Origin of the sequence: Mesorhizobium sp. B2-8-3, assembly GCF_006440815.1 — a bacterium.
GTDB lineage: Bacteria > Pseudomonadota > Alphaproteobacteria > Rhizobiales > Rhizobiaceae > Mesorhizobium.
This window is the reverse complement of the sequence record NZ_VFTW01000001.1, coordinates 1-55,304: the sequence shown is the minus strand read 5'-3', so window position 1 is coordinate 55,304 and position 55,304 is coordinate 1. Positions and strand designations below refer to the sequence as shown.

At 64.3% G+C, this 55,304-nt stretch carries 56 protein-coding genes and 1 pseudogene (1 of these 57 running past the window's edge); 31 read left to right on the top strand and 26 right to left on the bottom strand.

Going from position 1 to position 55,304, the window contains the following annotated elements:
* On the top strand, window positions 1-202 hold the final stretch of the coding sequence (locus tag FJ418_RS00285; RefSeq protein ID WP_140862946.1) for an SIR2 family protein. The gene continues 2,357 nt to the left of window position 1, outside the view; only the last 202 of its 2,559 coding nucleotides appear in the window; its start codon lies off the left edge, out of view; it ends in the stop codon at window positions 200-202.
* A gap of 27 nt (window positions 203-229) precedes the next feature.
* Here FJ418_RS00285 and carB read toward each other — a convergent pair whose 3' ends face one another.
* The 3 genes from carB to FJ418_RS00270 form a co-directional block, all read right to left on the bottom strand.
* Complete coding sequence (gene carB / locus FJ418_RS00280) at window positions 230-3,733, bottom strand: carbamoyl-phosphate synthase large subunit (RefSeq protein WP_140862944.1); 3,504 nt, start codon at window positions 3,731-3,733, stop codon at window positions 230-232.
* A gap of 208 nt (window positions 3,734-3,941) precedes the next feature.
* Entirely contained in the window at window positions 3,942-4,733 is a 792-nt protein-coding gene (locus FJ418_RS00275) for an SH3 domain-containing protein (RefSeq protein ID WP_140862942.1), read from the bottom strand.
* Between the two features lie 110 nt (window positions 4,734-4,843).
* Window positions 4,844-5,200 carry a helix-turn-helix transcriptional regulator gene (locus FJ418_RS00270; RefSeq protein ID WP_140640725.1) on the bottom strand — a complete coding sequence of 119 codons (357 nt, stop codon included), beginning with the start codon at window positions 5,198-5,200 and terminating at the stop codon, window positions 4,844-4,846.
* A gap of 194 nt (window positions 5,201-5,394) precedes the next feature.
* Here FJ418_RS00270 and FJ418_RS00265 point away from each other — a divergent pair, with 194 nt between their 5' ends.
* Entirely contained in the window at window positions 5,395-6,573 is a 1,179-nt protein-coding gene (locus tag FJ418_RS00265) for an MFS transporter (RefSeq protein ID WP_140862940.1), read from the top strand.
* Window positions 6,574-6,657: 84 nt separating this feature from the next.
* On the opposite strand, the gene FJ418_RS00260 is transcribed toward FJ418_RS00265, so the two are convergent.
* On the bottom strand, window positions 6,658-7,122 hold the full coding sequence (locus FJ418_RS00260; protein ID WP_140862938.1) for a MarR family winged helix-turn-helix transcriptional regulator: 465 nt from the start codon (window positions 7,120-7,122) through the stop codon (window positions 6,658-6,660).
* 187 nt (window positions 7,123-7,309) lie between these two features.
* Between FJ418_RS00260 and FJ418_RS00255 the strand changes: the two genes are divergently transcribed.
* On the top strand, window positions 7,310-8,104 hold the full coding sequence (locus FJ418_RS00255) for an SDR family oxidoreductase (protein ID WP_140862937.1): 795 nt from the start codon (window positions 7,310-7,312) through the stop codon (window positions 8,102-8,104).
* 170 nt (window positions 8,105-8,274) lie between these two features.
* On the opposite strand, the gene FJ418_RS00250 is transcribed toward FJ418_RS00255, so the two are convergent.
* Entirely contained in the window at window positions 8,275-8,874 is a 600-nt protein-coding gene (locus FJ418_RS00250; RefSeq protein WP_140862935.1) for a LysE family translocator, read from the bottom strand.
* Window positions 8,875-8,965: 91 nt separating this feature from the next.
* Between FJ418_RS00250 and FJ418_RS00245 the strand changes: the two are divergent.
* Window positions 8,966-9,840 (top strand): annotated as a pseudogene (locus FJ418_RS00245) (LysR substrate-binding domain-containing protein).
* Between the two features lie 117 nt (window positions 9,841-9,957).
* On the opposite strand, the gene FJ418_RS00240 reads toward FJ418_RS00245, so the two are convergent.
* The 4 genes from FJ418_RS00240 to FJ418_RS00225 all read right to left on the bottom strand — a co-directional run bounded on the left by FJ418_RS00240 (window position 9,958) and on the right by FJ418_RS00225 (window position 13,742).
* Complete coding sequence (locus FJ418_RS00240; protein WP_140862932.1) at window positions 9,958-10,608, bottom strand: glutathione S-transferase family protein; 651 nt, start codon at window positions 10,606-10,608, stop codon at window positions 9,958-9,960.
* A 91-nt stretch (window positions 10,609-10,699) separates the two neighbouring features.
* Window positions 10,700-11,350, bottom strand: coding sequence for a dihydrofolate reductase family protein (locus FJ418_RS00235; RefSeq protein ID WP_140862929.1), 651 nt, complete (start codon window positions 11,348-11,350; stop codon window positions 10,700-10,702).
* Between the two features lie 154 nt (window positions 11,351-11,504).
* Window positions 11,505-12,347: a methyltransferase domain-containing protein gene (locus FJ418_RS00230; RefSeq protein ID WP_140862927.1), complete on the bottom strand. Its 843-nt coding sequence runs from the start codon at window positions 12,345-12,347 to the stop codon at window positions 11,505-11,507.
* 36 nt (window positions 12,348-12,383) lie between these two features.
* Window positions 12,384-13,742 (bottom strand): Nramp family divalent metal transporter, encoded by a 1,359-nt coding sequence (locus tag FJ418_RS00225; protein ID WP_140859057.1) that lies wholly within the window; start codon window positions 13,740-13,742, stop codon window positions 12,384-12,386.
* Between the two features lie 221 nt (window positions 13,743-13,963).
* Between FJ418_RS00225 and mntR the strand changes: the two genes are divergently transcribed.
* The 4 genes from mntR (at window position 13,964) to FJ418_RS00205 (ending at window position 17,233) form a co-directional block, all read left to right on the top strand.
* Window positions 13,964-14,422, top strand: coding sequence for a manganese-binding transcriptional regulator MntR (gene mntR / locus FJ418_RS00220; protein ID WP_140640707.1), 459 nt, complete (start codon window positions 13,964-13,966; stop codon window positions 14,420-14,422).
* A 95-nt stretch (window positions 14,423-14,517) separates the two neighbouring features.
* Window positions 14,518-14,706 (top strand): hypothetical protein, encoded by a 189-nt coding sequence (locus FJ418_RS00215; RefSeq protein ID WP_140640705.1) that lies wholly within the window; start codon window positions 14,518-14,520, stop codon window positions 14,704-14,706.
* Window positions 14,707-14,882: 176 nt separating this feature from the next.
* On the top strand, window positions 14,883-15,812 hold the full coding sequence (locus FJ418_RS00210) for a neutral zinc metallopeptidase (RefSeq protein WP_140703780.1): 930 nt from the start codon (window positions 14,883-14,885) through the stop codon (window positions 15,810-15,812).
* A 152-nt stretch (window positions 15,813-15,964) separates the two neighbouring features.
* Window positions 15,965-17,233, top strand: a complete 1,269-nt coding sequence (locus tag FJ418_RS00205; RefSeq protein WP_140862924.1) for a TCR/Tet family MFS transporter — start codon at window positions 15,965-15,967, stop codon at window positions 17,231-17,233.
* 1 nt (window position 17,234) lies between these two features.
* Here the strand turns inward: FJ418_RS00205 and carA are convergent, their stop codons facing one another.
* Complete coding sequence (carA, locus tag FJ418_RS00200) at window positions 17,235-18,440, bottom strand: glutamine-hydrolyzing carbamoyl-phosphate synthase small subunit (RefSeq protein WP_140703776.1); 1,206 nt, start codon at window positions 18,438-18,440, stop codon at window positions 17,235-17,237.
* Between the two features lie 260 nt (window positions 18,441-18,700).
* Between carA and FJ418_RS00195 the strand changes: the two genes are divergently transcribed.
* Window positions 18,701-19,150, top strand: coding sequence for a GatB/YqeY domain-containing protein (locus FJ418_RS00195; protein ID WP_095817380.1), 450 nt, complete (start codon window positions 18,701-18,703; stop codon window positions 19,148-19,150).
* A gap of 13 nt (window positions 19,151-19,163) precedes the next feature.
* On the opposite strand, the gene FJ418_RS00190 is transcribed toward FJ418_RS00195, so the two are convergent.
* A complete protein-coding gene (locus tag FJ418_RS00190; RefSeq protein ID WP_140862922.1) occupies window positions 19,164-20,162 on the bottom strand; it encodes a hypothetical protein in 999 nt (332 codons plus the stop codon).
* 283 nt (window positions 20,163-20,445) lie between these two features.
* On the opposite strand from FJ418_RS00190, the gene FJ418_RS00185 reads away from it, so the two are divergent.
* Together FJ418_RS00185 and FJ418_RS00180 are read left to right on the top strand one after the other, a co-directional pair.
* A complete protein-coding gene (locus FJ418_RS00185; protein WP_140862919.1) occupies window positions 20,446-21,156 on the top strand; it encodes a DNA helicase in 711 nt (236 codons plus the stop codon).
* A 47-nt stretch (window positions 21,157-21,203) separates the two neighbouring features.
* Window positions 21,204-21,761: a GNAT family N-acetyltransferase gene (locus FJ418_RS00180; protein WP_140862916.1), complete on the top strand. Its 558-nt coding sequence runs from the start codon at window positions 21,204-21,206 to the stop codon at window positions 21,759-21,761.
* A 3-nt stretch (window positions 21,762-21,764) separates the two neighbouring features.
* Here FJ418_RS00180 and FJ418_RS00175 read toward each other — a convergent pair whose 3' ends face one another.
* Complete coding sequence (locus FJ418_RS00175) at window positions 21,765-22,151, bottom strand: DUF983 domain-containing protein (protein ID WP_140862913.1); 387 nt, start codon at window positions 22,149-22,151, stop codon at window positions 21,765-21,767.
* Between the two features lie 116 nt (window positions 22,152-22,267).
* On the opposite strand from FJ418_RS00175, the gene FJ418_RS00170 reads away from it, so the two are divergent.
* The gene (locus FJ418_RS00170) at window positions 22,268-23,644 is read left to right on the top strand and encodes a PLP-dependent aminotransferase family protein (RefSeq protein WP_181166799.1); all 1,377 of its coding nucleotides are present in this window, start codon (window positions 22,268-22,270) and stop codon (window positions 23,642-23,644) included.
* A gap of 16 nt (window positions 23,645-23,660) precedes the next feature.
* On the opposite strand, the gene FJ418_RS00165 is transcribed toward FJ418_RS00170, so the two are convergent.
* From FJ418_RS00165 to FJ418_RS00155, 3 genes are all read right to left on the bottom strand, one after another.
* Entirely contained in the window at window positions 23,661-24,842 is a 1,182-nt protein-coding gene (locus FJ418_RS00165; RefSeq protein ID WP_140862909.1) for an MFS transporter, read from the bottom strand.
* 126 nt (window positions 24,843-24,968) lie between these two features.
* Complete coding sequence (locus tag FJ418_RS00160) at window positions 24,969-25,178, bottom strand: DUF2061 domain-containing protein (protein ID WP_140640682.1); 210 nt, start codon at window positions 25,176-25,178, stop codon at window positions 24,969-24,971.
* Between the two features lie 95 nt (window positions 25,179-25,273).
* On the bottom strand, window positions 25,274-26,938 hold the full coding sequence (locus FJ418_RS00155; protein ID WP_140862907.1) for a Na/Pi cotransporter family protein: 1,665 nt from the start codon (window positions 26,936-26,938) through the stop codon (window positions 25,274-25,276).
* A 363-nt stretch (window positions 26,939-27,301) separates the two neighbouring features.
* Between FJ418_RS00155 and FJ418_RS00150 the strand changes: the two genes are divergently transcribed.
* The 6 genes from FJ418_RS00150 to FJ418_RS00125 all read left to right on the top strand — a co-directional run bounded on the left by FJ418_RS00150 (window position 27,302) and on the right by FJ418_RS00125 (window position 33,938).
* Complete coding sequence (locus FJ418_RS00150; protein WP_140862904.1) at window positions 27,302-27,664, top strand: RcnB family protein; 363 nt, start codon at window positions 27,302-27,304, stop codon at window positions 27,662-27,664.
* Window positions 27,665-27,800: 136 nt separating this feature from the next.
* Entirely contained in the window at window positions 27,801-29,744 is a 1,944-nt protein-coding gene (gene dnaG, locus FJ418_RS00145) for a DNA primase (protein ID WP_140862902.1), read from the top strand.
* Window positions 29,745-30,173: 429 nt separating this feature from the next.
* Window positions 30,174-32,201 (top strand): RNA polymerase sigma factor RpoD, encoded by a 2,028-nt coding sequence (gene rpoD, locus FJ418_RS00140; RefSeq protein ID WP_140640674.1) that lies wholly within the window; start codon window positions 30,174-30,176, stop codon window positions 32,199-32,201.
* A 207-nt stretch (window positions 32,202-32,408) separates the two neighbouring features.
* Entirely contained in the window at window positions 32,409-32,702 is a 294-nt protein-coding gene (locus FJ418_RS00135) for a GYD domain-containing protein (RefSeq protein ID WP_140640672.1), read from the top strand.
* Between the two features lie 65 nt (window positions 32,703-32,767).
* A complete protein-coding gene (locus FJ418_RS00130) occupies window positions 32,768-33,148 on the top strand; it encodes a DCC1-like thiol-disulfide oxidoreductase family protein (RefSeq protein WP_181166798.1) in 381 nt (126 codons plus the stop codon).
* Between the two features lie 136 nt (window positions 33,149-33,284).
* Complete coding sequence (locus FJ418_RS00125; RefSeq protein ID WP_140859046.1) at window positions 33,285-33,938, top strand: PadR family transcriptional regulator; 654 nt, start codon at window positions 33,285-33,287, stop codon at window positions 33,936-33,938.
* Window positions 33,939-34,016: 78 nt separating this feature from the next.
* Here the strand turns inward: FJ418_RS00125 and FJ418_RS00120 are convergent, their stop codons facing one another.
* Window positions 34,017-34,277, bottom strand: a complete 261-nt coding sequence (locus FJ418_RS00120) for a YiaA/YiaB family inner membrane protein (RefSeq protein ID WP_140653793.1) — start codon at window positions 34,275-34,277, stop codon at window positions 34,017-34,019.
* A 40-nt stretch (window positions 34,278-34,317) separates the two neighbouring features.
* Window positions 34,318-34,995 carry a PspA/IM30 family protein gene (locus FJ418_RS00115; RefSeq protein ID WP_140828131.1) on the bottom strand — a complete coding sequence of 226 codons (678 nt, stop codon included), beginning with the start codon at window positions 34,993-34,995 and terminating at the stop codon, window positions 34,318-34,320.
* Window positions 34,996-35,169: 174 nt separating this feature from the next.
* Here FJ418_RS00115 and FJ418_RS00110 point away from each other — a divergent pair, with 174 nt between their 5' ends.
* On the top strand, window positions 35,170-35,811 hold the full coding sequence (locus FJ418_RS00110) for a TetR/AcrR family transcriptional regulator (protein ID WP_140862900.1): 642 nt from the start codon (window positions 35,170-35,172) through the stop codon (window positions 35,809-35,811).
* Between the two features lie 67 nt (window positions 35,812-35,878).
* Window positions 35,879-36,175, top strand: coding sequence for an HlyU family transcriptional regulator (locus FJ418_RS00105; RefSeq protein ID WP_140862898.1), 297 nt, complete (start codon window positions 35,879-35,881; stop codon window positions 36,173-36,175).
* A 12-nt stretch (window positions 36,176-36,187) separates the two neighbouring features.
* Here the strand turns inward: FJ418_RS00105 and FJ418_RS00100 are convergent, their stop codons facing one another.
* From FJ418_RS00100 to FJ418_RS00085, 4 genes are read right to left on the bottom strand one after another with little or no spacing between them, the layout of a single operon-like run.
* Window positions 36,188-37,120 carry a 3-keto-5-aminohexanoate cleavage protein gene (locus FJ418_RS00100; RefSeq protein ID WP_140859042.1) on the bottom strand — a complete coding sequence of 311 codons (933 nt, stop codon included), beginning with the start codon at window positions 37,118-37,120 and terminating at the stop codon, window positions 36,188-36,190.
* 36 nt (window positions 37,121-37,156) lie between these two features.
* A complete protein-coding gene (locus tag FJ418_RS00095; RefSeq protein WP_127864850.1) occupies window positions 37,157-37,987 on the bottom strand; it encodes a carbohydrate ABC transporter permease in 831 nt (276 codons plus the stop codon).
* Window positions 37,987-38,922 carry a sugar ABC transporter permease gene (locus FJ418_RS00090; protein ID WP_140862894.1) on the bottom strand — a complete coding sequence of 312 codons (936 nt, stop codon included), beginning with the start codon at window positions 38,920-38,922 and terminating at the stop codon, window positions 37,987-37,989. The genes FJ418_RS00095 and FJ418_RS00090 overlap by 1 nt, the downstream gene beginning before the upstream one ends.
* 17 nt (window positions 38,923-38,939) lie before the next feature.
* Window positions 38,940-40,190: an extracellular solute-binding protein gene (locus FJ418_RS00085; protein WP_140859039.1), complete on the bottom strand. Its 1,251-nt coding sequence runs from the start codon at window positions 40,188-40,190 to the stop codon at window positions 38,940-38,942.
* A 155-nt stretch (window positions 40,191-40,345) separates the two neighbouring features.
* Here FJ418_RS00085 and FJ418_RS00080 point away from each other — a divergent pair, with 155 nt between their 5' ends.
* The 3 genes from FJ418_RS00080 (at window position 40,346) to FJ418_RS00070 (ending at window position 43,627) form a co-directional block, all read left to right on the top strand.
* Window positions 40,346-41,263 carry a BadF/BadG/BcrA/BcrD ATPase family protein gene (locus tag FJ418_RS00080; RefSeq protein ID WP_246680857.1) on the top strand — a complete coding sequence of 306 codons (918 nt, stop codon included), beginning with the start codon at window positions 40,346-40,348 and terminating at the stop codon, window positions 41,261-41,263.
* A gap of 19 nt (window positions 41,264-41,282) precedes the next feature.
* Window positions 41,283-42,302 (top strand): sugar isomerase, encoded by a 1,020-nt coding sequence (locus FJ418_RS00075; protein ID WP_140859038.1) that lies wholly within the window; start codon window positions 41,283-41,285, stop codon window positions 42,300-42,302.
* 149 nt (window positions 42,303-42,451) lie between these two features.
* On the top strand, window positions 42,452-43,627 hold the full coding sequence (locus FJ418_RS00070; RefSeq protein ID WP_140862892.1) for an ROK family transcriptional regulator: 1,176 nt from the start codon (window positions 42,452-42,454) through the stop codon (window positions 43,625-43,627).
* Window positions 43,628-43,704: 77 nt separating this feature from the next.
* On the opposite strand, the gene FJ418_RS00065 is transcribed toward FJ418_RS00070, so the two are convergent.
* On the bottom strand, window positions 43,705-44,343 hold the full coding sequence (locus tag FJ418_RS00065) for an FMN-dependent NADH-azoreductase (protein WP_140859036.1): 639 nt from the start codon (window positions 44,341-44,343) through the stop codon (window positions 43,705-43,707).
* Between the two features lie 116 nt (window positions 44,344-44,459).
* On the opposite strand from FJ418_RS00065, the gene FJ418_RS00060 reads away from it, so the two are divergent.
* Window positions 44,460-45,407, top strand: coding sequence for a LysR family transcriptional regulator (locus tag FJ418_RS00060; RefSeq protein ID WP_140859035.1), 948 nt, complete (start codon window positions 44,460-44,462; stop codon window positions 45,405-45,407).
* On the opposite strand, the gene FJ418_RS00055 is transcribed toward FJ418_RS00060, so the two are convergent.
* Window positions 45,349-45,975 carry a TetR/AcrR family transcriptional regulator gene (locus tag FJ418_RS00055; RefSeq protein ID WP_140859034.1) on the bottom strand — a complete coding sequence of 209 codons (627 nt, stop codon included), beginning with the start codon at window positions 45,973-45,975 and terminating at the stop codon, window positions 45,349-45,351. The two genes, FJ418_RS00060 and FJ418_RS00055, sit on opposite strands and share 59 nt — an antisense overlap.
* 66 nt (window positions 45,976-46,041) lie before the next feature.
* Here FJ418_RS00055 and FJ418_RS00050 point away from each other — a divergent pair, with 66 nt between their 5' ends.
* Window positions 46,042-46,467 (top strand): VOC family protein, encoded by a 426-nt coding sequence (locus FJ418_RS00050; RefSeq protein ID WP_140859033.1) that lies wholly within the window; start codon window positions 46,042-46,044, stop codon window positions 46,465-46,467.
* Between the two features lie 15 nt (window positions 46,468-46,482).
* On the opposite strand, the gene FJ418_RS00045 is transcribed toward FJ418_RS00050, so the two are convergent.
* On the bottom strand, window positions 46,483-47,430 hold the full coding sequence (locus FJ418_RS00045; RefSeq protein WP_140859032.1) for a trypsin-like peptidase domain-containing protein: 948 nt from the start codon (window positions 47,428-47,430) through the stop codon (window positions 46,483-46,485).
* 160 nt (window positions 47,431-47,590) lie between these two features.
* Between FJ418_RS00045 and FJ418_RS00040 the strand changes: the two genes are divergently transcribed.
* The 3 genes from FJ418_RS00040 (at window position 47,591) to FJ418_RS00030 (ending at window position 50,250) form a co-directional block, all read left to right on the top strand.
* Window positions 47,591-48,466, top strand: coding sequence for a S1C family serine protease (locus FJ418_RS00040; RefSeq protein ID WP_140859031.1), 876 nt, complete (start codon window positions 47,591-47,593; stop codon window positions 48,464-48,466).
* Window positions 48,467-48,474: 8 nt separating this feature from the next.
* Complete coding sequence (locus FJ418_RS00035) at window positions 48,475-49,122, top strand: helix-turn-helix transcriptional regulator (RefSeq protein ID WP_140859030.1); 648 nt, start codon at window positions 48,475-48,477, stop codon at window positions 49,120-49,122.
* 261 nt (window positions 49,123-49,383) lie between these two features.
* Entirely contained in the window at window positions 49,384-50,250 is an 867-nt protein-coding gene (locus FJ418_RS00030) for an NAD(P)-dependent oxidoreductase (RefSeq protein ID WP_140859029.1), read from the top strand.
* On the opposite strand, the gene FJ418_RS00025 is transcribed toward FJ418_RS00030, so the two are convergent.
* A complete protein-coding gene (locus FJ418_RS00025; RefSeq protein WP_140859028.1) occupies window positions 50,234-50,782 on the bottom strand; it encodes a TIGR00645 family protein in 549 nt (182 codons plus the stop codon). The genes FJ418_RS00030 and FJ418_RS00025 overlap by 17 nt on opposite strands.
* A 300-nt stretch (window positions 50,783-51,082) precedes the next feature.
* Window positions 51,083-52,024: an OmpA family protein gene (locus FJ418_RS32220; RefSeq protein ID WP_246677262.1), complete on the bottom strand. Its 942-nt coding sequence runs from the start codon at window positions 52,022-52,024 to the stop codon at window positions 51,083-51,085.
* 1,557 nt (window positions 52,025-53,581) lie between these two features.
* On the opposite strand from FJ418_RS32220, the gene FJ418_RS00015 reads away from it, so the two are divergent.
* The 3 genes from FJ418_RS00015 to FJ418_RS00005 all read left to right on the top strand — a co-directional run.
* Entirely contained in the window at window positions 53,582-54,028 is a 447-nt protein-coding gene (locus FJ418_RS00015) for a YcgN family cysteine cluster protein (RefSeq protein ID WP_140859026.1), read from the top strand.
* A gap of 366 nt (window positions 54,029-54,394) precedes the next feature.
* Window positions 54,395-54,754 (top strand): hypothetical protein, encoded by a 360-nt coding sequence (locus FJ418_RS00010; protein WP_140640626.1) that lies wholly within the window; start codon window positions 54,395-54,397, stop codon window positions 54,752-54,754.
* A 245-nt stretch (window positions 54,755-54,999) separates the two neighbouring features.
* Window positions 55,000-55,304, top strand: a 305-nt coding sequence (locus tag FJ418_RS00005; RefSeq protein ID WP_140859114.1) for a transposase, incomplete at its 3' end; no start/stop codon positions are given.

Below are 55,304 nucleotides of genomic sequence, written 5' to 3'. Positions count from 1 at the left end.
TATTAAACATGGCCAGCAAAAGCCCGCATTATCCGCTGCGCAGCGATATTTCCGACTGATTGAGGCGATGCGCCGTACCGATATGCAGATTGATCGAGCTAGAGAACGTCTTGCGCATTACATTACGCAGGGTACTTGGGAGAAGCCGCAGTCTTCACAGAACAGCCGACCGCAACATCGCAGACATCGTAGGCGGAGATAAGGCGAACAGGGAGAAGAGCCGTAATCCCTAAGCAAAATACTCCTGCAGCGGCCGAACCTCCAAATTCCCCGCCCGCAGCGCCGCGATCGCCTCCGCCACGGCCGCAGCACCTGACAGCGTCGTGTAATACGGCACCTTCTGCATCAGCGTTGCGCGGCGCAGCGACTTCGAGTCCGACACCGCCTTCTGGCCGTCCGTCGTGTTGAAGACGATCTGGACCTGGCGGTTGCGGATGGCGTCTTCGATGTGGGGGCGGCCTTCCAGGACCTTGTTGATCTTTTCGGCGACCACGCCGTTCTCGGCGAGGAAGCGGGCGGTGCCGGAGGTGGCTAAAACCTTGAAGCCTTGGCCGGCGAGGCGTTTTACCGCCGGCAGGATGCCCTTCTTGTCCTCGTCTCGCACCGAGACGAACAGCGTGCCGGCGCGGGGGAGATCGACACCCGCTCCGAGCTGGCTCTTGGCGAAGGCCAGCGCAAAGTCGCGGTCGAGGCCCATGACCTCGCCGGTCGAGCGCATTTCCGGGCCGAGCAATATGTCGACGCCGGGGAAGCGGGCGAAGGGGAAGACGGCTTCCTTGACCGCGATGTGGCCCGGGTTGCGAGGATCGGGCATGGCGCCGTAATGGGCGAAGGCGTTTTCCAGCGTCTCGCCGGCCATGATGCGGGCGGCGATCTTGGCGATCGGACGCCCGATGGTCTTGGCCACGAAGGGCACGGTGCGCGAGGCGCGGGGGTTCACCTCCAGCACATAGACCGTGCCGTCTTGAATAGCGTATTGCACGTTCATCAGGCCGCCGACGTTGAGCGCGCGGGCCAGGGCCGCCGTCTGGCGCTCCAACTCGTCGACGAGGTCGGAGGGCAGCGAGTGCACCGGCAGCGAGCAGGCGGAGTCGCCCGAGTGGATACCGGCCTCCTCGATATGCTCCAGGATGCCGGAGACGAAGGTCGCCTTGCCGTCGCACAGGCAGTCGACATCGACCTCGATGGCGCCTGAGAGATAGGTGTCGAACAGCAGCGGGTTCTTGCCGAGCAGCGTGTTGATCTGGCCGGTCTTGTCGTTGGGGTATTTCTGCTTGATGTCCTCCGGCACCAGGCCGGGCACGGTGTCGAGCAGATAGGTCTGCAGCATGCCCTCGTCATGGATGATCTGCATGGCGCGGCCGCCGAGCACATAGGAGGGGCGCACGACCAGCGGGAAGCCGAGCTCGCCGGCGACAAGGCGGGCCTGCTCGACCGAATAGGCGATGCCGTTCTTCGGCTGGCTGAGATTGAGCTTGTGCAGGAGCTTCTGGAAGCGGTCGCGATCTTCGGCCAAGTCGATCATGTCGGGCGAGGTGCCGAGGATCGGGATGCCGGCCTTCTCCAGCGCGTCGGCCAGCTTCAGCGGCGTCTGGCCGCCGAACTGGACGATGACGCCGACCAACTCGCCCGAGGCCTGCTCGGCGCGCAGGATCTCCAGCACGTCCTCCGCCGTCAGCGGATCGAAATAGAGCCGGTCGGAGGTGTCGTAGTCGGTCGAGACCGTCTCCGGATTGCAGTTGATCATGATCGCTTCATAGCCGGCGTCGCGCAGCGCGAAGGCGGCGTGGCAGCAGCAATAGTCGAACTCGATGCCCTGGCCGATGCGGTTCGGGCCGCCGCCGAGGATCACGACCTTCTTGCGCGACGACACGCGCGCCTCGTTGGCGGGCTCGCCGACGAAGGGCACTTCATAGGTCGAGTACATATAGGCGGTCGGCGAGGCGAACTCGGCGGCGCAGGTGTCGATGCGCTTGTAGACCGGATGAACGTCGAGCTTTTCGCGAGCCTTCTGAATCACTTCGGCGTCGGTCTTCGTCAGCGACGCGAGGCGGGCGTCGGAAAAACCCATCGCCTTCAGCATGCGCAGATTGACGGCATCCCGCGGCAGGCCGTGCTCGCGGATGCGTTCCTCCATGGCGATGATGCCGGCGATCTGCTCGAGGAACCACGGGTCGATCTTGCACATGGCGTGCACGTCCTCGAGCGAGGTGCCCATGCGGATCGCCTGCGCCACCATGCGCAGCCGGTCCGGCGTCGGCGTGCCGAGGGCGGCGCGGATCGCGTTGCGGTCGTCGGCGTGGCTTGCGGCGGTGCTCCCGTGACCGAGGCGGGGGATTTCGATCTCGTCCAGGCCGGTCAGGCCGGTTTCGAGCCCGCGCAACGCCTTCTGCAGCGATTCCTGGAAGGTGCGGCCGATGGCCATCACCTCGCCGACCGACTTCATGGCGGTGGTCAGCACCGGCTCGGCGCCGGGGAATTTCTCGAAGGCGAAGCGCGGGATCTTCGTCACCACGTAGTCGATGGTCGGCTCGAAGGAAGCGGGCGTCGCGCCGCCGGTGATGTCGTTCTCCAGCTCGTCCAGCGTGTAGCCGACGGCAAGCTTGGCCGCGACCTTGGCGATCGGGAAGCCGGTGGCCTTGGAGGCAAGCGCCGATGAGCGCGAGACGCGCGGGTTCATCTCGATGACGACCAGCCGGCCATCGGCCGGATTGACGGCGAACTGCACGTTGGAGCCGCCGGTCTCGACGCCGATCTCGCGCAGCACCGCGATCGAGGCGTTGCGCATCATCTGGTATTCCTTGTCGGTCAGCGTCAGCGCCGGCGCGACGGTGATGGAATCGCCGGTGTGCACGCCCATCGGGTCCAGGTTCTCGATCGAGCAGATGATGATGCAATTGTCCGCCTTGTCGCGGACGACCTCCATCTCATACTCCTTCCAGCCGAGCACGCTTTCCTCGATCAGCACCTCGGTGGTTGGCGAGGCGTCGAGGCCGGACTGGACGATGTCGTAGAATTCGGCGCGGTTGTAGGCGATGCCGCCGCCGGTGCCGCCCATGGTGAAGGAGGGGCGGATGATCGCCGGCAGGCCGACATGGTCGAGCGCCTGGGCGGCGATCGCCATGCCGTGGCTGATATAGCGCTGCTTGCGGTCGCCTTCGCCGAGGTTCCAGCGGGTTTCCAGCGCATCGAGCGCGGCGTCCAGGTTTTCCGGGTTCTCGGCCTTCAGCGCGGCACGCTCGGCCTCATGCGTCTTGCGGTCGGCGTTCTTGACGTCGGTGGCGTTGGCCAGCATCGACTTCGGCGTTTCGAGGCCGATCTTGCTCATCGCCTCGCGGAACAGCGCGCGGTCCTCGGCCTTGTCGATGGCGTGCGCGTCGGCGCCGATCATCTCTACTTGATAGCGCTCGAGCACGCCCATGCGGCGCAGCGACAACGCGGTGTTGAGCGCCGTCTGGCCGCCCATGGTCGGCAGCAGCGCGTCGGGCCGCTCCTTGGCGATGATCTTGGCCACCACTTCGGGCGTGATCGGCTCGATATAGGTGGCGTCGGCCAGCTCCGGATCGGTCATGATGGTGGCCGGATTGGAGTTGACCAGGATGACGCGGAAACCCTCTTCCTTCAGCGCCTTGCAGGCCTGGGTGCCGGAATAGTCGAATTCGCAGGCCTGGCCGATAACGATGGGGCCGGCCCCGATGATCAGGATCGACTTGATGTCGGTGCGTCTTGGCATATTCGAAAATCCGTTCGGCGAGCGGCTTGCACGAAAAACCGGGCGGGGGAGGACCCGGCCGGTTGTGCTTGCGATTCTGGTATCAGGCTAGGAGGGCCTTATAGGGAAGAGTTTTGGCGGATGTAACCCTGAAAATGAGGGAATAGGGGAGTAGGCAGTAGGCAGATGCTCTTGATTGCCCTACTGCCTATTCCCTACTGCCTAACCCCTAATTCCCCAACGCCATCTGGTCCGTGATCTCGAAGCGTTCGGAAACGCCGATGCGGATCATGTTGAGGCTGCCTTCGCGCGTGAAACGGAATTCGTCCGGCGAGTCCGAGCCGCTCGGCTTGCCGCCATGGAAGGTGATGACGCGGCTGCCGCCATCCGGCCAGGTCACCGTCACGGTGCTGTCGGCGCCTGTGTGCGCGACGCTGGTCTCGCAACGGATCATTGGCTGGCCGACATCGCGAGCGCAGGGGATGCCGGTGTCTGGGGCATCGGACCCGGCGCTGGCCGAGGCTGCGAAGGCGAGACCATACGCGTCCTGCATGGCGGTCCTGCCGATCTCGGCTGCAGTCGGCGGCTCGGCCGGCTCCCCGCCACCCAGGCGCGCCGCTATATCAGGCTGCTGCTCCCCGGAAGGTTGAGACGCAACGGCCGCGACTGCTGGCGCGGCGGCATCTTCAGGCACCGGCGCCGGGTTGTTGGGGCTGAGATAGCGGGCGGGCGCCCATCCGACGATATGCGCATCCTGCGTATCCTCAACCTTGCACCAGGGATAGCCGTCGACGACGTTGCAGCCGAAATTCTTGACGGCCGTGCCGTTGGGCAGCCGCGCGGCCACCTTTCCACTCGGCGAGGCGGTGGCACGGATATTGAGGAGATCGTCCGGTGCGAGGCCGCCGATAATCGAAACGATCGGTCCCGGCGGATCCTGAGCCATGGCCGGCAACAACGCGGCCAGCAGCAAAGGAGCGGCGATCAGCAGTGTCGATCGGAGCGTGACTTTGCGCTTCATCTTTTAACTGCAAGTTCCAAGGCGCGACCAGATATAGGCGGCGAGGCTGCCGAATGTCATCCTGAATTTAGCGGCGATTGTGAGGCCCGGGCCACGCGCAAATGTGTCGCTCAGGCCGAAACCTCGACTTCAGCGGTGCCGACTGCCGGCAAAGCAGGATCGCCCTCAGCCGCGGCAATCACGCTGTCGAGCAGGCCGGGGAAACGCCTGTCGAGATCGTCACGGCGCAATGTGATCAGCCGGCTGGTGCCGACCGCTTCGCTGCGGGTGACGCCCGCCTCGCGCAGCTTGGCGAGGTGGTAGCTGAGATTGGTCTTGGAGGCGAGGTCGAGGAACTTGCTGCAGTTCAGCGGCACGCCTTCCTTGCTCGCCAGATAGCGCACGATGGCAAGCCGGGTCGGGTCGCCGAGCACGGCAAGTACGATCGGCAGGCTGATCTGGTCGGCGGTTGGATGGGGCAGGGTCATGGCTCAGAATTAAGCATAAACGGCACGAACTTCAACGCGGCTTCCTTTCTGCCGATGGACATAGCCTCTCCATTTTGGCCCCGGTCCTGACACAGGGCTGTCAGCAGGGTTCAGCTATTTTGCCCCGGCTCGGTTGACATCATGCCCTGTTATGTCCAATTGTTCAATAACTTTTGAACTAAGGACAGCTCCCCATGGACAAGCGGATCTTCTGGCTTGCGCTCGGATCGTTTGCGATCTCGACCGAAGGCTTCGTCATATCGAGCCTTCTTCCCGATATCGCCACTGACGCCGGCATATCCGTGCCACTCGCCGGCTCGCTGATCACAGCCTTCGCGCTCGCCTATGCGATCGGCGCGCCGGTGCTGGCGACGCTGACCGGCGAATGGGACCGGCGCCGCGTCATCCTATGGACGCTGGTGTTCTTCGTCATCGGCAACATCGTTGCCGCGCTCAGTTCGTCCTTCGAACTGCTTTTGATCGCGCGCATCGTCATGGCGCTGTCGTCCGGCCTGTTCGCGGCGACCGCGCAAGGGACCGCCGTGGCGCTGGTCGACGACCATCACCGGGCGCGCGCCATCGCCGTCGTCGTCGGCGGCACCACGGTGGCCGTGGCGGTCGGCGCGCCGCTCGGCGCGCTCGTCGCGGCGATCGCCGGCTGGCGCGGCACGTTCTTCGCCATTGCCGGGCTCGGCGCGCTGTCCGGCGCGATCCTGTGGTGGCGGCTGCCGCGCGGCATCGTCGGCACCAGGCTGCCGCTGAAGCGCAGGCTGGCGGCGGCTGTGCGCCCCGGCGTGATGCCGATCCTTCTGACGACGGCGCTTGCGCTTGTCGGCGCCTTTACCGTCTTCAGCTTCATCGCGCCCTTGGCGATCCAAGGCGGCGGGCTCTCGCCGATCGCGCTGCCGGGCATGCTGCTCGCCTTCGGCGTCGGCGCCGTCATCGGCAACATCGCCGGCGGGCAGGCGGCCGACCGCTTCGGCGCCACCCGCACCGTCGCCTGGTCGCTGGCGCTCTCCGCCGCGATGCTCGCCACCTTCTCGCTGATCCCGGCCTTCCTGCCGCATCATCTCGCCGGACCGGCGCTGATGGGTATGATGGTGCCGTGGGGCATCGTCGGCTGGGCTTTTCCGCCGGCGCAGGCGAGCCGAATCATCAAGATCGCTCCTGACGCCGCGCCCATTGTTTTGTCACTCAACGCCTCGGCGCTTTACTTCGGCGTCGCGCTGGGCGCGGTGGTCGGCGCCGCCGTGCTGCGCTTCGGCGTCCCGACCGACCTCGGCCTGATCGCGGCGGTGTTCCCGATTGTTGGCCTGGGCATCGTGCTCGCCGGCCGGATGTTCGCCCGGCCGGTCGCAATGCCAGCCGAATAAGAGGTGCCGATATTCAGGTGAGCCCGGCCCGACCTGGATCTCGGCACGTCTTCACAGCTAAAGAATTGACCGACGGCCGCTTCTTCAGGGCGAAGGAACGGCCGCCGGCATTTGAAGATCGAGATCGGCCACCGCGTCCAGCGCCGCGCGCAGCTTCGTCGCCCGCTCCGCGCCGACCTTGTCCTCGAATTGCCGCTGCGCGACGCTCCAGAGCTTGAGCGCCTCGTCGAGCTTGGCCTGGCCTTGCCGCGTCAGCCGCAAACGTTTGACGCGGCGGTCGTTCGTGTCGGGAAAGGTCTCGACATAGCCGTCGCGGATCAGCGGCTTCAGCGTGTGGCCGAGCGCCGACAGGTCCATGATCAGGGCGTCGGCCACGATGCTCATCGCTGGCTCGTTGCTGACATGGATCTGAAAGAGCAGTCCGAACTGCGTGCCCTTCAGGCCCGAAGGCGCCAGCGCGTCGTCGTAGAAGCGGCCGAGGCTGCGCGCGGCGCGCCGCAGCGTGGCGTTGTTGCAGCGGCTGAATCCGGGTTGTTGAGCGTCGGTCATGTTCACTCCTGCCGGCGAGGCGACGCGCCGGCCTGCCGTAGAAATAGTTTTCGCGGCCGCCGTTGACAAGATAGTGGCATATACCCACTTCGGCGAAAGTGGCATATGCCACTAATTGAAATCAGAGGCTCAGCGGATGATGTGACCATCGACGCCGACCAAGCGAAGCGAACAAAGGAACAGGACAATGAGCACGAAGGACAACAAGGGCACGGCGGTCATCACCGGCGGATCGTCGGGCATCGGCGCGGTCTATGCCGACCGGCTGGCGGGGCAGGGCTATGACCTGGTGCTGGTGGCGCGGCGCGCCGACCGGCTGCAGGAAGTGGCGGACAAGCTGGCCTATGCCTATGGCCGCAAGGTCAAGACGATCGTCGCCGATCTCTCCGTCGATGCCGATCTGCGCCGCGTCGAACAGACGGTCGCGACGGACAATAGCGTGACGCTGCTGATCAACAATGCCGGCGTGGCCGGCCTGGAGACGATTGCCGACGCCGACGCCGACACGGCGGAGCGCATGATCAAGGTCAATGTCGTGGCGCTGACCAGGCTGACCAGGGCGGTCTTGCCGGGCCTGCTTGCGCGCAACCGCGGTGCCATCATCAACATCGCCTCGGTCGTCGCCTATGGCATTGCCGTCGGCGGCATCTACAGTGGCACCAAGGCCTATGTCGCCAACTTCACCGAAGCACTGCAGAAGGAAGTCGCCGGCACCAATGTGAAGGTGCAGTCCGTCGTGCCCGGACCGATCCGCACCGAGTTGTGGGACGTCTCCGGCATCAGCCTCGACGGGATCAATCCGGACTGGATCATGAGTGCCGAAGATCTGGTCGATGCGGCACTTGTCGGGTTCGCCCAGGGCGAGACCGTCACCGCGCCCGGCCTTGCCGATGCGGCCGGGCTGGCCACCTATCTCGGTGCCCGGGACCAGTTCTTCGGCAGCCTGTTCTCAGGCAAGCCGGCGGCACGCTACGCCGTCTGAAGTTCCTCGCCCCACGAAGTGGGGAGAGGTGGCCGCGGAGTGGCCGGAGAGGGGCTTTCGTAGGGCGATCCCGTCACCGGATAATTGGCAACCTTGGGCGCCAGTCCCCCTCTCCGTCTCGGCTTCGCCGAGCCACCTCTCCCCCACTTCGTGGGGCGAGGAATGAGCGTTCATACCGGCCGCCACATCTGCAGGATCGAGGCGGCCAGCAGCAGGCCGAGCACGATGTTGAGCGCGCGCCACTGGCGCTCGGTCTTGAGCAGGCGGGCAAGCAGGGTTCCCGCCACGCACCACAGCGACAGCGAAAAGGCCGCTGCCAAGCCGAACACGGCGCCGAGCAGGAGCGCCAGTTGCAAGGGACCATCGGCCAGCGCCGCGAAGGATGCTGCAGCGCCCAGTCCCATCGCCCAACCTTTCGGGTTCATCCACTGGATGCCGGCGCCACCGAAGAAGCTGTTTGGCTTTGCCATGCTGATGTCGAGGTTGGGGGGACCGCTGCGGCCGATCTTGATGGCCAGCCAGATCAGATAGAGTGAGCCGGCGATCTTCATGGCAAGCTGCAAGGACGGCACCGCGGCGAGCAGACCGGCCAGCCCGGCCGCGCCCGCAGCCGCCACGGTAGCCAAACCGGCGGCGCTGCCGGCCATCAAAGGCACGGAACGGCGGAAGCCGAATTGCGCGCCGGACGCCGTCGACAATGTCGTGGCGATGCCTGGCGTCGAGGTCGAGATCAGCGCGAACAGGACCAGCGGGATGATGGTGTCGGACATGCGGGCTTCCCAGTCGAGGAAGCCGGCATGCTTAGGCGCTTCGTCCCATCAGTAAATGCAATGTTTGATATGGTTTGCATTAGAGATTATAATGCCAGCCGTGATCCGCGATCTCGACATGACTCTTATCCGCACCTTCGTCACACGGCCGACAAGGCCAGCATGACGGCGGCCGCCAATGCGCTTCACCTGACGCAAGGCGCCGTCAGCCAGCAGGTGAAGCGGCTGGAAGAGGTGCTCGGTCAGAGCCTGTTCGAGCGCGACCGCCGCGGCCTGAAGCTGACGCGATCCGGCGAGCGGCTGCTCGACAGGGCCAGGCGCCTGCTGCAGCTCAACGACGAGATCCTTGCCGAAATCAGGGGCGGGGCGGTTGCCGGGCAGGTGCGGATCGGCGTGCCTTACGATCTCGTCGGCACGCTGCTCGCGCCCGTGCTGAAAGCCTATGCCGAAGCCTATCCGCAGGTCGAGATTTCGCTGGTCTGCGCGTCCTCGCCGGAACTCGCGGCGGCCCTGGCGGCGGGCACGATCGACCTTGCCGTCATCGAGGAGCGCGTCGGTCCCAGCGCGGGCGAATGCCTGCTCGTCGACCGGCTGGTATGGGTCGGCGCCAGAGGCGGGGCCGCACGCCTGAAGCGGCCGCTGCCGGTTTCCATCGTCGCCGACACCTGCGCCTTCCGGCCGGCGGTGCTGGCGGCGCTCAGCGAGCACGGGCTCGACTGGCGCACCGTGTTCGAGAACGGCAACATCGATGCGACGACCGCCACTGTGCGGTCGGACCTCGCTGTGACCACATGGCTTGCCTCGACGGTTCCGCCCGATCTCGACATCCTGTCCGATGCCGGGCTTCCGGCGCTGCCGAATTTCTCCGTCAACCTGCATATGCCCAAACATGCCATCCAACCGGCCGCGCAGGCTTTTGCCAGCCATATCCGCGAGGGCCTTTCACGCTATCGCCAGGCAGCGTGAACGGCTAGCGCGTTTCACCGTTTCACGGAAACGGCGAACCGCTCTATCTCTTTGTTTCTACGCAATTCCGGACGGAAAACCGCTCACACTTTTCCTGGAATTGCTCTAGGCACCCGGTCAGCCGTTCGACGCGGCCATGGCGACCGCCAATTGCGCATCGAAAGCGCGCTTGAAGGCGGGCCGAGCCTCGCCGCGGGCGACATAGGCCGCAACGTTCGGGAATTCGTTCAGCAAACCCGATCTCTGCAGCCGGCGCAACACGCCCACCATGACGAGGTCGCCGGCGCTGAACGCGCCGTCGAGCCAGTCGCTATCGCCGAGATGGCGGGAGAGCTCGGCCAGCCGCTTGCGGATCCGGTCATCGACCAAAGGCAGGCGCTGGTCGTGCCACGCCGCTTCGCGCTCCAGGATCACGGCTGTCGTGCGATCGAGGATCGGTTGCTCCACGGTGCTGAAGGCTGCGAACATCCAGGCGATCGCGCGCGCCCGTGCGTTTGCATCCTCGGGCAGCAGGCCGGGGTGACGAACCGCGATGTGAAGGACGATCGCGCCTGACTCGAACAGAGCGAGATCTCCTTTTTCATAGGTCGGGATGCTGCCGAAGGGGTTGATCGCAAGATGCTCGGGTCGCTTCATCGCGTCGAACGAAACAAGACGAACGTCATAAGGCTGGCCGACTTCCTCGAGTGCCCAGCGCACGTGCATGTCGCGCGCCAGCCCCCTGCCGCCATCGGGCGAGCGTTCAAAGGCGGTAATGGTGGGGATCATCGGCGGCTCCTGACCGTTCAGTCGTCGTGGCGAAGAGAGGCTTCATAAAGCGAATACGCGGCGGGCCCGGCCGCCGCGCGACAGCCTTGTGCTACTTCCAGTTCCTGCGCCGTTCGAGCTCGGCTTTGGAAGGCTCCTGCTGAGCAAACGAGCCCGTGCGGATTTCGCCGGCGCGCTCATAGATCGCTATGATGACGCCGGTGGCGGAAGCTTGCGATTTGACGAGCTTGAACGCCGCCGGTATCGCGCTGTCGCCGAACAGCCGCTTGCCCTTGCCCAGGACCAGCGGGAAGGTCATCAGCCAGATCTCGTCGATCAGCCCGTTGGCGAGCAAGGTCTGGGTCAGATTGCCCGATCCCTGGATGAGCAGGTCCGGTCCGTCTTCCTGCTTGAGTTCCTTAAGCCTGGCAACGATATCGGGCCCGAGCGACTGGGTGTTCTGCCAGGTCAGCGAATCCGGCCGGTGCGTGGCCACATATTTGACCGCGGGATTGAAGACATCCGCGATCGGATCGTTCTGATACGGCCAGTGCGCGGCGAAGATGTCATAGGTTCTGCGGCCGAGCAGCAAGGCGAAGGGTTTGGAGAACAGTTCCTCCATTGCCGCGCCCGCCACTTCGTCGAAGTAATGGAAGGTCCAGCCGCCGAACTTGAAACCGCCGACCGGATCCTCTTCCGGTCCGCCCGGCGTCTGCATGACGCCGTCGAGGCTTACGAATGTGGCGGCGATGATCTTGCGCATCTGTCTTCTCCGTTTCGCAATCCGCGCCGTCAGGGCCGGATTTCTGCCTAGAGTGGTTTGACGCAATTCCTGACGGAAAACCGCTTCGCACTTTTCCTGGAATTGCTCCTAGGACGAACGGCAAGGCGCGTTTTCGACAAGGGTTTTAAAATTTCTATCGCGTGCTCTCGGCGCGGACCGTGCGAGATGAGAACCAGACGTCGCCGAACACGGCGGTTGCGGTCCGGTCCGGCGCCCTGTCCTCCCTCAGCCAGATCGACCGGGTGCGCGCGGCGCGCTCGCGGGTCGGTATTTTCGCTGCCGGCTCGGCAATGGAGGCGCCGACGCAAGGGATGAACCAGGAGCCCATGAAGGGCCGGCAGGCAAAGCCGTTTTCCAGGCGTGTTATGAGGACCGCGAGGCCGACGGTTTCGGACGGGCGCCACGGAAAGATCATGCGGCCGCCGGGCTTCAACGCTTTCAGCCACGCGGCGGGCGGAGCGACGACGCCGGCATTGACGTAGATGACGTCGGACGGCGGCAATGGATTGGCGACGGCATCGGCCTGGACAATTTCGACGTTGCCGTAAGCCGCAAGGTTCGCTTTGGCGCGCGCGGCGAGACCAGCGTCCAGCTCGAAGGCGGTGACGCCGCCGCCCGGCTCGACCAGCCTCGCCAGCAGTGCCATGTAATAGCCGGTGCCGGCGCCGATATGGGTGACGTGCTCGCCTGGCTTCGGCCCGACCTTGCCGAGCCACATGGCATGCAGAAGCGGCTCGCCATTGTTGATGCCTTTGTCGGCATCGAGCACGACAAGCACGTTCTGGTAGATATAGGTTGGATCGGCGCTTGGCGTCTCGAACCGGCCCTCGCCGGCAAAAACAGTCCATGGTCCCGGACCCAGGAAAGCCTCGCGCGGCACCGAGGCGAATACCTCCTCGATGCGCGGATCGGACGACCGGGCCTGCGCGGCCATCAGCCTGGCGTAGAATCTGCGGGCTTCGTCCGGTTTGGCCATGGCGCGAAGATAGCGCGGCCGGCGCGAATGTCGCGGTCAGCCGGCGAAGGTGTCGTAGAGCAGCTTGAAGTTGAGAACGAGGATGACGGCGGCCACTACCCAAGCCAGCGCCGCGACGCCGCGCGGTACGGCGAAATTGCCCATCTTCTTCTTGTCCGACACGAACTGCACGAGCGGGATGACCGCGAAGGGCAGTTGCATCGACAGCACCACCTGACTGAAGACCAGCAATTGAGCTGTGCCCTTTTCGCCGTAGAGCGCGGTGACGAACACCACCGGGACGATGGCGATGCCGCGCGTCAGGAGGCGCCGTGCCCATTGCGGGATGCGCAGCCGCAGAAAACCTTCCATCACGATCTGGCCGGCAAGCGTCGCGGTGACGGTCGAATTGAGGCCAGAAGCCAACAGCGCGATGGCAAACAGGATCGAGGCGATGCTCAGGCCCAGCAGCGGCGACAGCAGCTCGAAGGCCTGGCCGATCTCGGCGACGTCCTGATGACCGGTGTCGTGGAAGGCGACCGCCGCGACGATCAGGATCGAGGCGTTGACGAACAGCGCCAGGATCAGCGCGATGGTCGAATCCGTCGTCGCCCATTTGATGGCGTCGCGCTTGCCTGCGTCGGTACGCTCATAGGCGCGGGTCTGCACGATCGAGGAGTGCAGATAGAGATTATGCGGCATGACCGTCGCGCCGATGATGCCGATGGCGATATAGAGCATCGTCGGATTGGTGACGATCTCGGGTGACGGCACGAACATCGAATGCAGGATCGTGCCGGCCGGCGGCGCGGCGACGAAGATCTGGATGGCAAAGCAGCCGAAGATGATGATCAGGAGCGCGATGACGAAGGCTTCGAGATAGCGGAACCCCTTGTTCATCAAGAGAAGCACCAGGAAGGCGTCGAGCGCGGTCAGCATGGCGCCGCCGATCAGCGGAATGCCGAACAGAAGCTGCAGCGCGATCGCCGTGCCGATCACCTCGGCGAGGTCGCAGGCGATGATCGCCAGCTCGCAGGCGATCCAGAGCACGAAATTGACGGGACGCGGATAGTAGGCGCGGCAGGCCTGGGCGAGGTCGCGCCCGGTGGCGATGCCGAGGCGCGCGGCGAGCGCCTGCAACAGAATCGCCATCAGGTTCGACAGCATGATGATGAAAAGCAGCGTGTAGCCGAACTGGGCGCCGCCGGCGAGGTCGGTCGCCCAGTTGCCCGGATCCATATAGCCGACGGAGACCATGTAGCCCGGTCCCATGAACGCGAACAGGCGGCGGAACCAGACTCCAGTCTGTGGCACCGCGATCGAGGCGTTCACCTCGCGCAGGCTTGGCTGCTCGTCGTCGGGCTTGTCGAATCGCCATGTGGGTCGGGCTACGGTTGCTGCATCGGCGTCGGACATGGGGGATTTCCGCTGGAATGTGTCGAAGGTACCTTTTATCTACGCCATGGCTCAACATTATGCAATAGGCTATATTTCATTGATCATGCTTTCGTGATGCGCCAGAGCAGGACGCGGGCGACCGCAAACGCTGGTTGCGCCCGCGCGGGAATGCAAATAAACGGCCGGACCATCAGGGGTTCGTGTTATGGATACGACCCCGATTCAAGGAGGAGCGCGTATTGGCGCTTAGGAACAAACCAGTTCGACGCGAGGAGCCGCTTCCCGATGCCGAAATCCATTCGGAGGGTTTCCGGCAGACGCGCGAAGCGCGCCGCGGCGCGCTGGTCGAGGACTATGTCGAACTGATCGCCGACCTGATCGAGGACGGCAACGAAGCGCGGCAGGTGGATATCGCGGCAAGGCTCGGCGTCGCGCAGCCGACGGTGGCAAAGATGCTGACCAGGCTGTGCGCCGATGGGCTGGTTTCGCGGAAGCCCTATCGCGGCGTGTTCCTGACCGAAGCCGGCCGCAAGGTCGCCGAGGAAAGCCGTATCCGCCACCAGACGGTGGAGGCCTTCCTGCGCTCTCTCGGCGTCAGCGCCGAGACGGCGCGCATCGACGCCGAGGGCATCGAGCACCATGTCAGCGCCGAAACGCTGGAAGCTTTCCGCCGGGCGATGACGAACCGCCAGGATTAGGTCTGCGGTCCGTCCGAGCGTATTGAAGCGGAACCGACGCATCTCCGCCGCATTACTTCCCACATCGCGCGATTGCCGCGCTCAAGGAGGAAGCAATGGGCGTCGAACAGGCTCCGACCGCTAAAGGGAAGCAGGCAGCCAGGGGATTGCGGCAGGCGGCCGCCAAGGACGAGCGCAAGACCGAGGCCGAGACCGGCCATCCGCTGAAGAAGGGCGCGGCGCGTTTCGAGGAACGTTCGAAAAGTTCGGACGGCAAGAGCGCCGGCGCCAAGCAGAAAAGCTGATGCTTTTAGCCGGTTTATGGTCGGTGGGCTTTGCTTGTCCGATTGAGGTTTCCGGTGCGTCCGACATTTGGCGGGAGCGAAAAATTCTGTGACTTAGGCCAGCCGTTGCGATAATTGTCTGCAGGGGGTGGTCGTGGGCCAGTCCCTCCAGGACATTCGCGTTGCGAGGAGTTGCCATGCTTTGGAGAGGCCGTCGTCAGAGCGACAACATCGAGGATGACCGTAGCGACAGCGGCGGCGGACTTGGCGGCGGAATGGGCGGCGGCGGTCAGTTCCGACTTCCCGTCGGCGGCCGTACCGGTGGCGGCGGCAGCATTCTCCTGGTCATCCTGGTCGTGCTTGCGGGATGGTATTTCGGTTTTGATCCGTCGCAGATCCTGGGTGGCGGCGACGGCGGATTGCTCCCGGGTGGCGGCGGCCAGATCACCGACAACAGCGGCTCGCAGGACAATGGCGGCGCGCCCGCCAATGACGAGATGAAGCAGTTCGTCGCGACGGTGCTGGCGGAAACCGAAGACACCTGGACCGGCATTTTCAAGGCGCAGGGCCTGACCTATGAGGATCCCAAGCTGGTGCTGTTTAGCGGCCAGATCCGTTCAGCCTGCGGTTTCGCCTCGGCGGCGGCCGGTCCGTTCTACTGCCCGGGCGATCGCAAGGTCTATCTCGACATGACCTTCTTCCAGCAGCTCGACCAGCAGTTCGGCGCTTCCGGCGAGTTCGCCCGTGCCTATGTGGTGGCCCATGAGGTTGGTCACCATGTGCAGAACCTCACCGGCATCATGAGCAAGTTCAACCAGATGCGCCAAGGCATGAGCGAGGCCGACGCCAACCAGCTCTCGGTGCGCATCGAGCTTCAGGCCGACTGCTTCGCCGGCGTATGGGCCCATTACACCGCGCAAAAAGGTATATTGGAGCAGGGTGACATCGAAAGCGCGCTGAATGCCGCCAAGCAGATCGGCGACGACACGCTGCAGAAGAAGATGCAGGGCTATGTCGTGCCGGAAAGCTTCAACCATGGCACCTCCCAGCAGCGGCAGACATGGCTGGCGCGCGGCTACAAGAGCGGCAAGCTGTCCGACTGCAACACGATGAGCGGTCCGATCTGAGGCGGCGCTTGCCGCTTCTTTCGGGTGACGACCGGCTGGCAAGGGATGTCAGCATAAGACGTTTGCCTTCGTTCGCGGATTGTTCCCGCCGCTAACCTCGCCTATAAGGTCCCTCCCGCCTGTGCCGCAAGGCGGTTGAGGAGCTTGTCACCATGATCGACCCGAAGACCGCCAAGCGGGGCCTTGCGCTCGTTTTCACGACGCTGCTGCTCGACATCATCGGTTTCGGCATCATCATGCCGGTGCTGCCGGCCTATCTGGAGGAACTGAGCGGCGTCAGCGTGAGTGAGGCCGCGATCGAGGGCGGCTGGCTGTTCTTCGTCTATGCGGCGATGCAGTTCGTCTTCGCGCCGATTATCGGCGGCTTGAGCGACCGCTTCGGACGACGGCCGATCCTGCTTGCCTCGGTGCTGACCTTTTCCATCGACAACCTGATCTGCGCCATCGCCTGGTCCTATCCAATGCTGTTCATCGGCCGCGTGCTCGCGGGCATTTCCGGCGCCAGCTATTCGACGACATCGGCCTTCATCGCCGATATCTCGAACGACGAGAACCGGGCGAAGAATTTCGGCCTGCTCGGCATCGCTTTCGGCGTCGGCTTCGTCATCGGCCCGGTGCTGGGCGGGCTGCTCGGTACGTTCGGGCCGCGCGTGCCGTTCTATTTCGCCGCAGCACTCGCCTTCGTGAATTTCCTGATCGCGATGTTCCTGCTGCCGGAGACGCTGGATGAAAAGCATCGTCGCCGTTTCGAGTGGAAGCGTGCCAATCCGGTCGGCACGCTCATGCAGATGCGCAATTATCCAGGCATCGGCTGGATCGGGCTGGTGTTCTTCCTGATGACGCTCGGCCACATGATGTATCCGGCGGTCTGGTCGTTCGTCTCCACTTATCGCTATGGCTGGAGCCAGCAGCAGATCGGCTTTTCGCTCGGCGCCTTCGGCCTGTGCGGCGCAATCATCATGGCGACGGTGCTGCCGCGGATCATTCCCAAGCTCGGCGAGTGGAGGACGGCGGCTATCGGGCTGACCTTCACCGCGCTCAGCGCCTTCGGCTATGCGTTTTCGACGCAAGGCTGGATGATCTATGCGGTGATCGTGGCCGGCTGCCTGGAGGCGCTGGCCGATCCGCCGCTCAGAAGCCTCGCCGCCGCCAAGGTGCCGCCCTCGGCGCAGGGCGAATTGCAGGGCGCGATGACCTCGATCTTCTCGATCACCTCGATCATCACGCCGCTGCTCTACACGGCTATCTTTTCCTGGTTCACGAGCCCGACGGCGCCGGTCGTGTTCGGCGGCGCGCCCTATGTGCTCGGCGCGATCTTCCTGACGCTGGCGGTCATCGTCTTCGTGACGAAAGTGGCCAAGCCGACGCCGAAGGAAGTCGAGCGCATGCACACGCAGGAGGCGGCGGTGACGGCGGTTTGATCTAGGCGCGTTCGGCCAGCGCTTCCTCGCCGCGCCGCTCGCGGATGAGGTTGACGAAGCGGCGGAAGAGGTAATGCGAATCCTGCGGGCCGGGCGAGGCCTCGGGATGGTGCTGAACCGAGAACACAGGCCGGCCGGTCAGCGCGATGCCGCAGTTCGAGCCGTCGAAGAGCGAGACATGGGTTTCCTCGACGCCTTCGGGCAGCGAGTCGGCGTCGACGGCGAAACCGTGGTTCATTGAGACGATCTCGACCTTGCCGGTGGTGTGGTCCTTGACCGGATGGTTGGCGCCGTGGTGGCCCTGGTGCATCTTCTCGGTCCTGCCGCCGAGCGCCAGCGCCAGCATCTGATGGCCGAGGCAGATGCCGAACACCGGGATGTCGGTCTTCAAGAGGTTCTGGATCACCGGCACGGCATATTCGCCGGTCGCCTCCGGGTCGCCGGGGCCGTTCGACAGGAAGATGCCGTCCGGCCGCATGGCCAGGATCTCCTCGGCGCCGGTCTTGGCCGGCACGACGGTGACCTTGGCGCCGAGACCTGCAAGCAGGCGCAGGATGTTGCGCTTGACGCCGTAGTCGACGGCCACGACGTGCATGGAAGGCTCGCCCCGCTCGCCATAGCCTTCGTTCCAGACCCAGGGCGTCTCGCGCCAGACCGAAGATTGGCCCGACGTGACCTCCTTGGCGAGATCGAGGCCGATCAGGCCCGACCAGGCCGCGGCCTGCCGCTTCAGGTCCTCGATGTCGAAGACGCCATCGGGCGCATGCGCGATGACGGCATTGGGCATGCCTTTCTCGCGGATCAGCACGGTCAGCGCGCGGGTGTCGATGCCGGACAGCGCGACGATGCCGCGCCGCTTCAGCCACTTGTCGAGATGGCCGGCGGCGCGATAGTTGGACGGGTCGGTGACGTTGGCCTTGAAGATCGCGCCGACAGCGCCCGCGCGGGCGGCTGGATGCAAATCCTCGATGTCCTCGTCATTGGTGCCGACATTGCCGATATGCGGGAAGGTGAAGGTGACGATCTGGCCGGCGTAAGACGGATCGGTGAGGATTTCCTCGTAGCCGGTCAGCGCGGTGTTGAAGCACACTTCCGCAACGGCCGATCCCGTGGCGCCAAGGCCGCGGCCTTCGATCACCGTGCCGTCGGCGAGGACCAGAAGGGCGGTCGGCTTTTCGGTTGCCCAGGGGGCGGTGGTGGTGGCCATTGCGGCACTCCTGTCAGGCGCGACAATCGGTCGGCAGGACCATTTGCGCGGCAAGGCGCGAAGCTGGATTTCCCGGCTCCCACGCGTCAACTCATTGTCTCATGCAGGACCGAGTACATAGGCGAACGGGCCGGAGCGGTCAATGCGGCGTCCCCGGACCACGGCCGATTTGCTTTCGTCCAGCAATATCAGCATCTTGCCGCGATTTGCGTTGGCCGTTCGGCAAAGCTATTGTCCGCCGCATTCGAAGGAGAAGCACGATGCGCGAGAAAATCGCCGAATCCATGAAGAGCGCGATGAAGGCGCAGGACAAGCACCGCCTGCCGACGCTGCGGCTGATCCAGGCCGCTATCCACGATCGCGACATCGCCAATCGCGGCGCCGGGAAGCCGCCGGCGAGCGAGGAAGAGATCCTGCAGATCCTCGCCAAGATGGTGAAGCAGCGCGAGGAATCGGCCAAGGCCTTCGAGGACGGCAAGCGGCCGGAACTGGCGGCGCAGGAGCGCGGTGAGATGGAAATCATCCGCGCGTTCCTGCCGACGCAACTCGACGACGCGGCGATCCAGGCCGCGGCGCGCGAAGCGATCGCGGCGACGGGTGCGGCCAGCCAGAAGGACATGGGCAAGGTGATCGGCGCGCTGAAGCAGAAGTATGCCGGCCAGATGGACTTCGCCAAGGCGAGCGCCATCATCAAGGGGCTGCTGCAGTAGGGGCGCGGCTTCGCTAATCCTTGCACATCGGTATCGGCTGCGGCGGCGGTGCCGGATGATCCTTCTTGTACTGCGCGATGATCGGCTCCAGCGTCTTCCTGGGCCAGAATTTCGGCGAGCCGATCTCGCTCAGGCAGGAGGCGTTCCAATAGAGGCCCGCGCCTGACAGCGATTGGCCTGCGGCCTTTGCCCGGGCGACAGCGGCGATGTCGCGCGATTCCGGATAGATGTAGAGCGTCGTCGGTTTGTTCTTCACCAGCGGGATGATCTGCTCGGCGTCAGCGGGCGACCAACTGGTGCAGCCATTGCTGCGGCCGCCGGCATAGTTCACCAGCTTGCCGAACGGAACAAGGCCGTCATGGTCGGCGTATGAGCTGTTCGGGTCTTTGCGCATGCACATGCCTCTGAGCAAGGCAGCCGGATGGCCGCCGATCACGCGCTGCCTGGCGTTCGCCGCTTCGCCTTCGCCGTCGAACTGGATGAAGCTGCGCATGAACACCGCGTTCTGCGCGCCGACACGGTAATACCCCTTGAAGGACGTCTTGGTCTCGGCGGTCATATAGGCGCCGCCGGCCGTCAGCGCGGAGTCCATCGCGTTGCCGAAGTTCTTCGCGCAACGCCTGCCGTTGGAGAAATCGGCAACGCCTTTCAGGTTGCGGCCGCCGCCATGGCCCGAGGAAACCGCGCGGAAGAGCTGCTTGCTTTCACAGATGATGTAGTAGCGCTGGCCCAGCACGCTGTTGCCCAAATCCCCGGGACGTGTGGCATCCATGGCGAAGTAGCAGGGGTTGCCGACCGAACCATCGCTGACCTTCTTCTGGTAGAGCGCGCGCGCCCGCTCCAGAACGACCTGCGAAATCTGGCCCTCGCCGTCGCCGACATGGCGCTGCAGCCAGTCGGGAACGGTCGACGGCCGCAACGCCGCGAACGAGCTGACGGACGCCGTCAGTGCGGCGAGGGTCGCGGCAAGACAGAAGATGGCCGCGCCCAGCGGAACAGATCTCAACCGCACCGTTTTGCCCCTCCTGTCGAAGCGTTGTCTCGCATCCGTGAATCACTCATGTATCATAGAAGATCTCGCATCCATCGGCGAAACACTTCTAGTTTAGCGACGCCTTTTGGAAGTCGGATTTCCGGACCGCTTCGATTGAGCTATGATCTGATTCCGGCGCGCCCACGCCTCCTCCCTCCATCGGGAAGCATCGTTCATGCAGGGCAATTCACATCCAACCAACTGTTCGAGCGCTAGGCAAAAGGAGGGGTTGTCGAGACTGCTCGCGGCAGGAGGTTTTTCGATGCGGCTTTCCGCACCCGTCTATCATCTGAAACGCCAGGCGAGGCTCCTGTCCCGCCGGGAAAATGTTCCGCTCCATCAGGCGCTCGACCGCGTTGCCGTCAAGGAAGGCTTTGCCAGCTGGAGCCTGCTTGCGGCCAAGGCCGCCGAGGCCGCGCCCGGCGACAGCTTGCTGAGGCGGCTGATCCCCGGCGACATGGTTCTCGTGGCGGCGCGGCCAGGCCAGGGCAAGACGCTGATGAGCCTCGATCTCGCCGTGGCGGCCATGAAGCAAGGCAGTCGCGCCGTGTTCTTCACCCTGGAATACATGCACGCCGACATCCTCGACCGGTTCCGCGACATCGGGATCGACCCGGCCGATTTCAATCACCTGTTCGATTTCGACAATTCCGACGCCATAAGCGCCAGTTACATCGTCGAGAGGTTGCGGTCGGCGCCGCGCGGCACGCTGGCGGTCATCGACTATCTGCAACTGCTCGACCAGAAGCGGGAGAATCCCGAGCTCATGGTCCAGATCCGCGCCTTGAGGTCGTTTGCCCGGGAACGGGGACTGGTGCTGGTCTTCATCTCGCAGGTCGACAGGTCCTATGAGTCCTCCGGGAGACCGTTCCCGGATATCGGCGATATCCGGCTGCCGAACCCGCTCGACATGTCGCTGTTCGACAAGGCCTGTTTCCTGAACAAGGGCGAAATCCGGTTTCAGGCGACTTGAGAGCGATCCGTGTCGCGGCTATGCCGGTCTCGACAGGGGAGCGAGCCATGATCGAGATCGTCAAACCCGCGCTCGAACATTTGCCTTCCTACAAGGCGGCGCTGGAGCGCGGGTGGTCGCCCGACAATGTGCGGCTGCTCGAAGCGACGCGCGAGCACCTCGAGGCGATCGAGAAAGATCCCGTCGCCTTTCTCGCCGGCCTTGACGACCCCGAAGCGAAGGGGCCGCCCATCCCCTTGCCCGACGGCACGACCGTGCCGCGCCTACCGGGCTTCCGGCGCTGGATCTGGGATGTCGAGGCCGCCGGCTCGATCGGTTTTCGCTGGCAGAAGGGCACGTCGGCGCTGCCCTCGCATGTGCTTGGCCATATCGGCTATGCGGTTGTGCCGTGGAAGCGGAGCCGAGGCTATGCCACCGAAGCGTTGCGGCTGATGCTGGACGAGGCGAAGGCGGTCGGGCTCGACCATGTCGAGATCACCGCGAAGCCGGGCAATCCGGCCTCGCACAAGGTCATCACAGCCAATGGCGGCAAGCTCGTCGGCCGCTTCTTCGAGGACGCCGCCTATGGCGGCGCGGAGAGCCTCAAGTTCCGCATCGACCTTTGAAGGTTACTCGCCGGGCCTGGCCAGCCTTCCTTCTTCCGCCTTGTGGTAGAACTGGCTTGCGACGAGCCAGCCTTTGAGCGGCCTGAGCGGCGGGATGCAGGTCGCAAGAACGATCGGGATCGAAACGAAAGCGTGGAACCACATGGAGGGCTCGAAAGTCACCTGCGCCCAGACGGCGAACAGCACCGAAGGCACACAGGCAAAGCAGATGACGAAGAACGCCGGGCCGTCGGCTGGATCGGCAAAGGAATAGTCGAGCCCGCAGACATCGCATTTCGGAGCCAGTTTCAAGAATCCCTCGAACAGGTGGCCCTCGCCGCAACGCGGGCAACGGCCACGGATTCCTACCTGCCAAGGTACCAGACGTGGATAATGCACCAGGTCTTCCATGATCGTCGCTCCAATGGACCCCGCGTGTGGGTCGGTGCAGGCCTTGAGGTCTCAGATGCATACATATATCATACTTGTATGCATACAATGCGACAAAATGTATGGATTGGCTATACGTGACGGGCGAAAGCGACATCGGCTGGCTCCCGGTTCTGGAGGCAGGGCCGCGACCGGTCTATCTGAAGATCGTCGACGCCCTTGCGGATGCCCGCTCGAACGGCCGGTTGCAGCCTGGCGACAGGTTGCCGCCGCAGCGGGAACTCGCAAGGCTGCTGGGGGTTGATCTCACGACGGTCACGCGGGCGTTTTCCGAAGCCAGGCGCAGGAACCTCATCGACGCGAACGCGGGCCGGGGCACCTTCGTCACGCCGGGCGAGCCGGAAGAGCCTGTCCTCGATCTCAGCATGAACATTCCGCCGGCACCCGCCGGCCTCAACCTGCCGGCCTTGATCAGGACGGGCATCGAGGGATTGCTGAAGCGCTCCAGCGCCGAAGCGCTGCTTTCCTACCATCCCGGTCCGGGCTCGCCCGTGGAGCGCGCCGTCGGCTCGTCATGGCTTGCCGAAACGGGGGACAGGTTGCCGGCCGAGAGGGTCGTTGTCGGCTCGGGTGCGCAGGCGCTGCTCACGGCCGTCGTGCTGTCTCAGACCCGCGAGGGCGACACGATCCTTTGCGATGCGCTGACCTACCCCGGGCTGATCGCGCTGGCCGAGGCCGCGCGCCGCAAGCTCGCCGCTGTCGCAAACGATAGCAAGGGCATGCGGCCGGACGATCTCGAAGAGGCGGCGCGCCGGCATGGCGCCCGTATTCTCTACCTCAATCCGGCGCTTCAAAATCCGACCGCATCCGTCATGCCCGAAGGCCGCCGGCGCGAACTCGCCCGCATGGCCGAAAAATTCGAGCTGACCATCATCGAGGACGATCCCTACAGAAGGTTGCTCGCCGCACCGCCGCCGGCCTTTCTGAATCTGGCGCCGGAGCGGACCTTCCATGTCGCGACGTTGGCGAAATGCATCTCACCTTTCCTGCGCACGGCCTTCCTGGCGGTGCCCGATCAGCAAGCCGCGGAGCGGGTCGCGGCAGCGATACGCGGCACGACGATGATGGCGCCGCCGCTGATGACGGGCCTCGCCTGCGAGTGGCTGCGCAGCGGTCTTGCCGGGGAAATCACCGCCGCCGTGCGCACCGAAGCGCAGGCCAGGCAAGAGATCGCGCACGACATCCTGCCCGAGGGTTTTGTGGCATCGGAGTCCGGCTTGCATCTATGGTATCCGCTGGAGAGCCAACTGCGCTCGGAAGAGCTCGCCGGCACCGCTCGCCGTCGAGGGCTCGCCATCAGCCCCGCGGAAGAGTTCGCTGTCGGGCAGGAGTTTCCCAACGGCTTTCGCCTGGCGCTGGGCGCCACCCCCAACCGCGAACGGTTGAAGGAGGGCCTTCAAGGCCTGGCTTCCATTCTTTCGGGAACTGCGGGCCCTTCGCGGCCAAAAGTCTAAGACAAGCGAAAGCCTGCTATTCGGCCGCCGCCGGCAGCGGCGGCGTCGCGCGGCTGCGCCACTCCCAGGCCTGCGAGGCGACAGCCACCACCACCGCCACCAGCATCGCCAAGGCGCCGGCAAGCGGCAGGCTGCGATAGCCGTAGCCGGCATTGAGCATCGCCGCGCCAAGCGAGGCGGCCAGCGCAATGCCGACATTGAAGCCGGACGGGATCAGCGAAGAGGCGAGGTTGGAGGCATCGGCCGTCCAGGCGAGGATGCGTGTCTGGATCGGCGCGCCGATGGCGAAATTGAGACCACCCCAGATGACGATGGCGACGATCATCGGCACCGGGTAGGGGCTGACAAGGTGGATGATGCCCAGCGCCACCGCCTGCAGGGCAAGCATGACGATGAGCGACGGCATCAGCTTCCAGTCGGCGAGCTTGCCGCCGACCAGAACGCCGATCGTGGCGCCGACGCCGTTGAGCAAAAGCACAAAGGGGATCAGGCTCTCGTCGAGGCCAGTCACTTCGAGCAGCATCGGGGTGATGTAGGTGAACAGCGCAAACTGGCCGATCATCAGCATCAGCATCAGGATCAGCGACGTCCAGACCTGCTGGCGGGCGAGCACACGGACTTCGCGCGCCAGGCCCGCTGGCCGATTGGCGGCGCCCGCCGTTCGCGGCAGCAGCGCCAGCATGGCGAGGATCGCGATGATGCCCAGCGCGCCCATCACCCAGAAGGTCGCGCGCCAACCCCACAGGCTGCCGATCGCCGTTCCCGCCGGCACGCCGATGACATTGGAGACCGTCAGCCCCGAGAGAATGACCGCGACCGCCCGGCCGCGCTGGTCCTCGCGCACCAGGCTGACCGCAACCACCATGGCGACGCCGAAATAGCAGCCATGCGCCACGGCGGTGGCGATACGCAGCAGAAGCATCGAGGTGAAATCGGGCGCCAGCGCGCAGGCCGCTTGACCAAGGGTGAAGGCGATCGTCAGCCCGATCAGCAGCGTCTTGCGCGAGATCTTGCCGGTGGCCAAAGCCAGCAGCGGGCCGCCGATGGCAATGCCGCAGGCATAGCCGGAGACGAGATAGCCTGCGGTCGGCACCGAAACGCCGAGGCCCTGCGCCACCTCGGGCAGCACGCCGGCGATGACGAATTCGGTGGTGCCGAAGGCGAAGGCGGCAAGGAAAAGGGCAATCAGCGGCAGCATGGTTCAAAACACAGGCGAGGAATGCACGCCTCAAACCACGCTCGGGCGGGCGCGGCAATGCAGAAATTGACGATGGCGCTTTAGCTTTTCTTGACCGGACCGGTCAGAACCGGCCTGTCGCCGCGACTACGCCGCCGTTTTGCGTCCATACGGGATCTTCAGCCAGGCCCGTTCATGCAGGTAGTAGAGCAGCGACTTGGTGACGACTTCGGTGAGCCCGATGGTGGCCGCGAGCTTGATGCTGCCGGTCACCACAAGCGATATGATCATCGTGTCGATCGTGCCGGTGACGCGCCAGGAAAGCGCCTTGGCGAAGCTGCGCGAATGCGTGTCCATCGACGGATCGTCCTCTTAACAGGTCCCTCAGGCGATCCTTAGCCGACGGAAGCGAGGATGAGCAAAGATTAATTTTTCGGCTGCCTTCGATAACCTCAGCTGGCTTTCAGCCGCGAGCCGCCAAGCAGGCCGCGCTCCTCCAGCACCGGATAGGCAATGGAGGCAAGCAGCGAGTTGATCTGCTTCAGGTCGCGGATCGTGTCGAGGTGGATCGAGCTCGTCTCGACGCTCTTGGCGGTGCCTTCGCGCAGGCGCACGAAATGGCTGGCGCTGGTTTCTTTCTCGCGTTCGCGCAGCAGGTCCTTTTCCAGCACCAATTGCCTGGCGGTTTCCGGATCGCGCGAGACCAGAACGTTGAAGGCAAGCCGCGCATTGGCAAGCACGGAGGAATGGAAAGCGCAAAGTTCCTGCCAGCCTTCCGGCGTGAATTCCAGGCCGCGCTCCAACTTCTTCCTGACATGCACCAGCATGTTGCGCACGATGATGTCGCCGACCTGCTCGAGCTTGACGCAAGCGCCGATCAGCTCCTGGCACCGCAATGCCTCGTCCTCGGTCAGCGGATTCCTGGTGATCTTGGCGAGATAGAGCTTGATCGCGGCATGCTTCCTGTCGACGCGGTCGTCGAGCGCGGCAAGCGCCTTGATCTTGGCGGGGTCGGCATCCTCGTAAAGCTCGATGATGCGCTTCAGCATGATTTCGACGATTTCGCAGACCCGCACCACCTCACGCGTCGCGTTGGCCAGCGCCTGGCTCGGCGTATCGAGGGCGCTCTCGTTCAGCGCCGATAGCTCGACGATCTCGAGCGCGGCGGCCGGCTGAGGCTTGCTGCCCAGCGCCACGATCCTTTCGGAAGCGCGGTAGACGAGGCCGGCCAGCGGCAGTCCGGCCAGCAGGATCAGCACGTTGAACAGGATATGGGCGTTGACGATCTGATCCGGCGCGGTCTTGCCGAGGAAGGCGACATCCGGTTTGAAGGTCATGATCAGCACCAGCATGATCAGCGAGCCGAGGCCGCGCATCAAGAGATTGCCGATCGGCACGATGCGCACCTCGGGCGGCGCGGACCGCGTCAACATCGGCGCGATCAGCGACGAGCCAAGGTTGACGCCAAGCACCAGCACCACGCCGAGCTCCGGCGTGATCAGCCCGCGGCCCGCCAGCGTCGCCATCAGCAGCACCGCGGCAATGCTGGACTGGAACAGCCAGGTGACCAGCGCGGCCAAGAGATAGGTTGTGATGGAGTCGCCCGAGAAATAATTGATGATCAGCGGCATCAACTGGCTGTTGCGCAGCGGCTCCGACGCCTGACCGATCATCTCCAACGACAAGATCAGCAGGCCGACGCCGATCAGGATACGGCCCAGTTGCCGCCAATCGCGCCGCTCGGTGGCCATGAACATGACTGTGCCCGCGATCAGGCAGAGCGGCACCAAGAGCGTGAGGTCGAAGGTGAGCAGCTTGGCCACCAGCGCCGAACCGATCTCGGCGCCGCGCACTGCCAATTGCCCGGCGGCGCCCGAAACGATGCCGGCTCCGGCGAAGGAGCCGACCAGCAGCGTCACCGCGGTCGAACTCTGCAGCGCGACCGCCAGCCCACAGCCGGCCAGCACCGCCATGACCGGATTGCGCATGGTGGCGCGCAGCCTGTGGCGCAGCACGTCGCCATAGGCGCGCTCGACGCCTGTCTTGACCATGCGGGTGGCGAACAGCATCAGCGCCACCGCGCCGGCAAGGTGCAGGAGGACGACGGAGCCGCTCAAGGCCGACCTCGCAAGGTGGCTCTGGCAATGCGTGGAGGAGGACGAATCTCAATCATTTCAATGCGTGGAAATATACCAATTAAGATTAGCCGAATAATAGATTTTTCTGATGCGATGATAGTCTCGGCTCGACGGCGCATGTCGGAAATGAATGGCGGAAACATTGGTTGCATGCGCCTTGCGGCTGCGCCTTCGATCGGAATGAAGCGATGCCGGGACGGCACGACCGGCGCGATCCAAAGCCTTGTTGAAGCAGGCTCTGCAAGCATCGGAAACCATTACAGAATTGTAATTTTCATGTTCAGTTTCAGTTCATCCATTGGCGGCTATTCCTCTGCCTATCGACAACAAGGAGTACTGACCATGAAGCGTCTCATACTTTCCGCCGTCACCGCCTCGATGCTGGCCGCCTCGGCCTTCTCCGGCCAGGCCGCGCCGCTCGCCCAGCCGAGCGCGCCGCAGTCGAATTACACGCAAGTCGACTGGCAGAAGCCCGGCAGGCATGTCGACAAGCGCGTCATCGTCAAGAAGAAGGTGGTAAAGCGCAGCCATTGGCGCAACGGCCAGCGCTATTCCAACTGGAAACGTCACCAGGCGGTCCGCGACTGGAACCGCCATGGCCTGCGCCGCCCCGGCCCCGGCCAGGAGTGGATCCGCGTCGGCAACGACTACGTGCTGGTCAGCGTCCTTTCCGGCATCATCTTTGGCGCGATCGCCGCGCAGTAATCCACGGCAATCCCGAAATTCAGAAGGCGGCCGCCCGGCCGCCTTCTTTTCGTCTGTGAAAAGCGGGTACGATGGGCCGGACGGAGTCGCCGTGCCCGGGCGGCTTGATTATATGGAGGGCAAACGAGTTTCCCCGATGCGCTTTCCGCCCGCCTTCCTCGACGAGATACGCGACCGCGTGCCGATTTCGCAGGTCATCGGCACCCGCGTCGCGTGGGACAGGAAAAAGACCAACGCGTCGCGCGGCGACTACTGGGCCTGTTGTCCGTTCCACGGCGAGAAAAGCCCGTCCTTCCATTGCGAGGACAAGAAGGGTCGCTACCACTGCTTCGGCTGCTCGGTTTCGGGCGACCATTTCAAGTTCCTCACCGAGCTCGACGGCATCAGCTTCCCCGAAGCGGTCGAGAAGATCGCCGAGATGGCCGGCGTGCCGATGCCGGTGCGCAACGAACAAGAGGAACGGCGCGAGAAGGAACGCGCCAGCCTGACCGACGTCATGGAAATGGCGACCGCCTTCTTCCAGGAGCGGCTGCAAGGACCGGAGGGTGCCAAGGCCCGCGCCTATCTGCGCGACCGCGGGCTGACGCCGGCGACGCAGCAGTCGTTCCGGCTGGGTTATGCGCCGGACAGCCGCAATGCGCTCAAGGAACATCTTGCCGCCAAGGGCGTGCCGAAGGCCGACATCGAGGCTTGCGGCCTGGTGCGGCATGGCGACGACATCCCGGTCTCCTATGACTGGTTCCGCGACCGCATCATGTTTCCAATTCCGGACTCGCGCGGCAAGATCATCGCCTTTGGCGGGCGGGCGCTGGCGCCCGATGCTCCGGCCAAATACATGAATTCGCCGGAGACGGAGCTCTTCCACAAGGGCAATGTGCTCTACAATTTCGCCCGCGCCCGCAAGGCTCTCGCCAAGGGCGGCACGGTGATCGCGGTCGAAGGCTATATGGACGTGATCGCGCTGGCGCAGGCCGGCTTCGAGAACGCCGTGGCGCCGCTCGGCACGGCCCTTACCGAAAACCAGCTCGAGCTGTTGTGGCGCATGTCCGGCGAGCCGGTTCTGTGCTTCGACGGCGACCAGGCGGGGCTGAAGGCGGCATGGCGCGCCGCCGACCTGGCGCTGCCGGCAGTCCAACCTGGACGCTCGGCGCGCTTTGCGCTGCTGCCGGAAGGCAAGGACCCTGACGATCTGGTCAAGGCGGACGGACCGGACGCATTTCGCGCGGTGCTTGCCGATGCGCGACCGCTGGTCGACCTGTTGTGGATGCGCGAGACCGCGGGCGGCGTCTTCGACACGCCGGAGCGTCGGGCGGAACTTGGAAAAAGGCTGCGTGAGCTCGCAAGTCGTATACGCGACGAAAGCACACGCTATCACTACCAACAGGAAATGCGCGAGCGGGAGCTGAGCTTCTTCGGCTCGCAGCGCGGCCCGCGGCAGGGCCGTCAGGATGGCGGGCGGCCAGGCGAACGCGGCCAAGGCAAAGCCCCGGCGCCCGGTGGACAGTTCGCCAAGGGCGGAAGCGGGCGCATCGCGATCAGCGAAAGCCTCGGCAAGTCGGCGCTGGTCAAGCGGGGCGAGGGGATGTCGGTGCGCGAGGCGACGATCATCGTGGCGCTCGTCAACCATCCGGCACTGATCGACGAGAATTTCGCGCATGTCGAATTCCTCGACCTCGCCAATTCGGATTTGCTGAAACTCCATGCCGCCATTCTCGACGCCATGGCGCATGACGCGGCCGACGAGCGCGGCGCGGTCATCGCCACCATCGAGCGCGCCGGCTGCGGCGGCATCTGGGAGCGGGCGGTGGAACTGATCAAGCGCGCGCGTCAATGGCCGGCGCTGGAGACCGCGGCGCTCGAGGATGCCCGCGACGCCTTCAACCAGGCGATGCACTTGCAGCGCAGCGCCCGCACATTACATAGAGAGCTGAAACAGGCGCAGGCGGCGCTCGATGCAGACCCTTCGGACGAAAACTTCCGGCATCTCGTCGAGATTCAAGCGCAATTCAACGATGTGCAGGCAACGGAAGCGCTGATCGAAGGGTTTGGCGTTTCATCGGGCAGGGTTGGCCGCGTTTAGGGCCGAATACCTCCATTGGAAGTGAAGTGGAAATGCGCAGCGCGTCGAATCGACGCCTCTAAGTCGGGTAATTGATTCGCTTTTTTCATGCGAATCATGCCAGAGGCGCTTGACCTTCTGGCAGATTGGCGGAATCAGGACGATTCGAAACGTTAACCCGTGCCCCGGCGTCGGCGGGAAATTCGAGCGATGTGAGGCACTGGTGACAACTGGACAGGCAAAGTGCCCGCTCCAGATATCAGGGTTAATCTGGACTTAATGCATGTCGCCCAAAAGTGGAAACCGGTTTGGGACTAGCGACAGGCACAAAACAAAAGCGATGACACGGTTGCCGGACCGGTAAAAAGCGTTCCGGTGCGAGCGCATCCGGCATAACCGATCCGACAGTTTACGCGGCCTCGATATTCGGCCGCTTGGAGACGACAAAGAATGGCGACAAAGGAAAAGGAAGAGGTCGAGACCGAACGTGAAGGCGCCACCGATGGCCCTCTGCTCGACCTTTCCGACGATGCTGTCAAGAAGATGATCAAGGCCGCGAAGAAACGCGGCTATGTCACGCTCGACGAGCTCAACGCGGTGCTGCCCTCGGAAGAGACGGATCCGGACCGCATCGAAGATATCAATGCGATGCTCAGCGACATGGGCATCAACGTCGTCGAGGACGACGAGGTGGGCGAGGAGACCGAAGCCGAGCCGGCCGCCGACGCCGAGGAAGACGCCAACGAGCTCGCCGAGCAGACCGGCACCGCCGTCGCCGCCACGACCACCAAGAAAGAGCCGACCGATCGCACCGACGACCCGGTGCGCATGTATCTGCGCGAGATGGGCTCGGTCGAGCTGCTGTCGCGCGAGGGCGAAATCGCGATCGCCAAGCGCATCGAGGCCGGCCGCGAAACGATGATCGCGGGTCTGTGCGAAAGCCCGCTGACCTTCCAGGCCATCATCATCTGGCGCGACGAGCTCAACGAATCGAAGATCCTGCTGCGCGAGATCATCGACCTCGAGGCGACCTATGCCGGCCCCGAGGCCAAGCAGGCGCCCGTGGTCGAACGCGTCGAGGAAGCGCCCAAGCCCGAAGAGAAGCCGCGCGGCCGCGCGGCGGCGCGCGAGGAAGAAGACGACATCACCAATGTCGGCGGCGACACGCGTGGGCTGGAGGAAGAGGAAGACGACGAGGACGAGGCGAGCCTGTCGCTGGCCGCGATGGAAGCGGAACTGCGTCCGCAGGTGATGGAGACGCTCGACGTCATCGCCGACACCTACAAGAAGCTGCGCAAGTTGCAGGACCAGCAGGTCGAGAACCGCCTGGCCGCGGCCGGCACGCTCTCGCCCAGCCAGGACCGCCGCCTGAAGGAGCTGAAGGACCAGCTGATCAAGGCGGTGAAGTCGCTGTCGCTCAACGCCGCGCGCATCGAGGCGCTGGTCGAGCAGCTCTACGACATCAACAAGCGCCTGGTGCAGAACGAGGGCAAGCTTTTGCGCCTCGCCGAAAGCTATGGCGTGCGCCGTGAGGAATTCCTCAGGGAGTATCAGGGCTCGGAGCTCGATCCCAACTGGACCCGCTCGATCGCCAACCTGACCTCGCGTGGCTGGAAGGAGTTCACCAAGAACGAGAAGGATGCGATCAAGGAGCTGCGCGCCGAGATCCAGAACCTCGCCACCGAAACGGCGATCTCGATCCTGGAATTCCGCAAGATCGTGAACCAGGTGCAGAAGGGCGAGCGGGAGGCGGCGATCGCGAAGAAGGAAATGGTCGAGGCGAACCTTCGCCTGGTCATCTCCATCGCCAAGAAATACACCAACCGCGGCCTGCAGTTCCTCGACCTGATCCAGGAAGGCAATATCGGCCTGATGAAGGCGGTCGACAAGTTCGAGTACCGCCGCGGCTACAAGTTCTCGACCTACGCCACCTGGTGGATCCGGCAGGCCATCACCCGCTCGATCGCCGACCAGGCGCGCACCATCCGCATTCCGGTGCACATGATCGAGACGATCAACAAGATCGTGCGCACCTCGCGCCAGATGCTGCACGAGATCGGCCGCGAGCCGACGCCGGAGGAACTGGCCGAGAAGCTCGCCATGCCGCTGGAAAAAGTGCGCAAGGTGCTGAAGATCGCCAAGGAGCCGATCTCGCTCGAAACGCCTGTCGGCGACGAGGAGGATTCGCATCTCGGCGACTTCATCGAGGACAAGATGGCGATCCTGCCGATCGACGCGGCGATCCAGGCCAATCTGCGCGAGACGACGACGCGCGTGCTTGCCTCGCTGACGCCGCGCGAGGAACGCGTGCTGCGCATGCGTTTCGGCATCGGCATGAACACCGATCATACGTTGGAAGAAGTCGGCCAGCAGTTCTCGGTCACCCGCGAGCGCATCCGCCAGATCGAGGCGAAGGCGCTGCGCAAGCTCAAGCATCCGAGCAGGTCGCGTAAGCTCAGAAGCTTCCTCGACAGCTGAGCGGAACCAGACATATCAAGATCCAAAGGGCGCCTCCGGCGCCCTTTTTCGTTCCCGGCCGTCTCTCATGCCGGCTTGCCGGCTTTGCCCGACAGGAGGATAATTTCGGGGTCGGATGCATTTATGGGCGACAAAGCCGGATGCCCGCCCCGGCGCCGGTCGTAACGGCCAGGCGTCGAGCTCCGTGGCGCCGGAGGGAGGTGTGCCATGACAACCTACATCGTGCTTATCAACTGGACCGAGCTGGGCGCCAAGAATGTGCGGGAGTCGCCAAAGCGGCTCGATGCCGCCAAGAAGCTGCTGGGAGAAATGGGCGGATCGTTCAAGTCGTTCTATCTGACCATGGGCGAATGCGACATGGTCGCCATCGTCGAAGCCCCGGATGATGCGGTGCTCGCCCGCTTCGCGCTGCTGTTGTCGTCGGGCGGCAATGTCAAAACGCGGACGATGAAGGCGTTCCCGGAATTCGCCTATCGCGAAATCATCAGCTCGCTCGGGTAAGGCGACTTAGCCTAGGGATCGGCGCGGCTGTTGCGAAGCCGCGCCGCATTCCCGATAGTCGCGCCATGCCCGAGCCGCTGCTCACCGTCTGGTACAACACGCGCTGTCCGGTGTGCGACGCCGGCATCAACCACCAGAAGCGGCGGCTCGCCGAAGCGGTCAAGGCGGGCCGCGTCGAATTCCGCGACATCAATTTCGAACCCGAGGCGCTCTCCGCATTCGGCGCCTCGCTGGAGGATATCCGCCGGCGCCTGCACGCGACCGACGCCAGCGGGCGGTTGCTGGTTGGCGCCGACGTGGCGATCGCGGTCTGGCGGATCACGCCGGGCGGGGGATGGCTGGCGAGCTTGTTCGGCAACCCCATCGCGCTGCCGTTGACGCGCTTTGCGTATGACCGTTTCGCGGACGTGCTCTACGCCTGGAACCGACGCAAGGGCCATTGGTAGCGCTCTCGGCCCAGTCATACGAAGACGCATAAGCGGTCTTGGCGCGGCGTAAGATACATCTTAAGATATATCTTGACTCCGCAAGCGCTGAGTCTTACTTACGATGTATCGTAAGATATAACTCAAGGAGCAATCCATGCACAGACACAATCACTTCGGCGAGCGCATGTTCATGCATATGGCCGGCAAATTCGGCCGCCGCGGCGGCGGCTTCGGTCCGTTCGGCCATGGCGGCAGGGGTGGCGGACGGGGCGGCCCGGGCGACATGTTCCGCGCCGGGCGCATGCTGGCCGACGGCGATCTCAAGCTGATCACGCTGTCGCTTTTGGCCGACGCGCCGCGCCACGGCTACGACATCATCAAGGCTCTGGAAGAGCGCACCAGCGGCGTCTACAGCCCGAGCCCGGGCGTGGTCTATCCGACGCTGACCTTCCTGGAGGAGGCGGGCTACGCGGTGTCCTCTAGCGAAGGCAACAAGAAGGTGTTTTCGATCACCGAGGCCGGCAAGGCGCATCTCGAGGAGAATCGCGAGATGATCGACAGCGTGCTCGACCATCTTGAGCGTTTCGGCCGCAAGATGGCCGCGGCGCGCGAATGGTTCGGCTGGGGCGACGACAAGGACGAGGGGCGCCGCGGCCGCTCGGAAACGCGCGACCGGTTCCGCGCGCTGCGCCACCGGCTGCGCGCCGCGCTCGGCGACATCGCCGACGCGCCGGAAGACAAGCAGGCCGAGGCGATCAGCATCCTGGAAGACGCCGCCGAGGCGATCGAGGCCTTGGCTCGTCGCTAAGCCATTCTCATATGGAAATCCAAAAGCCCGGATCGCTCCGGGCTTTTGGATTCAGTCCGTGATCGGCAAGGGCAGGGACTATTCCTTGCCGACATATTCGCTGATCAGCTTCTCGTTGCGCGCCTTCTCGATCTTGGCGGTGGTCTCGGCCGCGATCCGCTCGTCGGTGCGGTACTTGACCAGGTTCACCAGGCTGCCGGTGAGCAACAGGACGCCCATCGCCCAATAGCCTTTGGTCGAGAGGTCGACCGGCGCCAGCCACAGCGACAGGGCCAGCATGAAGTAGGCGGCGCCCACCGACACCGTATTGAACAAAATGTAGGTCTGATTGCCGTTCATCGTGGTGTTCCTTGGTTTGATCCGGTTTGGAATTTCGGGCTCAGTTCAGTGATTTCAGGCGCGCCAGGACATGCTCAGCGCGCACCTTGGTGGCTGGTCCGTGGCCTGCTTCGGCGAGGCGTTCACGGATCGCCTCGTGGCGCAGCTCGCCGTCGATCTCGTCGAGGATGCCGGCCTCCTCGAACGGGTCGCTGCTTTCCTTGATGCGAGCGAGCAATTCCTCCGCTTCGTTGATGCTCGCGGTGCGGCCGATCGAACGGTTGAGACGGGACTGCGCCTTGCGTTCTGCATCGATCGCACGGGCGGAAATCATGCCCTGGTTGAGATCGATGATACGGCGATGCGCCTGTTCTACGGACAGGCGCATCCGCAAGGTCTTCTCGCCCAGGCTCTTGACCGTGGCGCGGCGGACCTCGCGCTCGTTCTCGAGTTCGGCGATTGCGGAAGCGCCGCCTTCGGCAAGCGCCTGGTTGTTGGCCGAAAGCGCGCTGAGCGTGCGGGTCTCCAGATCGGCGATGCGGCGGTCGAGCTGGTCGAGGCTGGTCTGCTCGGCTCGCTGGCGTACGATTAGCGAGGCGAGCGTCTGCTTGGCGGCGGCAAGGCCCGCCTCCGCGTCGCGGATGCGCTGGGCCAGGAGGTCGATCGCAAAACGATCCTTCAGATTGTCCTCGGCCCGTGCGCTGGCGCCGTCCAGCAATGTCTTGATCAGGCTAAGCATGGTCTTCTCCCTGTTTACGTGAACGATGTTCACAAACTCAACATAGCAGGAAATGAACATTGTTCAAGGATTATTTTGAACGCTGTTCATGGGCCGCCGGACATGGTAAACGCAAGCAAATGGAATGGATTCCGGGCTAGGCTTGCGACTTCGGACATAAGGACAGGAAAGAGCATGGCGCTGGACAAGGAAGAGATGGGCGAGAAGGTGCTCGCCATCGCCGAGGCGCTGCTCAACGAGGGCGGCGCCGAGAACCTGAAAGCGCGCACCATTGCCGAGCAGGCCGGCATTTCCGTCGGATCCGTCTATAACCTCTTTGCCGATCTCGACGAGGTGCACCGCGCCGTCAACATGCGGCTGCTCGACCGGTTGGGCGCGACAGGCTTGGCGGCGATGGCCGATCTCGAAAGGCAAGGGGTGACCGATGTCCAGCATCGCATCCTGGCGATGGCGGCTGCCTATGTGCGCTTCGTCGAGGCGCATCCCGGCAGTTGGCCGGCGGTGCTTGCCTTCAACCGCCGACGAGCGACGCGGCCTGGCCCGGACGCTTATGACGCGCTGCTCGACGCGCTCTTCGACATCGTCGCCGGCGTGCTCAAGGCAGGCGATTTCGGCCTCGACGACGACCGCCGCGTGCTTGCGGCCCGGACCTTGTGGTCAAGCGTGCATGGCATTGTGACCAGTGGCTATGTTGCAAATTCGAACAGCAGGCAGGCCGAGGAGATCTGGCATCAGATCGAGCTTCTGGTCGGCGTTTTCGTCAAGGGGCTGGAACACGGCGGCGCATTCGCGCATGCTGAGACGAAGCCTGCGTGAACAGGGCCTGCGCGAACAGGGAATGCCGTGATTCCTCTTGTGTGGGCGTGAACGGGAGTTTTGAAAAATGTCTTTTCTGAAAAAGCTTTTTGGCGGCGGCAGCGGTAATGAGGCAACGGAGACTGGCTCCACCAAGCCGGCCAAGCAGGTCGAACACAAGGGATTCCTGATCAGCGCGACGCCCTACAAGGCCGAAGGCCAGTACCAGACCTGCGGCGTCGTCTCGAAGGAAGTGGACGGCGTGATGAAGGAGCATCGCTTCATCCGCGCCGACCGCTTCGCCGGGCTGGACGACGCCGTCGACATCTCGATCAAGAAGGGCATCCAACTCGTCGACGAGCAGGGCGAGCGGATGTTCGGCTGACCGGCGCCCCAGTCAGAACGCGACCTTGTCGCCGCCCTTGAGCTGCAGGATCTGCCGCGCCTCGTCGGGCGTGGCGATCGAGGCGCCGAGGCCTTCGATAATCTGGCGGACCTTGGTCACCTGCTCGGCGCTGGAACGGGCGAGCTTGCCCTTGCCGATCCACAGCGAGTCCTCGAGGCCGACCCGCACATTGCCGCCCAGCGCGATCGCCTGCGTGGCGATCGGCAATTGATGGCGGCCGGCGCCCAGGACCGACCAGTGATAGTTGTTGCCGAACAGGCGGTCGGCCGTGCGTTTCATATGGGCGACGTCCTCCGGATGCGTGCCGATGCCGCCGAGGATGCCGAACACGCTCTGGACGAAGAACGGCGCCTTGACCAGGCCGCGCTCGACGAAATGCGCCAGCGTGTAAAGGTGGCCGATGTCGTAGCACTCGATCTCGAAGCGCGTGCCATTGTCGGCGCAGGTGCGCAATATGTGCTCGATGTCGCCGAAGGTGTTGCGGAAGATGCGGTCGCGCGAGGATTCCAGATAAGGCCGCTCCCAATCATGCTCGAAGGTCTTGAAGCGCTCCAGCATCGGAAACAGCGCGAAGTTCATCGAGCCCATGTTGAGCGACGCGACCTCGGGCGCGAACACCTTCGCCGGTCGGACGCGCTCCTCCACGCTCATCGTCGCAGCACCCCCGGTGGTGATGTTGACGACGCAGTTGGAGCGCTGCTTGATGACCTGCAGGAAAGGCGCGAACGCCTCTGTCGACTGGTCGGGGCGTCCATCGACCGGATTGCGGGCGTGAAGATGGACGATCGCGGCGCCCGCTTCGGCGGCCTCAATGGCGGCGGTGGCGATCTCCTCGGCCGTCACCGGCAGATGCGGCGACATCGATGGCGTATGGATCGAGCCGGTTACGGCGCAGGTGATGATGATCTTGTTCTGGTTCGCCACTTTTGATGCCTCGATCTCTTCGTTATCTGACTGCGCCTATTTCACCGCGCCTTGCGTGATGCCAGAAATGAACTGCTTCGACAGCACGATATAGAGCAGGGTAATCGGCAGCGCCGCCAGTGTCAGCCCGGTGAACAGCACCCCCCAGTCGGTGGTGAATTCGCCGACGAACACGGTCAGCCCTTGCGGCAGTGTCTTCAAATTGTCGGAAGTGATCAGCACCAGCGGGAAGAAAAAGTCGTTCCAGATCGGCACCGCGTTCTGGATCGCCACGATGACCAGCGCCGGCCGCGCCAGCGGCAGCATGATCGACCACATGATGCGGAGCTCGCTGGCGCCGTCCATACGGGCGGATTCCTCCAACTCGCGCGGCAAGGTGCGCAGGAAGCCGGTCATGATGAAGACAGCCGAGGGAATGCCCATGGCCACATAGACGAGCACCAGCCCGAGATAGCTGTCGACGAGACCGAGCGTGTCCAATTGGATGAACAGCGGGATGATCGCCAGCTTCAGCGGCACGGTCATGCCGCTCAGGAAGAACATCAGGACCAGCGAGCTCAGCCGGAACCGGTAGCGGGCGATCGCATAGCCGGCGAGCGTGCTGAACAAAAGGATCAGCGCGACCGAGGCCGCGGTGATGCCAACCGAATTTGCCAAATAGCGGACGAAATTGGTCTCGGTCCAAACCTTCTCCAGATTGGCGGTCGAGAAATGCGTCGGCAGCGAGAGCGGCGAGGAAAAGATCTCGGCGTTGGTCTTGAACGACGACGCCACCATGACGAACAGCGGATAGATCATGATCACGGCATTGACCGCCAGCAAGAGCTGGATGGCGCCGTTCCTGATCGTCTCGCCGCGATCCCTCATCACTGCTCGATTTCGCGACGGCGCAGGTAACGCAGGGCGATGGCGGTGACGCCGGCGACGAAGACGAACATCAGCACGGCCAGCGCGCTGCCCTGGCCGAAATCCTGGATGCCGGTGGTCGTGCTGCCGAAGGCCGTGCGGTAGAAATAGAGGCCGAGCACGTCGGTCGAGCCGCCCGGCGAACCGGTCAGGCCCGCCATCACATAAGGGATTTCGAACCAGTTGAAGCTGCCGATGAAGGTCAGGATGGTGACGATGGTGACGCTCGGCGCGATCAACGGCCAGACGATCTTCGTCATCAGCGCGTGGTCGCCGGCGCCGTCGAGGCGGGCGGCCTCCAGCACGTCCTTGCTGATGCGCTGCATGCCGGCAAGCAGCACCAGAGTGGGGAAGCCGAGCCAGTGCCAGATGTTGGCGAACAGGATGCTGCCGAGCGCAGTGTTTTCGTTGCCGAGCCACGGAATGGCGCCGACGCCGACCAGGCCAAGGAGCTGGTTCACCAGCCCGAACAGGGGATGCAGGAACAGCTTCCACAGGAAGCCGACGATCACCGCCGACAGCACCACCGGCAGGAAGACGATGACCTGATGGACGCGATGGCCCGGCAGCGCCTTGAGCAGCGCGAAGGCGATCAGGAAAGCAGTGCCGTTCTCGAAGACCATCAGCGCCAGAAAGGCGACGACGTTGTGCTTCAGCGCATTGTAAGTCCAGTCGCTATATGGCTTTTCGAACAGGACCTCGCGGAAATTTTCGAAACCGATGAAGCCGGACGGACGCAGGCCGTTGAACTCATAGAAGGCGAAGCGGAAGGCCGACAGAAGCGGCCACAGCACGAACAGCACCATGACCACCAGCGCCGGCGTCAGCAGCGCGGCAGTCCAGAGCGACCGGCGCCACGGAAAAGGTCTTTCGGTGTGGCGCCAGCCGTCCGTCATCTCACTTGCCCTGGAACTCACTGGTCCTGGAACGGCTTGTACCATTTGGCGAGGCCGTCGGTGATGTCGGCGGCGAGTTGGTCCGGCGTGATCGATCCGGACATCATCTTGGTGATGTCGCCCTGCAGCAGCTCCGATCCCGTCGGCTTCTCGAAGCGGAAATAGACGACATTGATATGCGGCATCGCCGTCTCGTTCAACTTGGCGACATGCGACAAGAGTTCGTCCTTGATGACGACGCCCTTGATCGGCGAGATGTTGCCGAGCAAGGCCGAGAACTTGTCGCCGAACTCCTTGGTGCCCATCCAGTTGACCAGCTTGAGCGCCGCTTCCTTGTTGGCCGACTTGGAATTGACCGCGTAGCCGCCGTCGAAGAATTTCGTGGCTTGCGGCGTGTCGCCGGCCTTGGCCATTGGCGGGGCGACGAAGTCCATGTTGATGGCGGGGTTCTGCGACCGGTAGGTGGCGATGTCGAAGCTGCCGCCGGCGAGCATCGCCGCCTTGCCGCTCAGGAACAACTGGCCGGCCGTCTCATAGTCGATGCCTTCGAAGCCTTCGGGCATATAGGGCCGCAGTTCGAGCAGCTTGCCGAGTGCCGCGACATAGCGCGGGTCCTTGAAGGTGGTCTTGCCGCTGGTCAGGTCGCTGACGAAGTCCTGGCCGAGGAACGGGTTGGTGAAGATGGCCACGAACATCTCGTTGAACCAGCTTGTGCCCATGCCGTTAGCCAAGGGATAGATGCCTTTTTCCTTCAGCGCCTTGCTGACGGCGATGAACTCATCCCAGGTGGTCGGCGGCGTCAGGCCGGCCTTGGCGAAGACGTCCTTGTTGATGAACAGGCCAAGCGTCTGCGAGGCGAAGGGCAGCGAATAGACCTTCTTGTCGGCGCGGTAGGTGCCGGACACCAGCGCATCCGCCGGCTGGTTGGCGAGCGAGGGCACGGTGCTCATGTCGAGCGGCTCGAAATAACCGGCCTTCACGAATTGCTCGAGCCAGCCATAGGCATGGGTGTGGATGACGTCGCCGCCCTTGCCGCCGGCCAACGCCGTCGAGACGATGGTCGGATAATTCTCGTCCGGGAAGGACTCGAACTTCACGTGGATGTCCGGATTGGCCTTGGTGAAGTCGGCGAAGAGCTCGTTGTAGGCGGCCTTGTCTTCCTGGCGCCAGGTCCAGAACGAGATGTCGGCGGCGTGCGCCAGACTTGTTGCGAATCCCCATGCGAAAGAGGCGGCCGCGAGGGCCAGGCCGATCCTTCTCCTGCTCATCTTCCCGATCTCCCATTCAGCGCTTCATGCGCTTTGACGCGATTAATCAAATCATAGTTCTTGCCGTCTGGAAAGATAGTTTGTAAAGTTTCCTAACTAATGTGATCGTGACGTCGTGCGGTCCATCGGTAGCCCATGCGACGAGGGGAATGTTCGTGGATCAGAACCTGGTGGCGGGCGTGGACATAGGCGGCACCAAGACGCGCATCATGGGGCGCCGCGGCGACACCTTGTTGTTCGACAAGACGGTTGTCACCGACGAGTGGCGGATCCGCCAGATGGAGGCCGATGCGGCGAAACTGGCGGCCATCGTTGCGGACCTGTGCGGCGGATCATCGCCGGCTGCCATGGCCGTCGGCGCGCATGGTTGCGATACCGACGAGCAATGCCGGCGTTTCCAGGCGCTGCTGTCAGCCAACCTCAAAACGAGGGTGCAGGTGGTCAACGACGCCGAACTGATGGTGCCCGCGGCCGGCTATGATGACGGCATCGGGGTGGTGGCCGGAACCGGTTCGATCGCGGTCGCGCGCACAGCCGAGGGCAAGATGCTTGCCGCTGGCGGCTGGGGCTGGATCCTGGGTGACGAAGGCAGCGCCGCCGCACTGGTGCGCGAAGCGGCCAAGGCGATCCGCCGCGCGCTCGACCGCGGCCAGGAGGGCGATCCGCTGATCGCCGTGCTGATGCGCGAAATCGGAACCGACGACCAGACCAAGCTCGGTATATTGCTCAACGAGACGAGGGGTGCCGCGGCCTGGGGCCGCTACGCCAACGCCGTCTTCGATGCGGCAACTGCCGGCTCGCCGCTCGCTTCCCGCGTCATCAAGGAAGGCGGGGAGGGACTTGCCGCGCTCGTCCAATTGCTGATCGAACGCGGCGCCAATGCCGCGCTTGTCGTTGCCGGCGGCGGCGTCATTGCCGAGCAGCCGATGCTGATGGATGCTTTCGTCGAGGCCATGGCGTCGGTGTCGCCGATAAGCCACGTGGTCCTGCTGCGCGAGCCGCCGGTGATCGGCGCGGTGGCGCTGGCTGGACGCCTTGTCGCGGGCCAAACAGCTTCCCGCAGCAGAGCATAGCAGTCATGGAGCATCGAAAATGAAGCGTATCGGCTACCGAACGGCGGTGTCCCGCCAAGCTGAAAGCCTTGAGACCGGAAGGCAGGCTGTGGCCAAGGCACTCGACACGCTCGACCTCTCGGGCTTCACCGCGGGAGCCATCGGCTTTGCCGGTATCGGCGCCAGCTATCAGGCGGCGCTCGCCGGCGCCTTCTATCTGCGCCAGTCCGGCAGGCGGGGGTTCGCTTTCGTGCCGACCGAGCTCTATGGCCGGACAGATGCGTCCGCGGAGGCCTTTGTCGCTCTGTCGGCCTCCGGCCAGAGCCGTGAAATCGCCGATGTGATGCTACAGGCGAAAGCCTATCCTCGCCTTGCCATCTGCCGTGGCGGCGACAATCCGCTGGCCGGTATAACTGGCGCGGTGATCGCCATGGAATCGGGCGCCGACAATGGCGCGAGTTCGACCGGCTATACCGGCACTTTGCTCGCGCTCGGCATGCTGGTCGACAGGATCACCGGCGGCTCCTTCGACTGGGCGCAATTGCCGGGGGCAGTCGAGCGACTGCTGGCCGATGGCTGGGAAAGTGCTGGCCGGGCAGCGAGGCTGCTGGCAGGCCGTGCCTCCATCGACATCGTCGGCGCCGGTATAGGTTTTGCGAACGCGGGCGAGGCGGCGATGCTGATCCGCGAGGCAGTTCGGGTTCCTGCCTCCGGCTGGGATACGCTGAACTATCTGCACGGCCCGATGGAATCGCAGGACGCGGCCACAGGTCTTGTCGCCTTCGGCGACGGCCGCGAGGTCAAGATCGCGCAGGATGTCGCGGCCTTCGGCTGCCCCTCGGTCCTGACTACGCGCAGGATGGACATCGCTGCTGCCGACAGGCTGGCTGTCATCTCCATTCCGGCGCTGGGCAATGCGATGGCGGACGGCATCCTGGAAATCATCGCGCTGCAGATGATCGTCGGCGACATGCAGGATGCGGCCGGCCTCGCCGATATCACCTTCCGCTACCGGCAGACGGACACCAAGCTGAAACCCTGGTCGCCGACTGAGCTTTGATCCCGTCGCCGCCGCTGTTCTTGCCGGGGAATTCGCGGAAACCGCTCAAACCCTTCACAATGACGGCTGTCGTGTTTGATTCGCGATATACGCTACGGCAGGTCCGGCCCGAGCGCCAAGAGGGATTAGAGGCGGGATAAACGTCGCAGATGGCTCCAGCCGACATCCCCAGCTTGACGGAAAGCGCCCGCGCCGTGCTGCGCCTGCTGGCCTCGCAAGGGCCGGTGACGCGGCCGAAGCTCGGCTCGATGCTGGAACTCTCCAAGCCGACCATGTCGGCCGCCGTTTCAGAGCTCAGCGCGCTCGGCCTCGTTGCGTCGCGCGGGACGGAACGCGGCGCCGTCGGGCGGACCGCCACCGTCTATGGCATTGGCCCCGGTGCCGGCTATGTGATCGGCATCGATGTCGGCGCCGCACAAGTGCGCGCCGTCGCCTATTCGATGGATGCCCAGCCTTTGGCCACGGGGGAGGAGAGCATTGCGGACGGGGCGACCGTCGATGAGATCGGCGCGGTCGTTCTGTCGGTGGCCAAATCGATCCCCGCAAAGGTTGGCAAGACTTTCCGCACCTTGCGCAGCATAGCGGTCGCGGTGCCGCGCATCGTCTCGCACAACCGCCTCGGCAATGGCCAGGGCAATAGTCCGGACGCCGTGCTGCACACGCTTCGACGAAAGATCGATGTGCCGATCATCCTGGAGAACAACGTCAACTGCGCGGCGATCGGCGAAATGCATTTCGGCGCGGCGCAAGGTCACCAGACCTTTGCCTTCCTGCAGGTCGGCGTGCGCGTCGGCCTTGGCCTCATCAATGAAGGCCGGCTTTATCGCGGCGCAGGCGGCGCTGCCGGCGAAGTCGGCCGCATGCCTTTTCCGTGGTCGGTCAGCGAAGTGCCTTATCGCGAAGGGTTGGAGCACTATCTCGGCTCGCGGGCGCTGATCGAACGCAGCCGGCAGACCTGGCCGGCGCAAGAAGGAGCCCCGCCTAACTCGGCCAAGGAATTGTTTGCGCTGGCGCTCGCAGGGTCGCGCCCGGCCGCCGAGGCAGTGTCGCGCCATGCCGCCGATATCGGCCGGCTCGCGGCCGGCTGTATCGGCATGTTCGATCCGGGCCTGATCGTGCTTGGTGGTGGCGTCGGGCGCAATACGCTGATGACGGCGGAGGTCGAACGGGTGGCCGGCGAATTGGCATGGCCGACGCAGATTGCGGTCAGCTCGGTGGAAGATGTCGGAACCGCGCTTGGCGCCATGAAGCTGGCGCTGGATTACAGCTTGGGCCTGATCCTGCGCGAGGATCGCCATCCGGCGGTAGTGCTGCCGCCGCTGTAGGGCGGCCACCTACCAGCGAATGCAAAAAGAGGCGGGCGCTGGCGGGCGCCTGCCTCTTTCATTACCGGCATCGGCGATCAGGCCGCGGCGGCGACCTGATTGGCGCTGGCGGCAGCGATCGCATCGACCTTGGCGGTAGCCTTGGCCAGCGCGGCGGTAACCGCATCGGCGCCCATGCCTACGCCCTCGACGCGGATGACTTCGACGTCGGTCATGCCGAGAAAGCCGAGCACGCTGCACAGGTAGGGCACGGCATGGTCCATCTGCACCGCGGCGCCTTCAGAATAGATGCCGCCGGAAGCCAGCACGATATAGACCTTCTTGCCGCTGACGAGACCCTTCGGGCCGCCTTCGCCATAGGCAAAGCTCTTGCCCGAGCGGGCGACGTGGTCGACCCAGGACTTCAACGTGGAAGAGATGTTGAAGTTGATGAAGCCGGTGGCGAGGATAACCGTGTCGGCGGCGAAGAGCTCGTCGAGCACGGCGTCGGAAACGCCGACGACTTCGGCCTGGCGAGGCGTACGGGCTTCGGCCGGCGTATAGATGCCGGTGGCGTAGTCAGGATCGATATGCGGCAGCGGATTGGCGACCAGATCGCGCACGACAAGCGTGCTGGTCGGATCGGAGGCAACCAGCTTCTGGGCAAGATCGGTGGCGACGCGGGTCGAGTGCGAAGCGGCGCCGCGCGGGCTGGAGGTAACGAGCAGAATAGACATGGCGGTGTCCCCTTGGGGTTGGATTGAAACTTTCCACACCGATATGGGATTGCTGCTCCATCAGGATAACTGGTATAATGTGCATACAATCCATCAATAAAATAGATGGCCTAGCCATGCAGCCGAACCCGACATTGGATCAGCTCCAGATCCTGGTGGCAGTAGCCGACACCGGCAGCTTCTCGGCCGCGGGGCGCAAGCTCAACCGGGCGCAGTCGGTGGTGAGCTACGGCATCGCCAATCTCGAAGCGCAGCTCGGCTTGAAACTGTTCGAGCGCGAAGGCGTGCGCGAGCCGCAACTGACCGATGTCGGCAAGGCGATGCTGGAGGACGCGCGGCGCATGATCGGCGTCCTGCAGCGCATCCGCTCGCGCGCCGACGGTTACCGGCAAGGGCTGGAAGCGGAAGTTGCAATATCGGTCGACGTGGCGCTGCCTTCACCGGCGCTGGTGCGCGTGCTCAAGGCCTTCGAGGCGCAGTTCCCGGCGGTGATGCTGCGGCTTTATATCGGCTCGCTCGGCCTGATCGTCGACCAGGTCGTCAATGGCCAGTCTGATCTTGGCTTTGGCGGCCTGCAAGGCGATGCCGAGGTCAATCTGCTGCGCGTCGGCTTCACCTCGATGGTGCCGGCGGCGGCGCCCGACCATCCGCTGGCGAAGCTGCCCAGGCCCGTCGCCGTCGAGGATCTGCGCGAGCATATCCAGCTCGTCGTCACCGACCAGTCGGAGCGGACACGCGGGCGCGACTATGGCGTGTTTGCCTATCGGACGTGGCGGCTGACGGATGTGCGCACCAAGCATGCCTTGATGCGCGAAGGCCTTGGCTGGGGTGGCCTGCCGCGCTGGCTGATCGCCGATGACCTTGCCAGCGGCCGGTTGGTCGAACTCGATCTCGAGCCCTATCGCGAGGTACGCTCGCCGCTCTATGCCATGCACCGCGTCGACCGCAGCCCCAAGCCGGCGGCATCCTGGCTGATCGACGAGTTCAAGCGGCAGCTCGGCTGCTTCAACGAGATGGAGCCGGGCGTGTGGACGGAGGAACGGCCGGAGACAAGCCGTCCATGAGCGCGATCAGCACCGCGCGGTAATCCGCGCCGGACGCGCCCGCCTCAATGGCCAAAGCCGCCCGATCGAAGGCGGCCGCCAGCAGGGCGGTCAGCGCCTCAAGAGGCAATCTGGTCATCGCTTGCGCGCGCATCGCAGCCGCCAAACCTTCGCGCAGCGAGCGGTTGCCGTGGCGGTTGTCGATCTCGTCCATGGCGGCGCGCCCGAGCACGGCCGGCCCGTCGAGCAGCAGAAGCCGCGTGCGGCCGGGCGCGCGCATCGCCTTGAGATAGGCATCTGATCCGGCGATCAGCGCATCGCGCGCGGAAAGCGAGGGCGGGGAGGCATGGTCGATCTCCGCCGCCACGGACGCGGCCTCCTGCTCGACGATCGCCGCGAACAGCGCCTGCTTGTCGGCGAAGTGATGGTAGAGCGCGCCGCGCGTCACGCCGGCCTCGGCGACGATCTCCGGCGTGCCGGTCTCGGCATAGGATTTTTCCGTAAACAGTTTTCGCGCCGCGCGGATCAGATCGGCGCGCGTCGCCTCGGTGCGGTCGCGGTTGGAGCGGCGTACGGACTCTTGTTGCATACATGCAGCCTGTATGTTATTTGAACTTACATACAAACTGTATGTTGGATGTGAGGAGAAGGAAAGATGAAGACGACCAGCTATTATCCGGTGCTGATGACGGGCGATGTCACCGGGACGGCGGCCTTTTACGTCGAGCATTTCCGCTTCACCCCGCTCTTCGAGAGCGACTGGTATGTGCACCTGCAGTCGGTCGAGGACCGGCGCGTCAACCTTGGCATCGTCCAGGGCGACCATGAGACGATCCCGCAAGAGGGACGGGGGCGCGCGTCCGGCCTGCTGATCAATTTCGAGGTCCGGGATCCCGACGCCGTCTATGAGCGCGTCGTCGCCGCAGGCCTGCCGATCCTGCGCAGCTTGCGCGACGAGCCCTTCGGCCAGCGCCACTTCATCACCAGGGACCCCAACGGCGTGCTGATCGACGTGATCAAGCCGATCCCGCCAAGCGAGGAGTTCCTGGCGCATTACGCCGAGGGCGCGGCCGGGGGCTAGGCCGCCCGACGGCTCTCAGTTCGTCCGCGCCACCGGCATCACCGTCACCTGGCTGACGCCGGTGCGGCGCACGACGGTGCAAAGCGTCTCGCGGCCGATGCGCTCGGCGTCGAGCATGCGCACGAGGTCGTCGACGCCGGTGACCGGCCGGCCGTCTATTGCCGCGATGATGTCGCCTTCCTTCAGGCCGGCATTGGCCGCCGGGCCGTTCTTCTCGACGCCGCGCAGGCGCACCGCCGTGTTCGTGGTCACTTGCGACAAGAGTGCCGCCCGGCGCGGCAGATTGGTCGTGTCGGCGGAAACGCCGATTAAGGCGCGGCGCACACGGCCGAAGCGGATGATTTCCGAGATGACGAAATTGGCGGTGTTGGAGGCGACCGCGAAGGCGATGCCCTGCGCGCCGTGGATCATGGCGGTGTTGACGCCGATCACCTCGCCCGCCGACGACACCAGCGGTCCGCCCGAATTGCCGGGATTGAGCGCGGCATCCGTCTGGATGACGTCGTCGATCAGCCGCCCGGTCGAGGCGCGCATCGAGCGGCCGAGCGCCGAGACGACGCCGGCGGTGACTGTCCATTCGAAACCGAGCGGATTGCCGATGGCGATGGCGATCTGGCCGCGGCGCAGGCGTTTGGAATCGCCCAGCGGCGCGACGTCGGCGAAACTGCCGTCGGCGCGCACCAGCGCGATGTCGGTGTCGGGATCGCGGCCGAGCACATGGCCTTCGCGCGCGGCGCCGTCCGGCATGGTGACGCGCACGGCGCGCGCGTCGCCGACGACATGGAAGTTGGTGACGACCAGTCCGTCCTGCGCGATGACGAAGCCCGAACCGTGGCCGCCGGCGCCGATGCGCTCGATGCGGCACACGGCCGGACCGATGCGGTCGACGGCATCGGCGATGGATACCGAGTAAGCGTCGAGCAAAGTGTCATCGGGTGGAAGTTTTTCGGCTGCGAAAGCCATGGGCGTGTTCCCTCGTACAATGATGACTATATGTGCGGAGCGGCCGCAATTGCCGCGACCTGACCAGATGGCCAGTCCGGCCGGCGACTAGCCGTCAGGCGAGTACCCGAGGCTGCGCTACCGAGCGATATCTGGGTCACCGAACCCAGGAGACAGTCTTATGAGCGACTTCAACCTCAGTGCCTTTTCCGACGCGATCGCCGACGTCGCGGCCACCGCTGCCCCCGCGGTGGCGAGTTTCGTCACGCACCATCACCGCACCGCCAGCGCCTTCCACTGGCGCGACGGTTTCTTCGTCACCGCCGAGGAAGCGGTCGAAGCCGGCGAGGAGATCGAATTGACGCTGGCTTCCGGCGAGGCCGTCAAGGCCGAGCTTGTCGGACGCGATCCTTCGACGGGCGTTGCCCTGTTGAAGCCGGCTTCCGCTTCCGCCGGTCTCCCGCAGTTGGCCCAGGCCTCTGCCGTGCGCCCAGGCAATCTGGCGATCGCCGCGGGCAGCAGCGAGGGAACCGCGCTTGCCGTGTTCGGCACGGTCGGAGAGGTCGGGCCGGCCTGGCGCTCGATGCGCGGCGGCACGATCGACCGGCGCATCAACCTCGCCATCAACACCGGCGGGCGCTTCGAGGGCGGGCCGGTGCTCGACGCCAAGGGCGGCGTGATCGGCATGCTCTTGTTCGGACCGCGCCGGCGGGCGCTGGTGATGCCCTATGAGACGATCGAGCGCGCGGTCGCGACACTGCGCGAGAAGGGCCATGTCGCGCGCGGCTATCTCGGCGCCGGGCTGCATCCGATCCGTAATGGCGACACCAAAGGCGCCATGGTGATGAGCCTCGACGACAACGGCCCGGCCAAGGCCGCCGGCCTGCATGTCGGCGATATCGTGGTCGCCTGGAACGGCGAGGCGGTGCATGGTCCGCGCGAGCTTATCCGCAAGCTCGGACCGGACAGCGCCGGCACCACCGTGACGCTCGGTGTTTCAAGCGGCGGCGCTGAGCGCGATGTCTCGATCACCATCGGCGAGAAGCCGCTGAGCTGAGAGGGTCTATGGCAAACAGCGCAGCACAAGCAGTCGCGAGACCGGAGCCGGCAATTCACCGGCTGACGGTGCTGGTCGCGCTCGCCGATGCCCAGCGCGCCGAGCAACTTGCCGATGCGCTGGCCGCGAGCGACGATCTGGCGCCGGCCTTGGCTGGAAGCGGCGTCGGCCAAATGGCGGATGTCGCCATCGCCGATGAGGCCGGCCTGGAAGGCCGGGTCGTCAGTTCGGCCACCCCAATCGTCCTGCTTTCGCGGCGTGCGGGCAGCGAGCAGGTGACGGACAATGTGCTGGCCGTGCTGCCTGCCTCCGCAGATGGCCTGCTGATCGCCGCCGCAGCGCGGTTGGCGGCCTCAGGCTATCGCGTCGGCAGGGCGGCGCCGTCGGAGGCCGCGCATGGCGATTTCCACGATGACGAGCCTGCCGAGGAAGAGACGCCTGACGACAACCAGCCTCGCCCGGCTTTGTCGCCCCGCGAGGCTGAGGTGCTGGCGCTGCTCGCCGAAGGCGCGCCGAACAAGGTCATCGCCCGGCGGCTCAACATTTCCGTCCACACGGCGAAGTTCCATGTCGCCGCCATCCTGATCAAGCTCGGCGCCGCCAACCGCACCGACGCGATTGCCATCGCCATGCGGCAGGGGCTGGTGCTGGTCTAGGGGTCACTTGAGATTCAGGTGAGGCCAGCCTGCGAATGGCGGCTTCCTGCGCTTCCGGTGCTCACGTACCCCAAGTACGCTCCGCTCCGGTTCTCGGAACCCACCATTCTCGACTCGGCCTGACCTGAATCTGAAGTGACCCGCTCCGCGCCAGGGTGGTTTCCTACGCTACGCAGCGTAACCGCTTCGCCTCCTTTCGGCTCTTGCGCCGTGCCCATCAGCCGCGCAAGTTGCCTTCCGAATTGATGAGGGAGGCGAAGGATGTCGCTCAACGGAAAGACGCTGTTCATCTCGGGCGGATCGCGCGGCATCGGGCTGGCGATAGCGCTGCGCGCGGCGCGCGACGGCGCCAATGTGACGATCGCGGCCAAGACCGCCGAGCCGCATCCGAAGCTGCCGGGCACCATCTACACGGCAGCCGAAGAGATCGAGCAGGCCGGCGGCAAGGCGCTTCCGCTGCTTTGCGACATCCGGGACGAGGTCCAGGTCGCCGACGCGGTGGCAAGAACCGTCGAGCGGTTCGGCGGCATCGACATCTGCGTCAACAATGCCAGCGCCATCCAGCTCACCGGCACGCTGGAGACCGACATGAAGCGCTACGATCTGATGCACCAGATCAATACGCGCGGCACCTTCCTGGTCTCCAAAATGTGCATTCCCCACCTTAAGTTGGCGAACAATCCTCACATCCTGAATCTGGCGCCGCCGCTCGACATGAAGGCCAAGTGGTTCAAGAACCATGTCGCCTACACAATGGCCAAGTTCGGCATGTCGATGTGCACGCTGGGCATGAGCGCCGAATTCGCCAAGGACGGCATCGCCGTCAATTCGCTATGGCCGATCTCGACCATCGATACGGCCGCCGTGCGCAATCTGCTTGGCGGCGCGACGGTGGCGGCGATGAGCCGCTCGCCCGACATCATGGCCGATGCGGCGCACGCGATCTTCCTGCGCCCGTCGCGCGAGGCGACCGGCAATTTCTACATCGACGAAGAGGTTCTGCGCGCCGAAGGCGTCACGGACTTTTCGGTCTACGCACCGGGCGCGGCCGATCAGCTCGCGGGCGACTTTTTTGTCCCCGACGAGGTGTTCGCGAACGCGCAGACGAAAGTCAGAAGGATCTACTGACGGAGCGCCCGCCTCGATCCATCGCGGCCTTCTTGCCCTTGGCCAACGCCATGACCCGGTCGATATAGGCCAGCATCAGCGCCGAAACGACGAAGGCGAGATGGATGATGGTCAGCCACATCAGCTGGTCGGTCGTGTAGGACACGGAATTCAGGAACACCTGCAAAAGGTGGATGGAGGAGATGGCGACGATGGTCGAGGCGACCTTGACCTTCAGCGAGCCGACATCGATCGTGCCCAGCCAATGGACCTCGCCGTCCTGCTCGTCGAAGCGGCTGACGAAGTTCTCGTAACCCGAGATGATCACCATCACCACCAGCGAGGCGACAAGCGCGGCGTCGATCAAGCCCAACATCTTCAGGATCGTGTCGGTGTCGCCGATCGTGAAGGCGCTCATCACGAACTCATAAAGCTTCTTGCCGAAAGAAAGCGCGTAGATCGCCAGCGCCACGCCGAGCCCCAGATAGAAGACCACCAGCAGCCAGCGCGAGGCCAGGATGACGGATTCGATGGCGAGTTCGAGACGCTTCATGAAGGCTTCCGTTCAAATTGCGATAGAGGGTATTTCGGCCAGACAGGGCCGGTTTTCAAGACAAAAACCCCGCCGGGGAGGGGACCCGACGGGGCTCAGTGTGTCCCGCTGGAGTCGGGACAGGGCAGGGAACGCCCTGCACAGAATCTGGGTGTCGCAATGCGGCGATTCAATGAGCAGTCGCTAATCGGCAGGACAAATCTTCTTGAGCCGGCAAGAAGAAAGGCCCGTCCGGACGGGACGGGCCTTCATCTTGCGCGCTGATTCCGAAAATCCGGACAGGATCTTGAAATCACACGCTCATTGCTGGTCGCTGTTGCTCGCCACCGGCGCCACCAGCGAGGTGATGCGGCGGATAGCGACACGCCGGTTCTCGCGGTTCGGGCCGGGCGTGTTCACCTTGAGATACTCCTCGCCATAACCCTGCGTGGTGAGGTTCTCGGCCGGAATGCCGAAGGCGTTGGTGAGCGCCTCGGCGACCGCCTCGGCGCGACGGTCCGACAGAGCGAGGTTCGCGTCGGGCGTGCCGACGGCGTCGGTGTGGCCTTCGATCAGGAAGGTCTCGGCCGGGTTCTTCTGCAGCAGTTTTTCGATAGCGTTGGCGACGCCATCAAGCTTCTGCACCTCGGTGTCGGAAATGGTGGCCGAGCCGAAGTCGAAGTTCAGCGTGTCGAGATCGATACGCCGTGCAATGTCGCGCACGCGGGCCGAGCGCTTGACCTCGTCGATCGAGTAGAGACGCTGCACCTTTTCCACCGGCGGCTGCTCGAGGAAGGTGTAGTAGTCGTCGTCGCTCTCTACATCCTCGGAATCGAGGATGTAATCCCGCCGCGGGATGGTGAGCCGCATCGGCGGCAGGTCGTCGCCGGGATCGCGCCAGTCGCCGTCATCCTGGTACTGCCGCTCATCGACATAGCTCAGCACATATTCACGGCCATCCGGCATGACGCGCGATCGCTGGATGACATCGCCATAACGGTTGCGGATGGTGACGACGCGGACGCCGTTGCCGCGTTCGACCGTCTCGCGGGTGCGCCCGCCCGACAGGTCCTCGTAGTAGACGTCCTTGGCGCCGCGGGTGATGCGGGGCGCCTCGTTGCTTTCCACGAATGTCTGGTTGTTGAACTGGAGGATGACGCGGTCGCCGAACTGCTTCACGACGTCGGTGCCCTTTGGCCGCCGGCGGTCACGGGCAAAGTCTTCGGGCGTGCGGTCGATCCGCTTGCCCTTCTCCTCATCCACAGGGACGAGCTTCTCGGGCTTGATCGCCTGCTGCGCCGACTTGTCGTCGGTGGGCGGCGGGCCTTGATCGACCGGAGCCGGCCTCTGCGCCTGCTCGCCACCCTGCCGCTGTCCGGCCTGATTGGTCTTCTGGCCATTGCCGGCCTGACCGTTGTCGTTCTGGGCACCACCGTTCTGGCCGTTATCGTTGCGACCCCGGTGCTTGCGCACGGCATCTTTCTGGCTGTCCAGGACAGGTGCCTCGTTCGGATTGGCGGTTTCGCCCTGCGCGGCGTTGCCGCCATTGGCAGGCTGGTTGTTGTTCGCCGGCTGTTCGCCGGTCCCGGGTTGCTGCTCGCCGGTGGCGGGCTGGCGGCCAGTCTTTGTCTGCTCGCCGTTGGCAGGTTGCTCACCGGTAGCGGGCTGTTCACCGTTTGCCGGCTGTTCGGCAGCCGGTTTCTTGCCGCGCTTCTTCTTGTCCTGGGTCTGTTCGCCCTGGACCGGCTGCTCGCCGTTTTGCAGTGGCTCGGCCTGTGGCATGGGTTCGCCCGCCGGAGCGGCCTCGTTCTGCTGGTTCTGCCGGTGCTTCTTGCGCCCCTGGTTGCCGCCTTGCTGGTTGTCGTTGGCGGGAGCGGTCTGTTCGGTCGGCGCCACCTGCTCGCCGGTCTGACCGGCCGGCTCGCTCTGCTGCTGATCGTGCTTGCGCTTCTTGCGACCCTGGTTGCCTTGCTGCTGGTCGTTCTGCTGCTGGTTACCGGCGGCAGGTGCGACCTGTTGCGCGGGCTGCTGGTCGGCCGGCGCTGCTTCGATCTGCTGCTGATTGCGCTTCTTCTTGCGCGGCTGCTGCTCGTCGGTCGCGGGCTGGCCGCCCTGGTCGGCGGGCGCCGCCTCGATCTGCTGCTGTTGATCGCGCTTCTTGCGCGGCTTGATCGGCTGCTCGTCGGTCGCGGGCTGGCCGCCCTGATCGGCGGGCGCCGCTTCGATCTGCTGCTGTTGGTCGCGCTTCTTGCGCGGCTTGAATTGCTGCTCGGCCGGGGCAGCCTCCCCGGACTGGCCATTGTCCGTCTGCTGCTGATCATGCCGTTTCTTGCGCGGCTGTTGCTCGGACTCGGCGGGTGCGGCTTGTTCAGCCGGCGCCGATTCGCTTTGCTGCTGCTGTTCGCGCTTCCTTTTCCGCGGCTGTTCCCCCTGCTGGCCGCCACCGGCCTGGGCGCATTCCTCGGCCGACTGGCCTTCGGCGCAGGCGGCCTGCGCGAGAATGAGTGGCGCGCCGTGCAGGCTGCCAGAAGCGACACCCCCCTGCAGCGGGTACGCGCCCAACGGCGCGGATGCCATAAGCAGGCCGATTGCCGTGCCCGCCAGAATCCGTGGTTGGCGTTTCATATCAATTTTCTCCTAGTGGGGTCCCATCCCTGCCCAAACTTTCATCATCCGCAATTGGTTCCGTCAGGCATTGGCATCAGCCAAGGACGCCCAACCGGCCTTTTAAAGGCAATTTCATGTTTTTCTAATGTTGATACGGGGTCAGCGTCACAGCAGCGCTTGACCGGAAGGCCGCGGAGGGCCAAATCCACCAAAATGACCGCGCCGTTCTGGAAAACCAAGACGCTTGAAGCGATGACCCCGGCCGAATGGGAATCGCTTTGCGACGGCTGCGGCAAATGCTGCCTGTCGAAGCTCGAGGACGAGGATACCGGCGAGATATTCTGGACAAGCGTCGGCTGCAGGTTGTTCGACGCGCAGAACTGCCGTTGCTCCGACTATGCCAACCGCCTGGCGCGGGTGCCCGACTGCGTCGGCCTGACGCCGCAGAATGTGCGCACCATCACCTGGCTGCCAAAAACCTGCGCCTACCGGCTTATCGCCGAGGGCCATGATCTCTACTGGTGGCACAGGCTTGTTTCGGGAAGCGCCGCGACCGTGCACGATGCCGGGATTTCAGTCCAGGGCCGTGTGAAGGCCAAGGAAACCGATCTGGCCGAGCCAGACGACTATTTCGATTATCTACTGGATGACGAACCGTAACCAGTTCGCATCTGGGTGACGAACCCTGACGGGGTCGCGTTTTTAGGACGAGCGACGAACCCTGCGGGTTCGCGTTTTTACGACGAACGTGGGTTCGCGTTTTGACGACGAGCCCTAATGGGTTCGCGTCTGGATGACGAACCGTAACCGGTTCGCAACGCATATTGATGACGAACGTTGAAGGGTCCGCGTTTAAGGACGAACCATCGTGGGGTTCGTGTTTAAGCACTGCGAGCGGGGAACCTTGGCGGGTTCGCGCTACATGAACCGGACATGAATGGTCGGTTCGCAGAAAATTCAGACACAAAAAGGCATTTTCCAATCATCGGTTCTACGGGCGAAAGCCCACAACAAGGAGAGAAGACGATGTTCAACACGATCAAGACGGCAGCCCTTTCGGCCCTTGTCGGGCTTGGCACTTTGGCCGCCATTCCGGCGCATGCGGACAGCCTCTATCTCGGTTTCGGGGACAGGCACGACCCGCGTTTCGGCATCTACACCGGCGACGATGACGGCTATCGCCGCGACTGGCGCCGTGACCGCGACCGCGACTGGCGCGGCTGCTCGCCGGACCGCGCCCTCGACAAGGCCGAGCGCATGGGCCTGCATCGCGCGCGCATCGTCGACATCAGCCGCCGTACCGTGAAGGTGGCCGGCCGCCAGTATGGCGACCGTGTCGTGGTGGTGTTCGCCAACGAGCGCGGCTGCCCGATCATCTATCGCTGAGGCTGGAGCTGAAAGGACGATCCTCTGCGAGGATCGCCTGAAAGCATGATCCTTGCGAGGATCAGCTATCAGATATGATCTCCTGCGAAGATCAATTCAGATATGATCTCCTGCGAAGATCAATCTTGAGTAGCGGAGCCCCTCAAATGAGGCGCGGCTCAAAAAGCCCCGGAGGATGATTCCTCCGGGGCTCAGACTGCTGACAAACCTCTGGCATTTGCCGGGGGTTTTTGATTCACTGGGTCATGTTGAAGCGACCCGCCCCCGAACAGACCGCGCTTGAGATGGTGACGTTGGATCAGCTGGTTCCGGCTGACCACCTGTTGCGCAAAATTGATCGCGCGATTGACTTCTCCTTCATCCACGATCTGACGGCGCCGCTCTACTGCGCCGACAATGGCCGACCGCCGCTCGATCCGACCTTGATGTTCAAGGCGCTGTTCATCGGCTACCTGTTCGGGGTGCGCTCGGAGCGGCAGCTGGTGCGCGAGATCGAGGTCAACGTCGCCTACCGCTGGTTCCTGCGGCTGAAGCTGACGGACAAGGTGTT

Bases quoted from the DNA above. Each gene is read 5' to 3' on its own strand.
- carB (WP_140862944.1), bottom strand. From the start codon at position 3,733: ATGCCAAGACGCACCGACATCAAGTCGATCCTGATCATCGGGGCCGGC.
- FJ418_RS00275 (WP_140862942.1), bottom strand. From the start codon at position 4,733: ATGAAGCGCAAAGTCACGCTCCGATCGACACTGCTGATCGCCGCTCCT.
- FJ418_RS00270 (WP_140640725.1), bottom strand. From the start codon at position 5,200: ATGACCCTGCCCCATCCAACCGCCGACCAGATCAGCCTGCCGATCGTA.
- FJ418_RS00265 (WP_140862940.1), top strand. From the start codon at position 5,395: ATGGACAAGCGGATCTTCTGGCTTGCGCTCGGATCGTTTGCGATCTCG.
- FJ418_RS00260 (WP_140862938.1), bottom strand. From the start codon at position 7,122: ATGACCGACGCTCAACAACCCGGATTCAGCCGCTGCAACAACGCCACG.
- FJ418_RS00255 (WP_140862937.1), top strand. From the start codon at position 7,310: ATGAGCACGAAGGACAACAAGGGCACGGCGGTCATCACCGGCGGATCG.
- FJ418_RS00250 (WP_140862935.1), bottom strand. From the start codon at position 8,874: ATGTCCGACACCATCATCCCGCTGGTCCTGTTCGCGCTGATCTCGACC.
- FJ418_RS00240 (WP_140862932.1), bottom strand. From the start codon at position 10,608: ATGATCCCCACCATTACCGCCTTTGAACGCTCGCCCGATGGCGGCAGG.
- FJ418_RS00235 (WP_140862929.1), bottom strand. From the start codon at position 11,350: ATGCGCAAGATCATCGCCGCCACATTCGTAAGCCTCGACGGCGTCATG.
- FJ418_RS00230 (WP_140862927.1), bottom strand. From the start codon at position 12,347: ATGGCCAAACCGGACGAAGCCCGCAGATTCTACGCCAGGCTGATGGCC.
- FJ418_RS00225 (WP_140859057.1), bottom strand. From the start codon at position 13,742: ATGTCCGACGCCGATGCAGCAACCGTAGCCCGACCCACATGGCGATTC.
- FJ418_RS00215 (WP_140640705.1), top strand. From the start codon at position 14,518: ATGGGCGTCGAACAGGCTCCGACCGCTAAAGGGAAGCAGGCAGCCAGG.
- FJ418_RS00210 (WP_140703780.1), top strand. From the start codon at position 14,883: ATGCTTTGGAGAGGCCGTCGTCAGAGCGACAACATCGAGGATGACCGT.
- FJ418_RS00205 (WP_140862924.1), top strand. From the start codon at position 15,965: ATGATCGACCCGAAGACCGCCAAGCGGGGCCTTGCGCTCGTTTTCACG.
- carA (WP_140703776.1), bottom strand. From the start codon at position 18,440: ATGGCCACCACCACCGCCCCCTGGGCAACCGAAAAGCCGACCGCCCTT.
- FJ418_RS00195 (WP_095817380.1), top strand. From the start codon at position 18,701: ATGCGCGAGAAAATCGCCGAATCCATGAAGAGCGCGATGAAGGCGCAG.
- FJ418_RS00185 (WP_140862919.1), top strand. From the start codon at position 20,446: ATGCGGCTTTCCGCACCCGTCTATCATCTGAAACGCCAGGCGAGGCTC.
- FJ418_RS00180 (WP_140862916.1), top strand. From the start codon at position 21,204: ATGATCGAGATCGTCAAACCCGCGCTCGAACATTTGCCTTCCTACAAG.
- FJ418_RS00175 (WP_140862913.1), bottom strand. From the start codon at position 22,151: ATGGAAGACCTGGTGCATTATCCACGTCTGGTACCTTGGCAGGTAGGA.
- FJ418_RS00165 (WP_140862909.1), bottom strand. From the start codon at position 24,842: ATGCTGCCGCTGATTGCCCTTTTCCTTGCCGCCTTCGCCTTCGGCACC.
- FJ418_RS00160 (WP_140640682.1), bottom strand. From the start codon at position 25,178: ATGGACACGCATTCGCGCAGCTTCGCCAAGGCGCTTTCCTGGCGCGTC.
- FJ418_RS00150 (WP_140862904.1), top strand. From the start codon at position 27,302: ATGAAGCGTCTCATACTTTCCGCCGTCACCGCCTCGATGCTGGCCGCC.
- dnaG (WP_140862902.1), top strand. From the start codon at position 27,801: ATGCGCTTTCCGCCCGCCTTCCTCGACGAGATACGCGACCGCGTGCCG.
- rpoD (WP_140640674.1), top strand. From the start codon at position 30,174: ATGGCGACAAAGGAAAAGGAAGAGGTCGAGACCGAACGTGAAGGCGCC.
- FJ418_RS00135 (WP_140640672.1), top strand. From the start codon at position 32,409: ATGACAACCTACATCGTGCTTATCAACTGGACCGAGCTGGGCGCCAAG.
- FJ418_RS00130 (WP_181166798.1), top strand. From the start codon at position 32,768: ATGCCCGAGCCGCTGCTCACCGTCTGGTACAACACGCGCTGTCCGGTG.
- FJ418_RS00125 (WP_140859046.1), top strand. From the start codon at position 33,285: ATGCACAGACACAATCACTTCGGCGAGCGCATGTTCATGCATATGGCC.
- FJ418_RS00120 (WP_140653793.1), bottom strand. From the start codon at position 34,277: ATGAACGGCAATCAGACCTACATTTTGTTCAATACGGTGTCGGTGGGC.
- FJ418_RS00115 (WP_140828131.1), bottom strand. From the start codon at position 34,995: ATGCTTAGCCTGATCAAGACATTGCTGGACGGCGCCAGCGCACGGGCC.
- FJ418_RS00110 (WP_140862900.1), top strand. From the start codon at position 35,170: ATGGCGCTGGACAAGGAAGAGATGGGCGAGAAGGTGCTCGCCATCGCC.
- FJ418_RS00105 (WP_140862898.1), top strand. From the start codon at position 35,879: ATGTCTTTTCTGAAAAAGCTTTTTGGCGGCGGCAGCGGTAATGAGGCA.
- FJ418_RS00095 (WP_127864850.1), bottom strand. From the start codon at position 37,987: ATGAGGGATCGCGGCGAGACGATCAGGAACGGCGCCATCCAGCTCTTG.
- FJ418_RS00090 (WP_140862894.1), bottom strand. From the start codon at position 38,922: ATGACGGACGGCTGGCGCCACACCGAAAGACCTTTTCCGTGGCGCCGG.
- FJ418_RS00085 (WP_140859039.1), bottom strand. From the start codon at position 40,190: ATGAGCAGGAGAAGGATCGGCCTGGCCCTCGCGGCCGCCTCTTTCGCA.
- FJ418_RS00075 (WP_140859038.1), top strand. From the start codon at position 41,283: ATGAAGCGTATCGGCTACCGAACGGCGGTGTCCCGCCAAGCTGAAAGC.
- FJ418_RS00070 (WP_140862892.1), top strand. From the start codon at position 42,452: ATGGCTCCAGCCGACATCCCCAGCTTGACGGAAAGCGCCCGCGCCGTG.
- FJ418_RS00065 (WP_140859036.1), bottom strand. From the start codon at position 44,343: ATGTCTATTCTGCTCGTTACCTCCAGCCCGCGCGGCGCCGCTTCGCAC.
- FJ418_RS00060 (WP_140859035.1), top strand. From the start codon at position 44,460: ATGCAGCCGAACCCGACATTGGATCAGCTCCAGATCCTGGTGGCAGTA.
- FJ418_RS00055 (WP_140859034.1), bottom strand. From the start codon at position 45,975: ATGCAACAAGAGTCCGTACGCCGCTCCAACCGCGACCGCACCGAGGCG.
- FJ418_RS00050 (WP_140859033.1), top strand. From the start codon at position 46,042: ATGAAGACGACCAGCTATTATCCGGTGCTGATGACGGGCGATGTCACC.
- FJ418_RS00045 (WP_140859032.1), bottom strand. From the start codon at position 47,430: ATGGCTTTCGCAGCCGAAAAACTTCCACCCGATGACACTTTGCTCGAC.
- FJ418_RS00040 (WP_140859031.1), top strand. From the start codon at position 47,591: ATGAGCGACTTCAACCTCAGTGCCTTTTCCGACGCGATCGCCGACGTC.
- FJ418_RS00035 (WP_140859030.1), top strand. From the start codon at position 48,475: ATGGCAAACAGCGCAGCACAAGCAGTCGCGAGACCGGAGCCGGCAATT.
- FJ418_RS00030 (WP_140859029.1), top strand. From the start codon at position 49,384: ATGTCGCTCAACGGAAAGACGCTGTTCATCTCGGGCGGATCGCGCGGC.
- FJ418_RS00025 (WP_140859028.1), bottom strand. From the start codon at position 50,782: ATGAAGCGTCTCGAACTCGCCATCGAATCCGTCATCCTGGCCTCGCGC.
- FJ418_RS00015 (WP_140859026.1), top strand. From the start codon at position 53,582: ATGACCGCGCCGTTCTGGAAAACCAAGACGCTTGAAGCGATGACCCCG.
- FJ418_RS00010 (WP_140640626.1), top strand. From the start codon at position 54,395: ATGTTCAACACGATCAAGACGGCAGCCCTTTCGGCCCTTGTCGGGCTT.